At 64.8% G+C, this 52,872-nt stretch carries 48 protein-coding genes and 7 pseudogenes; 37 read left to right on the top strand and 18 right to left on the bottom strand.

Features of this window, described 5'->3' with window-relative positions:
- The coding region (locus ON44_RS14515; RefSeq protein ID WP_040690207.1) for an aldehyde dehydrogenase family protein at nucleotides 1-576 on the bottom strand (576 nt) is incomplete at its 3' end.
- Between the two features lie 224 nt (nucleotides 577-800).
- Between ON44_RS14515 and ON44_RS14510 the strand changes: the two genes are divergently transcribed.
- From ON44_RS14510 to ON44_RS14460, 11 genes are all read left to right on the top strand, one after another.
- The gene (locus tag ON44_RS14510; RefSeq protein ID WP_040690206.1) at nucleotides 801-2,006 is read left to right on the top strand and encodes a cytochrome P450; all 1,206 of its coding nucleotides are present in this window, start codon (nucleotides 801-803) and stop codon (nucleotides 2,004-2,006) included.
- On the top strand, nucleotides 2,006-2,803 hold the full coding sequence (locus ON44_RS14505; protein ID WP_040690204.1) for an SDR family oxidoreductase: 798 nt from the start codon (nucleotides 2,006-2,008) through the stop codon (nucleotides 2,801-2,803). The genes ON44_RS14510 and ON44_RS14505 overlap by 1 nt, the downstream gene beginning before the upstream one ends.
- Complete coding sequence (locus tag ON44_RS14500; protein WP_040690203.1) at nucleotides 2,800-3,000, top strand: ferredoxin; 201 nt, start codon at nucleotides 2,800-2,802, stop codon at nucleotides 2,998-3,000. Before ON44_RS14505 ends, ON44_RS14500 begins: the two co-directional genes overlap by 4 nt.
- 31 nt (nucleotides 3,001-3,031) lie before the next feature.
- Nucleotides 3,032-3,583, top strand: coding sequence for a nuclear transport factor 2 family protein (locus ON44_RS14495; RefSeq protein ID WP_040690200.1), 552 nt, complete (start codon nucleotides 3,032-3,034; stop codon nucleotides 3,581-3,583).
- Nucleotides 3,577-4,833: a hypothetical protein gene (locus ON44_RS14490; protein ID WP_040690198.1), complete on the top strand. Its 1,257-nt coding sequence runs from the start codon at nucleotides 3,577-3,579 to the stop codon at nucleotides 4,831-4,833. Before ON44_RS14495 ends, ON44_RS14490 begins: the two co-directional genes overlap by 7 nt.
- A gap of 23 nt (nucleotides 4,834-4,856) precedes the next feature.
- Complete coding sequence (locus ON44_RS14485) at nucleotides 4,857-6,482, top strand: acyl-CoA synthetase (protein WP_040690196.1); 1,626 nt, start codon at nucleotides 4,857-4,859, stop codon at nucleotides 6,480-6,482.
- A gap of 69 nt (nucleotides 6,483-6,551) precedes the next feature.
- On the top strand, nucleotides 6,552-7,145 hold the full coding sequence (locus ON44_RS14480) for a TetR/AcrR family transcriptional regulator (protein WP_040690194.1): 594 nt from the start codon (nucleotides 6,552-6,554) through the stop codon (nucleotides 7,143-7,145).
- Nucleotides 7,146-7,712: 567 nt separating this feature from the next.
- Nucleotides 7,713-9,065, top strand: coding sequence for a lanosterol 14-alpha demethylase (cyp51, locus tag ON44_RS14475; protein WP_040690231.1), 1,353 nt, complete (start codon nucleotides 7,713-7,715; stop codon nucleotides 9,063-9,065).
- 111 nt (nucleotides 9,066-9,176) lie between these two features.
- A complete protein-coding gene (locus ON44_RS14470) occupies nucleotides 9,177-10,427 on the top strand; it encodes a glycosyltransferase family 4 protein (RefSeq protein WP_040690192.1) in 1,251 nt (416 codons plus the stop codon).
- Nucleotides 10,428-10,467: 40 nt separating this feature from the next.
- A complete protein-coding gene (locus tag ON44_RS14465; protein WP_040690189.1) occupies nucleotides 10,468-11,199 on the top strand; it encodes a class I SAM-dependent methyltransferase in 732 nt (243 codons plus the stop codon).
- Nucleotides 11,186-12,211 (top strand): prenyltransferase, encoded by a 1,026-nt coding sequence (locus ON44_RS14460; protein ID WP_040690187.1) that lies wholly within the window; start codon nucleotides 11,186-11,188, stop codon nucleotides 12,209-12,211. The genes ON44_RS14465 and ON44_RS14460 overlap by 14 nt, the downstream gene beginning before the upstream one ends.
- A gap of 50 nt (nucleotides 12,212-12,261) precedes the next feature.
- On the opposite strand, the gene ON44_RS14455 is transcribed toward ON44_RS14460, so the two are convergent.
- From ON44_RS14455 to ON44_RS14440, 4 genes are all read right to left on the bottom strand, one after another.
- On the bottom strand, nucleotides 12,262-12,939 hold the full coding sequence (locus ON44_RS14455) for a class I SAM-dependent methyltransferase (RefSeq protein ID WP_051182009.1): 678 nt from the start codon (nucleotides 12,937-12,939) through the stop codon (nucleotides 12,262-12,264).
- A gap of 19 nt (nucleotides 12,940-12,958) precedes the next feature.
- Entirely contained in the window at nucleotides 12,959-13,612 is a 654-nt protein-coding gene (locus tag ON44_RS14450) for an MBL fold metallo-hydrolase (protein ID WP_040690185.1), read from the bottom strand.
- Nucleotides 13,609-14,694 (bottom strand): S-(hydroxymethyl)mycothiol dehydrogenase, encoded by a 1,086-nt coding sequence (locus ON44_RS14445; protein WP_040690228.1) that lies wholly within the window; start codon nucleotides 14,692-14,694, stop codon nucleotides 13,609-13,611. Before ON44_RS14445 ends, ON44_RS14450 begins: the two co-directional genes overlap by 4 nt.
- 186 nt (nucleotides 14,695-14,880) lie before the next feature.
- Nucleotides 14,881-15,621 carry a glucose 1-dehydrogenase gene (locus ON44_RS14440; RefSeq protein ID WP_040690183.1) on the bottom strand — a complete coding sequence of 247 codons (741 nt, stop codon included), beginning with the start codon at nucleotides 15,619-15,621 and terminating at the stop codon, nucleotides 14,881-14,883.
- Nucleotides 15,622-15,737: 116 nt separating this feature from the next.
- Here ON44_RS14440 and ON44_RS14435 point away from each other — a divergent pair, with 116 nt between their 5' ends.
- The 4 genes from ON44_RS14435 (at nucleotide 15,738) to ON44_RS54465 (ending at nucleotide 18,204) form a co-directional block, all read left to right on the top strand.
- On the top strand, nucleotides 15,738-16,388 hold the full coding sequence (locus tag ON44_RS14435) for a hypothetical protein (protein ID WP_051182008.1): 651 nt from the start codon (nucleotides 15,738-15,740) through the stop codon (nucleotides 16,386-16,388).
- A 149-nt stretch (nucleotides 16,389-16,537) separates the two neighbouring features.
- The gene (locus ON44_RS14430) at nucleotides 16,538-17,398 is read left to right on the top strand and encodes a TIGR03619 family F420-dependent LLM class oxidoreductase (protein ID WP_040690182.1); all 861 of its coding nucleotides are present in this window, start codon (nucleotides 16,538-16,540) and stop codon (nucleotides 17,396-17,398) included.
- Nucleotides 17,399-17,480: 82 nt separating this feature from the next.
- Nucleotides 17,481-17,999, top strand: a complete 519-nt coding sequence (locus tag ON44_RS14425; protein ID WP_040690179.1) for a helix-turn-helix domain-containing protein — start codon at nucleotides 17,481-17,483, stop codon at nucleotides 17,997-17,999.
- A 49-nt stretch (nucleotides 18,000-18,048) separates the two neighbouring features.
- The gene (locus tag ON44_RS54465) at nucleotides 18,049-18,204 is read left to right on the top strand and encodes a DUF1059 domain-containing protein (protein ID WP_063721564.1); all 156 of its coding nucleotides are present in this window, start codon (nucleotides 18,049-18,051) and stop codon (nucleotides 18,202-18,204) included.
- 14 nt (nucleotides 18,205-18,218) lie between these two features.
- Here ON44_RS54465 and ON44_RS14420 read toward each other — a convergent pair.
- From ON44_RS14420 to ON44_RS14405, 4 genes and pseudogenes are all read right to left on the bottom strand, one after another.
- Nucleotides 18,219-18,969: pseudogene (locus tag ON44_RS14420) on the bottom strand (SDR family oxidoreductase).
- A gap of 44 nt (nucleotides 18,970-19,013) precedes the next feature.
- Nucleotides 19,014-19,208 (bottom strand): annotated as a pseudogene (locus ON44_RS14415) (SDR family oxidoreductase); the annotation flags it as partial.
- A 473-nt stretch (nucleotides 19,209-19,681) separates the two neighbouring features.
- Nucleotides 19,682-20,182 (bottom strand): SRPBCC family protein, encoded by a 501-nt coding sequence (locus ON44_RS14410; RefSeq protein WP_040690224.1) that lies wholly within the window; start codon nucleotides 20,180-20,182, stop codon nucleotides 19,682-19,684.
- 128 nt (nucleotides 20,183-20,310) lie between these two features.
- Nucleotides 20,311-21,332, bottom strand: a pseudogene (locus tag ON44_RS14405) (NAD(P)-dependent alcohol dehydrogenase).
- A 306-nt stretch (nucleotides 21,333-21,638) separates the two neighbouring features.
- Between ON44_RS14405 and ON44_RS50190 the strand changes: the two are divergent.
- The 10 genes from ON44_RS50190 to ON44_RS14360 all read left to right on the top strand — a co-directional run bounded on the left by ON44_RS50190 (nucleotide 21,639) and on the right by ON44_RS14360 (nucleotide 30,674).
- Nucleotides 21,639-21,797 (top strand): hypothetical protein, encoded by a 159-nt coding sequence (locus ON44_RS50190; RefSeq protein ID WP_157187148.1) that lies wholly within the window; start codon nucleotides 21,639-21,641, stop codon nucleotides 21,795-21,797.
- A gap of 263 nt (nucleotides 21,798-22,060) precedes the next feature.
- Complete coding sequence (locus ON44_RS14400; RefSeq protein ID WP_245567150.1) at nucleotides 22,061-22,918, top strand: MlaE family ABC transporter permease; 858 nt, start codon at nucleotides 22,061-22,063, stop codon at nucleotides 22,916-22,918.
- Entirely contained in the window at nucleotides 22,918-23,781 is an 864-nt protein-coding gene (locus ON44_RS14395) for an ABC transporter permease (RefSeq protein WP_040690173.1), read from the top strand. Before ON44_RS14400 ends, ON44_RS14395 begins: the two co-directional genes overlap by 1 nt.
- A 4-nt stretch (nucleotides 23,782-23,785) precedes the next feature.
- Entirely contained in the window at nucleotides 23,786-24,844 is a 1,059-nt protein-coding gene (locus ON44_RS46760; protein ID WP_051182007.1) for an MlaD family protein, read from the top strand.
- Nucleotides 24,844-25,848: an MlaD family protein gene (locus ON44_RS14385; RefSeq protein ID WP_040690171.1), complete on the top strand. Its 1,005-nt coding sequence runs from the start codon at nucleotides 24,844-24,846 to the stop codon at nucleotides 25,846-25,848. The genes ON44_RS46760 and ON44_RS14385 overlap by 1 nt, the downstream gene beginning before the upstream one ends.
- On the top strand, nucleotides 25,836-26,861 hold the full coding sequence (locus ON44_RS14380) for an MlaD family protein (protein ID WP_083897865.1): 1,026 nt from the start codon (nucleotides 25,836-25,838) through the stop codon (nucleotides 26,859-26,861). Before ON44_RS14385 ends, ON44_RS14380 begins: the two co-directional genes overlap by 13 nt.
- A complete protein-coding gene (locus tag ON44_RS14375) occupies nucleotides 26,861-27,964 on the top strand; it encodes an MlaD family protein (protein ID WP_040690167.1) in 1,104 nt (367 codons plus the stop codon). The genes ON44_RS14380 and ON44_RS14375 overlap by 1 nt, the downstream gene beginning before the upstream one ends.
- A complete protein-coding gene (locus tag ON44_RS14370) occupies nucleotides 27,961-29,058 on the top strand; it encodes an MlaD family protein (RefSeq protein ID WP_040690165.1) in 1,098 nt (365 codons plus the stop codon). Before ON44_RS14375 ends, ON44_RS14370 begins: the two co-directional genes overlap by 4 nt.
- Complete coding sequence (locus ON44_RS14365) at nucleotides 29,055-30,026, top strand: MlaD family protein (protein WP_040690162.1); 972 nt, start codon at nucleotides 29,055-29,057, stop codon at nucleotides 30,024-30,026. Before ON44_RS14370 ends, ON44_RS14365 begins: the two co-directional genes overlap by 4 nt.
- A 42-nt stretch (nucleotides 30,027-30,068) precedes the next feature.
- Complete coding sequence (locus ON44_RS14360; RefSeq protein WP_245567149.1) at nucleotides 30,069-30,674, top strand: hypothetical protein; 606 nt, start codon at nucleotides 30,069-30,071, stop codon at nucleotides 30,672-30,674.
- Nucleotides 30,675-30,710: 36 nt separating this feature from the next.
- Here the strand turns inward: ON44_RS14360 and fadD8 are convergent, their stop codons facing one another.
- From fadD8 to dmpG, 4 genes and pseudogenes are all read right to left on the bottom strand, one after another.
- Nucleotides 30,711-32,330: a fatty-acid--CoA ligase FadD8 gene (fadD8, locus tag ON44_RS14355; protein WP_085998536.1), complete on the bottom strand. Its 1,620-nt coding sequence runs from the start codon at nucleotides 32,328-32,330 to the stop codon at nucleotides 30,711-30,713.
- A gap of 40 nt (nucleotides 32,331-32,370) precedes the next feature.
- Nucleotides 32,371-33,333 (bottom strand): TLP1 C-terminal extension domain-containing protein, encoded by a 963-nt coding sequence (locus ON44_RS14350; protein WP_051182005.1) that lies wholly within the window; start codon nucleotides 33,331-33,333, stop codon nucleotides 32,371-32,373.
- A gap of 148 nt (nucleotides 33,334-33,481) precedes the next feature.
- Nucleotides 33,482-33,841 carry an SDR family oxidoreductase gene (locus tag ON44_RS14345; RefSeq protein ID WP_040690159.1) on the bottom strand — a complete coding sequence of 120 codons (360 nt, stop codon included), beginning with the start codon at nucleotides 33,839-33,841 and terminating at the stop codon, nucleotides 33,482-33,484.
- 410 nt (nucleotides 33,842-34,251) lie between these two features.
- A pseudogene (gene dmpG / locus ON44_RS14340) lies at nucleotides 34,252-34,842 on the bottom strand (4-hydroxy-2-oxovalerate aldolase); the annotation flags it as partial.
- Nucleotides 34,843-35,777: 935 nt separating this feature from the next.
- Between dmpG and ON44_RS52515 the strand changes: the two are divergent.
- Nucleotides 35,778-36,033 (top strand): annotated as a pseudogene (locus ON44_RS52515) (LUD domain-containing protein); the annotation flags it as partial.
- Between the two features lie 71 nt (nucleotides 36,034-36,104).
- Here ON44_RS52515 and ON44_RS52510 read toward each other — a convergent pair.
- Both ON44_RS52510 and ON44_RS46755 read right to left on the bottom strand, forming a co-directional pair.
- Nucleotides 36,105-37,332 (bottom strand): annotated as a pseudogene (locus ON44_RS52510) (transposase); the annotation flags it as partial.
- A 691-nt stretch (nucleotides 37,333-38,023) separates the two neighbouring features.
- Nucleotides 38,024-41,392: a CHAT domain-containing protein gene (locus tag ON44_RS46755; RefSeq protein WP_051182002.1), complete on the bottom strand. Its 3,369-nt coding sequence runs from the start codon at nucleotides 41,390-41,392 to the stop codon at nucleotides 38,024-38,026.
- Nucleotides 41,393-41,459: 67 nt separating this feature from the next.
- Here ON44_RS46755 and ON44_RS14325 point away from each other — a divergent pair, with 67 nt between their 5' ends.
- The 4 genes from ON44_RS14325 to ON44_RS14310 all read left to right on the top strand — a co-directional run bounded on the left by ON44_RS14325 (nucleotide 41,460) and on the right by ON44_RS14310 (nucleotide 44,198).
- Complete coding sequence (locus ON44_RS14325) at nucleotides 41,460-42,401, top strand: hypothetical protein (protein ID WP_040690158.1); 942 nt, start codon at nucleotides 41,460-41,462, stop codon at nucleotides 42,399-42,401.
- A gap of 25 nt (nucleotides 42,402-42,426) precedes the next feature.
- Complete coding sequence (locus ON44_RS14320) at nucleotides 42,427-42,831, top strand: hypothetical protein (RefSeq protein WP_040690155.1); 405 nt, start codon at nucleotides 42,427-42,429, stop codon at nucleotides 42,829-42,831.
- Nucleotides 42,828-43,748, top strand: a complete 921-nt coding sequence (locus ON44_RS14315) for a hypothetical protein (RefSeq protein WP_051182001.1) — start codon at nucleotides 42,828-42,830, stop codon at nucleotides 43,746-43,748. Before ON44_RS14320 ends, ON44_RS14315 begins: the two co-directional genes overlap by 4 nt.
- Nucleotides 43,749-43,892: 144 nt before the next feature.
- Entirely contained in the window at nucleotides 43,893-44,198 is a 306-nt protein-coding gene (locus ON44_RS14310; protein WP_040690154.1) for a hypothetical protein, read from the top strand.
- A gap of 82 nt (nucleotides 44,199-44,280) precedes the next feature.
- Here the strand turns inward: ON44_RS14310 and ON44_RS14305 are convergent, their stop codons facing one another.
- Nucleotides 44,281-45,393 (bottom strand): FAD-dependent oxidoreductase, encoded by a 1,113-nt coding sequence (locus tag ON44_RS14305; protein WP_040690152.1) that lies wholly within the window; start codon nucleotides 45,391-45,393, stop codon nucleotides 44,281-44,283.
- 87 nt (nucleotides 45,394-45,480) lie between these two features.
- Between ON44_RS14305 and ON44_RS14300 the strand changes: the two genes are divergently transcribed.
- Nucleotides 45,481-46,203 (top strand): TetR/AcrR family transcriptional regulator, encoded by a 723-nt coding sequence (locus tag ON44_RS14300; protein WP_040690213.1) that lies wholly within the window; start codon nucleotides 45,481-45,483, stop codon nucleotides 46,201-46,203.
- A gap of 584 nt (nucleotides 46,204-46,787) precedes the next feature.
- Here ON44_RS14300 and ON44_RS14295 read toward each other — a convergent pair.
- The gene (locus tag ON44_RS14295) at nucleotides 46,788-47,330 is read right to left on the bottom strand and encodes a helix-turn-helix domain-containing protein (RefSeq protein ID WP_040690150.1); all 543 of its coding nucleotides are present in this window, start codon (nucleotides 47,328-47,330) and stop codon (nucleotides 46,788-46,790) included.
- Nucleotides 47,331-47,393: 63 nt separating this feature from the next.
- Here ON44_RS14295 and ON44_RS46750 point away from each other — a divergent pair, with 63 nt between their 5' ends.
- The 3 genes and pseudogenes from ON44_RS46750 to ON44_RS53755 all read left to right on the top strand — a co-directional run bounded on the left by ON44_RS46750 (nucleotide 47,394) and on the right by ON44_RS53755 (nucleotide 49,415).
- Complete coding sequence (locus ON44_RS46750; protein ID WP_157187146.1) at nucleotides 47,394-48,224, top strand: alpha/beta fold hydrolase; 831 nt, start codon at nucleotides 47,394-47,396, stop codon at nucleotides 48,222-48,224.
- A gap of 16 nt (nucleotides 48,225-48,240) precedes the next feature.
- Nucleotides 48,241-49,041, top strand: a pseudogene (locus ON44_RS14285) (carotenoid oxygenase family protein); the annotation flags it as partial.
- Nucleotides 49,042-49,142: 101 nt separating this feature from the next.
- Complete coding sequence (locus ON44_RS53755; RefSeq protein WP_306306483.1) at nucleotides 49,143-49,415, top strand: carotenoid oxygenase family protein; 273 nt, start codon at nucleotides 49,143-49,145, stop codon at nucleotides 49,413-49,415.
- Nucleotides 49,416-50,242: 827 nt separating this feature from the next.
- Here ON44_RS53755 and ON44_RS14275 read toward each other — a convergent pair.
- Nucleotides 50,243-50,518, bottom strand: a complete 276-nt coding sequence (locus tag ON44_RS14275; RefSeq protein WP_040690146.1) for a hypothetical protein — start codon at nucleotides 50,516-50,518, stop codon at nucleotides 50,243-50,245.
- Between the two features lie 556 nt (nucleotides 50,519-51,074).
- Between ON44_RS14275 and ON44_RS50180 the strand changes: the two genes are divergently transcribed.
- From ON44_RS50180 to ON44_RS14265, 3 genes are read left to right on the top strand one after another with little or no spacing between them, the layout of a single operon-like run.
- Complete coding sequence (locus ON44_RS50180) at nucleotides 51,075-51,242, top strand: hypothetical protein (RefSeq protein ID WP_157187145.1); 168 nt, start codon at nucleotides 51,075-51,077, stop codon at nucleotides 51,240-51,242.
- 52 nt (nucleotides 51,243-51,294) lie between these two features.
- Entirely contained in the window at nucleotides 51,295-52,362 is a 1,068-nt protein-coding gene (locus tag ON44_RS14270; protein WP_245567148.1) for an alpha/beta hydrolase, read from the top strand.
- A gap of 56 nt (nucleotides 52,363-52,418) precedes the next feature.
- Complete coding sequence (locus ON44_RS14265; protein WP_157187144.1) at nucleotides 52,419-52,637, top strand: integrase core domain-containing protein; 219 nt, start codon at nucleotides 52,419-52,421, stop codon at nucleotides 52,635-52,637.
- The last annotated feature ends 235 nt before the right edge of the window (nucleotides 52,638-52,872 follow it).

Here is a 52,872-nt window from a genome sequence, read left to right as displayed (position 1 = left end):
ACACCAGGGCGTGTCCGGAGCGGGCTTGAGCACCACCGTGTTTCCGGCGGCCAGCGCGGGCCCGACCTTCGCCAGGTTGATCTGATGCGGGAAGTTCCACGGCGTGATGGCCCCGACAACGCCCACCGCCTCGCGACGGACCACGCGACGGCTCGAGATGCCCATCTGCTCAGCGGTGCCGAGATCGGTTTCCCACAAGTAGGTTTCGGCTAGGTCGGCGGAGAAGGACAGATCGCCGATCGGTCCTTCCAGCTGTGGGCCACTGGTGAGCATGACGGGCGCGCCGACCTCGGCGACCGTGATCGCGCGCAACTCCTCGATGTGATCGCGCATGACGTCTCGCAACTGACGCAGGCAGTGCGCACGGAGGGCGGGATCACGGGACCAATCGGTCTCGGCGAAGGCGGTCTGTGCCGCGCCGATAGCCGCGTCCATGTCCTCGGCCGAGGCGTTGGCGGCGTGGCCGAGCACTTCCTCGGTCGCGGGATTGATCGTCGCGAAGACGCCCGAGCCGCCGGGGACCAGCTTGCCGCCGATAAGCAGAGGCGTGCCATCGGGAGGGACGAGGCCGTTCATAATGCAAGCTCCGATACATGTCTGGACAGGTGTTCGGAATATAGTTCGGATAGGCGACCGGACGCAAGACCACCTTCGGGGATAACCTCCTTCACTCCGGCGGCGAATGCCCCCAGGTCACGCCGAATGCCCGCGATATTCGGAGTTGACCGTTGTGATGGACGTAAGTCGATGATACCGTCCAGACACATGTCCAGCTATGTGTCTTCCTTGAGAGGGGCGTAATGACTTCAGCCGCACTGGAGCCGTTCACATTCGACCCTTACGACTATCGGTTCCACGACGATCCGTACCCGACCTACGAGCGCCTGCGCGCCGACGCCCCGCTTTACCACAATCGGGAGCTGAACTTCTGGGCACTGTCGCGGCACTCCGACGTCATCGCTGCCTTCCGGGACAACGTGCGGCTCTCCAGCGCCAATGGAGTGTCGCTGGATCCCGCCGCCTGGGGCCCGCATGCGCACAGGACGATGTCCTTTCTCGCCATGGACGATCCGCGGCACCTGCGCATGCGGCGGCTGGTCTACAAGGGCTTCACGCCGCGCCGGGTGACCGAAATGGACAGCCGGATACACGAACTGACTCTCGAGCACCTGGAACCGGCGCTGGCGCGCGGAACCTTCGATTGGATCGAGGATTTCGCCGGGAAGCTGCCCATGGACGTCATCTCCGAGCTCATGGGCGTGCCGGAATCCGATCGCGCCGAGGTACGCCGGCTCGCCGATCTGGTCGTCCACCGCGAGGAGGGCGTGCTCGATGTCCCGGTCGCGGCCATCGAAGCCGCGCTGAAACTGCTCGGCTACTACAGCGACATGGTCGCCGAACGGCGGCGCACGCCCACCGAGGATCTTACCTCCGCACTGTTGCACGCCGAGATCGATGGCGATCGACTCAGCGACGAAGAGATCATCGGATTCATGTTCCTGATGGTGGTGGCCGGGAACGAGACCACCACCAAACTGCTCGGCAACGCCCTGTACTGGTCGGCACGCAATCCCGGCGAATACGCCAAGGTTTTCGCCGACCCCGACCTGGTGCCGGACTGGGTCGAAGAGACACTGCGCTATGACACCTCGAGCCAGATCGTGGCGCGTAGCGCCGCGACCGATATCGACATCCACGGCTCGACGATTCCGGCCGGTTCGAAGGTACTGCTGCTCATCGGCTCCGCCAACCGTGACTCGGAGGTGTTCGAAGACGGCGACTCTTATCGGATCGACCGTCCCGACAAAGGCAACCTCGCCAGTTTCGGTGCGGGAGTGCACTTCTGCCTCGGCGCTCACCTGGCTCGGTTGGAGACCACGATCGCCCTGCGCGAATTCGCCTCTCGCGTCCGCGGTTACGACCTCGTCGAGGCCGGCATCGAACGCGTGCACTCGACGAACGTCCGTGGATTCGCCAAACTTCCCATCACCGTGGAGGTCCGGTAATGCCACGGTTCGAACCCCACCCCGACCGCCGGCCCGCCCTGATCGCCGGGGCCTCCTCCGGCATCGGCGCGGCAACTGCCGAAGCGCTTGCCGAACTCGGCTTTCCGGTGGCTCTGGGCGCCCGTCGCATCGAGCAGTGCGAGGCCCTCGCCGCGAAGATCGTGAGCAACGGCGGTGAAGCGTTCGCGCACTACCTCGACGTCGGCGACACCGCATCGGTCGACGCCTTCGTCACCGCCGCTGAAGCCGCGCTGGGCCCGGCCGAGATAGTGGTGTCCGGAGCCGGCGATCTGTCGTTCTCCCTTGTGCACGAGATGAGTCCCGAGCACTTCCTGCGACAGATCAACGTTCACCTGATCGGCGTACAACGGCTGGCCAACCGCGTCATCCCCGGCATGATCGCCAGACAGCGCGGCGATTTCGTGATCATCAGTTCCGACACCGCGAACAACCCCCGCCCGCGCATGGGGGCCTACCCCGCCGCCAAGACCGCGGTCGAGGTCATGGCCCGGCAGATGTGGATGGAGTTGGAAGGCACCGGCGTTCGGGCCTCGCTCGTGCGGCCCGGCCCGACTCTCACCGGCATGGGCATGGAAACCACCGCGGAGATCATCGGCCCGGTGCTCGAGGACTGGTCGAAGTGGGGTTTCGCGCGGCATCCCGAAATGCTGCGCGCCGCCCATCTGGCCACCTCCATCGTCGCGGTCGTCTCCGCACCGCGGGGCGCCCATATTCAGCTCACCGAAGTCCAACCCGAGGCCCGGGTGCTCTCCGGCGACGCAGGGAGCGGCTCATGAAGATCACCGTCGATCTGGATCTGTGCCAAGGCCACGCCGTGTGCCAGGCCGAGGCGCCGGAGGTCTTCACTGTGCCCAAGCACGGCAAGGTCGAAATCCTCGACCCGAATCCGGGTCCCGCTGCCCGTGCCGCCGTCGCAGAGGCCGTCCGCTACTGCCCCACCCAAGCGCTGTCGATCACCGACAGCGACGACTGACCACCGACCGAGAACCGAAAGGATCCCTGCCATGGCCGATTTCGACCGCGCCGAACTAGACGAGATGGTGCGCCGCTGGCTGCAGGCCAACCGAGACTGCGAAGCCGAGGGCGACTGGCGGGCCCTCGCGGAGTACTACACCGAAGACGCCACCTACGGCTGGAACTACGGCCCCAAACAGGAATTCATGGCCGTCGGACGCGACGAGATCCGCGACATCGCAATTGGTTTGGAGATGGACGGGCTCGAGGGCTGGACCTATCCCTACCAGGATTGGGTCATCGACGAGCGCAGCGGCAACCTCATCGGCCTGTGGAAGCAGGTCAGCGATAAGAAGCGACCCGACGGCCGCAACTACTCGCCGGAAGGCATCGGCGGCAGCTGGTTCCGCTACGGCGGCAACTTCCAATGGTCGTGGCAGCGCGACTTCTTCGACTTCGGCAACGTCAGCGCACTATTCCTCGACATGATCACCGACAACGCGCTGTCGGACGGTATGCAGAAGCGCATCGAACGGGCCACCTCGGGTGAGAAGCTGCCCGGCTGGTACACGATCGGCGAAGCGCCGGTGCCGCTGTGGTGAGCGCGAAGTCCGAGCGCGCCAGCGGTTTCGCGGACCTGACGCGGGCCGAGCTGGCGGTTCTGGTCCCCGAACTCCTGCTGAGCGGCCACCTGATCGACCGATCCGGGATGGCGCACAGCATCGCCGCCTTCGGCCGAGAGGGCATGACTGCCATCGCGATCGAGGAATGGCAGGTGGCAAGCCCCGTCTACACCCGGCGCATGCAGCGCGCATTCGGGTTCACCGGCGACAGCGTCGAGACGATCTTCAAAGGGCTGCAACTAGATGTCGGTGCGCCGCCCCAGTTCATGGACTTCCGCTTCCGGGTCGACGACCACGATCACGGCGAGTTCTGGCTCGACCACTGCGGTGCGCTGGCCGATGTGGAACCCATGGGTGAGACCTATGTGCGATCGATGTGTCACGACATCGAGGACCCGACCTTCGATGCCACCGCGCTCGCGACCAATCCGCATGCGCAGGTGCGGCCGATCCATCGCCCGCCCCGGGTGCCGGCCGACCGGCATCCGGTCTGCGCGTGGACGGTCACCATCGATCCTGCACACGTCCCACCGCCGATTCCGCCCAATGCCGATAAGGTCGCCGATTCCCACGCGGCCCGAGTGCATCTCGATCCGATCGACCCCGCCGATCCGGGCCGCGCCGACTACACCGGCCCGCTGCTCAGCGACCTGCGGTTCGCGGACTTCTCCCGCTCCGCCCTGATCCGCATGGCCGACGAAGTATGCCTGCAGCATCATCTGCTGACATTGGGTTTCCGCATCGCGGTCGGCAGCCGCACCGACGCGGTGGCCGACATCGTGCGCAAACAGTTCACCGGCATCGCGGGTCTCACCTCCGAGCGCATCCGCAACGCACTCGGTCTCGGTGACGACAATGCGGCGCTGGCCCGGGTGCTGGGACTGCACCCGGCGTGGAATCCGTTGCGCTACACCGGAGCACGCATTGATCTGAGCGAGATCGGAGTCCGCCTGCGGCTTCCGAAACGCAGCGGAGCCATCCACGACCAGGTGTGGCCGTCGGTGATCGACGCGGCGCATCTAGCGCCGTTGGAAGCCATGGCGCGCGGGGTCAACCCCCGGTACGCGGCTCATGTCGTCGGCGACACCGACGAGGAGCTGGCGATTTGTTTTCTCCGAGCCGACAAGCCCTTCGTCGAAGCCGGTGAGGTTGCGATCACCCGGTTCAGTACGGGCGCCGACTTCCGTTTCGCCGATCGCGGCATCCCGCTGCCCTTGACCGTGGTCTGAGCACCATTGAGAGACGAATTCCCATGGCGTGCAACTTCGCTGACCTGTTCGAACATTCCGTCGACGCGATGCCCAGACGCATTGCGCTGATCCACGGCGGTCGGCGTATCACCTTCGCCGAACTCGATGCCCGGGCCAATCGGCTGGCCGATCACCTCGCTTCGATCGGTGTGCGCACCGGCGCCCATATCGGTTTCCAGATGCACAACAGCATCGAGACTATGGAGACCCTCCTCGCCTGCTTCAAGCTGCGGGCGGTCCCGATCAATGTCAACTACCGCTACGGCGTCGAGGAGCTGTGCTACCTCTACGACAACGCCGACGTCGAAGTCCTGGTGTATCACCGCAGTTACGAACCCGCTGTGGCACAGGCACTCTCACGCGTGCCCGGAGTGCGCCACGCCATCGTGGTGGACGACGATCTGTGCAGCGAGCACCTCGACAGTACGGCCGGCTTCTACGAGGCGGCGCTCGCCGCCGGATCGCCCGCGCGTCGCGAGATCGAGCGCAGCGCCGACGACCTGTTCATGATGTACACCGGCGGCACCACCGGCATGCCCAAAGGCGTGATGTGGCGTCAGGAGGACATGTGGCGGGTCCTCGGCGGCGGCATCGATTTCTACACCGGCGATCCCGTCGCCGACGAATTCCAGCAATCCCGGCTCGGCGCGCAGACCGATCCCAGCACCTGGCTGATCCTGCCGCCGCTGATCCACGCCGCGGCGATGATGCCCACGTTCACCGCGCTGTGGACCGGCAATGCCATCGTGTTCGAGTCGAAGTTCGATGCGCGACAGGTGTGGCGAACGGTGGAACGCGAACGGCCCCAGGTCATGGTGATCACCGGCGACGCCATCGCCCGCCCGCTGCTCGACGCCTATGCCGCCGACCCGGTGGACGCGTCCTCGCTGCTGGCCATCGCCTCCGGCGCGGCGTTGCTTTCTCAGCCGGTGAAAAACGCTCTGCTGGAGAAGTTTCCGTCCACGGTGGTCTCCGACTCCATCGGATCATCCGAAACAGGCTTCGGCGGAATCGGTTTCGCCACCAAGGACGACGATCCGGGGCGCGGACCGCGCGTGCAGACCGGCCGCGGCGCGGTGGTGGTCGACGACTCCGGGCGGCCAGTCGCGGCCGGCGCGGAAGGCTGGCTAGCAAAAACCGGCTCGGTGCCGCTGGGTTACTACAAGGACAGCGCGAAGACAGAGCGCCTGTTCAAGACCGTCGACGGAGTCCGCATGGTGGTCACCGACGACCGCGCCCGTGCTGAAGCCGAAGGCTCCATCACCTTGCTCGGCCGCGGCAATATGGTGATCAACACCGGCGGCGAGAAGGTGTTCGTGGAGGAAGTCGAAGGCGTTCTGAAATCCCATGATTCGGTGTTCGACGCCGTGGTCGTCGGCATCGCGCACGAGCGATGGGGACAGCAGGTCGCCGCGGTGGTCTCCATCGCAGGCGACCGGCCGCTGGACTTCGGCGCGCTGACCGCCCATGTGCGCCATCACCTCGCCGGCTACAAGGTGCCTCGCACCATCTGGGTCGCCGATACCATCACCCGCTCCCCCAGCGGCAAACCCGACTACCGGTGGGCCAAGGACTATGTCGCCACCCGCAGCCCGGACCACCGGGTCGGATCGGGAAACGATCAGTAGTGAATCGCCCCGACAGGACACCTGCCCCACGTCAATTGTCCTGGTCATGAGACAGTAGGATCCAGACACATGTCCGAACTCGCATCTACCGGTATCGAAGCAACTCGACGGCGTCTCACCGGGAAGCAGGCCGACACCGTCGATCGCCTGACCGCCGCGGCAGTCGATGTGTTGTCCCGCGAGGGCTACTCCGGCACAACGATACGACTGGTCGCCGCCGCTGCGGGTGTCGGCACAGCCACCGCCTACACGTATTTCTCCTCCAAGGAGCATCTGATCTCGGAGGTGTACTGGCGCCGCCTGATCGCCGCTCCACCACTGGAAACTCGTGACGAGGACCCGGCCACACGCGTGGTCGCGGTCCTGCGTCAGATTTCCATGTTGGTGGCCAACGAACCAGCATTGGCGAGCGCGGTCAGCAATGCCCTGCTCGGCGACGATCCCGACGTACAGCATCTGCGGGTGCGCATCGGCAGGGAGATTCGCAGCCGACTCGCCGATGCGCTCGGATCCCAGGACTCCGAACGGCTCTCGATGCTGGAACTGCTCTACTCCGGCGCACTGTTGCAGGCAGGCATGGGCCTGCTCTCCTACGGAGAGGTCGCCGACCTGCTGGAAATCTCTGCGCGGCGCCTGCTGGCCGATCCAGGCGCCGGCAGCTGATCGCCGGACGGCGGCGACGACGACGAATCCTTCGTCCATCCGGCTCGTCGCGTCCGAATGCTCCCACCCGACGATGTTGAGCGTGGACAGTGTTGTCCAGGCGTAGAGAAATGATCCGCTCGCCGTTTCCACCTTCACTTGGCGCGCGGCAGCGAAACTTCCCGATTCGAAACGGTCGAACGCCGGGAACAAGCCAGTAAGTCGAGCAGCGCGCCCCCGAAAGACGCTGCGGCGCAAGCCGACATCGCCCTCCTCTCCCAACGACTAGTCGAACATGCGCAACGCGACGGCACATTCCGCGGCGATGTGGACGTCGTGCACGCCGCGCGCATCGCACAGGTACGTGTGCCCGACGGCATTCACAGCTGGGCCACGAGCGGACTTCGCGAACCGCTGCCCATCGATTCCCCGGACGACGAGATCAGCGCACTGCCAGCCGTGTCGAGCACCATTGGGCGGCACCGACCCGGCAAAACAGCGGGAGTCTTGTCGCGCAGCGGCAACCGTAGTACTGTCCAGACACATGTCCATCATGTGTCTGGACAGGTATTCCGGGAAGGATTTCCAATGACGCTGGTCAAGCCGCAGCGAGTGTCCGGGGGCGAGGACGAGTACGGGCACCTGGAGGAGTTCCGCACCGATCCGATCGCGCTGATGCGGCGAGTTCGCGCCGAATGCGGTGATGTCGGGTCGTTCGTGCTCGCAGGGCGCGATGTGATCCTGCTGTCGGGCGCGGAGGCCAACGAGTTCTTCTTCCGCGCGAGTGACGAGGACCTCGATCAGGGTGCGGCATACCCGTTCATGAAGCCGATCTTCGGCGAGGGCGTCGTCTTCGACGCTCCACCCGAACGCCGCAAAGAGATGCTGCATAATTCGGCCCTGCGTGCCGACCACATGCGCGGGCACGCCGTCACCATCGCCCGCGAAGTGGACCAGATGCTGGCTCAGTGGGACGACGAGGGCGAGATCGACCTGCTCGAATTCTTCGCCGAGTTGACCATCTACACCTCCTCGTCCTGCCTTATCGGTGTGAAGTTCCGCAACCAGCTCGACTCCCGGTTCGCGCATCTTTACCACGAACTCGAGCAGGGCACCGATGCCCTGGCCTACGTCGATCCCTACGCGCCGATCGAGAGCTTCCGTCGCCGCGATGAAGCCCGCACCAAGCTGGTCGAACTCGTGCAGGCGATCATGGATCAACGCGAGGCGAACCCGCCGACCGGCAAGGACGACCGCGACATGCTCGACGTCCTGATCTCAGTGAAGGACGAGAACGGGTCGCCGCGGTTCTCTGCCAGCGAGATCACCGGCATCTTCATCTCCATGATGTTCGCCGGCCACCACACCACCTCCGGCACCGCGGCCTGGACGATCATCGAGCTGTTGCGCCACCCGGAGACACTGGCGGCGGTCGTCACCGAGCTCGACGAGCTGTACGCGGACGGTTCGGAGGTCAGTCACAATGCGCTGCGGCAGATTCCGAACCTGGAGGCCGCACTCAAGGAGGCGCTGCGCCTGCATCCGCCGTTGATCATTCTGATGCGCATCGCGCGCGATGAATTCGAGGTGTGCGGCAACCGGATCGCTGCGGGCGATATGGTGGCCGCCACGCCCGCGATCTCCAACCGGATCGTGGAGGACTTCCCGAATCCGGACACCTTCGATCCGAGCCGCTACCTCGATCCGCGGCAAGAGGACATCGTCAATCGCTGGACCTGGATCCCCTTCGGCGCGGGGCGTCATCGCTGCGTCGGGGCGCCGTTCGCGCTCATGCAGCTCAAGGCGATCTTCTCCATTCTGTTGCGGGACTGGGAGTTCGAACTGGCCCAGCCCTCGGACACCTATCGCAACGATCACTCCAAAATGGTGGTGCAGCTGGAGCAGCCGTGCCGCGTCCGCTACCGTCGCCGGCGGCGATGAGTCCCGCACATTTCGGTCCACAAAGACGTCGGCCTTTCAGGAGGAAGCTGTGCCAGCGCCGTCCATTCCCGCCGGATTCGAGTGCGCGGAACCGCTGCGGGCGGAGGGTCGATGCGCGTAGCCCTGTTGTCCTACCGCAGCAAGACCCACTGTGGGGGGCAAGGGGTTTACGTCCGATATTTGAGTCAGGGGCTGGCGGAGCTCGGCCATGAGGTCGAGGTCTTCTCCGGCCAGCCCTATCCAGAACACCTCGATCCGCGCGTGCGGCTCACGGAGGTGCCCAGCCTGGACCTGTACCGCGACGACGATCCCTTTCGCACACCCCATCCGCGCGAGATCCGCGACCGGATCGATCTGCTCGAGCTCGCCACCATGTGGACCGCCGGCTTTCCCGAGCCCAGGACGTTCAGTCTGCGTGCCGCGCGGCTGTTATGGTCGCGCACACGGGATTTCGATGTCGTGCACGACAACCAGTGCCTCGGCTACGGGTTGCTCGATATCGCCCGGCACCTGCCTGTGGTGGCGACAATCCACCATCCCATCACCCGCGACCGGTCGGTGGATCTGGCGGCCGCACCGTGGCGGCGCAAGCCCTTCGTGCGGCGCTGGTACGGATTTCTCGGCATGCAGCAGCGGGTAGCACGGCAGATTCCGGACCTGATCACGGTGTCCTCGTCGTCGGCGACCGATATCGCCGAGGACTTCGGGGTGCCGCCACAGCAGTTGCACACGGTCCCGCTGGGCGTGGACACCGAGCTGTTCCAGCCGCGCGAGACGCCTCGGGTGCGGGGCCGCATCGTCGCGGTAGCCAGCGCGGACAAGCCGCTCAAGGGCATCGCGCATCTGCTCGAAGCCGTTGCCCGGCTGCGTCATACCCATGACATCGAGCTGCGGCTGGTGGCGAAGTTGGAGCCCAACGGGCCGACCGAGAAGCTCATCGCCGAACTGGGGCTGGCCGACATCGTCACCGCTGTCAGCGGATTGAGCGACGAGGGACTCGCCGAGCTGCTCGCCTCGGCGCAGGTCGCCTGTATTCCGTCCCTGTACGAGGGTTTCTCGCTGCCGGCCGTGGAGGCCATGGCCAGTGGCACGCCCCTGGTCGCCAGCCGGGCAGGGGCGCTGCCCGAGGTCACCGGCGCCTGCGCGGAGCTGGTCGAGCCCGGCGATGCGACGGCCCTGACCCACACGCTGGGCCAGCTGCTTCGCGATCCGGATCGCCTGCACCACATGGGAAATGCAGGACGGCGGCGTGCGTTGGAGGTGTTCAGCTGGGCCGCCGTCGGCGCACAGACCGTCGCGGTCTACGAGCAAGCGGTCGAGCGGCACGGCCGCCGAGCACCGGTCGTCGGAACAAACCGTTGATTCATTCTTCGACACCCATCACCAACAGACTGGAGGTCACATGCTGACCGTCGATTTCGATCGTCTGGGCGTAGGCCCGGGAGTACGCGTGATCGATGTCGGCTGCGGGGCCGGGCGGCACTCCTTCGAGGCGTATCGGCGCGGCGCGGACATCGTGGCCTTCGACCAGAACGCCACCGACCTCGCCGATGTCGGCGTCATGTTCGAGGCCATGGCCGCGGCCGGCGAGGTGCCGGAGTACGCGAAGGCCGAGACCGTGCGCGGCGACGCGCTCGACCTGCCCTACGGCGACGGCGAATTCGACGTGGTCATCGCCTCGGAGATCCTCGAGCACATCCCGCAGGACGAGCAGGCCATCAGTGAGCTGGTGCGCGTCCTCAAACCTGGTGGCGCACTGGCCGTCACGGTCCCCCGCTGGCTGCCCGAACGCGTCTGCTGGGCGCTTTCGGACAAGTACCACGCGAACGAAGGCGGCCACGTCCGCATCTACCGGGCAGACGAGCTGCGCGACAAGATCACCGCGCGCGGCGTGCGCCACATCCACCAGGAGTTCGCGCACGCCCTGCACTCCCCGTTCTGGTGGCTCAAGTGCGCGGTCGGGGTCGCCGACGACGCGCATCCGGCGGTGACGGCCTATCACCGGATGCTGGTGTGGGACATGATGTCCGCGCCCGCGCTCACCCGCACGGCCGAACGCATGCTCAACCCCTTCATCGGCAAGTCCGTCGCCCTCTACTTCACGAAACCGGCGGTGCGCAGTGCCGCATGCTGAGCTGCCCGCCGTGCCCGGCGTCCTAACTGGCCGCGAAGTCTTGCGCAGCGGTGAATCCATCGCCGCCGCACAAGAACCCGACGGTGCCCTGCCCTGGTTCACTGGCGGGCACACCGATCCCTGGGATCACGTCGAGTCGGCCATGGCGCTCACTGTCGCCGGGCTGTGGGATGAGGCTCGCGACGCCTACATCTGGTCGGCCAAGACCCAGCGCGACGACGGCTCATGGCCGATGCAGTTCCGGCAGGGCGTCATCGAGAACCACGACGCCGACACCAACTTCTGTGCTTACCTGGCCACCGGTGTGCTGCATTTCCTCACCGTCACCGGTGATTCCGGATTCGCCGCCGAGATGTGGCCCACCGTCCGCGCCTCGGTCGAGTTCGTGCTGGGCCTGCAGCAGGGTGAGCACGGCGAGATCCACTGGTCCGCAAGCGAATCCGGCAGCTCGGGCGAGGCCCTGCTCACCGGTTGCTCCAGCATCTTCCACAGCCTCGGCTGTGCGGTGACCCTGGCCGAGCGCCTCGGCGATCCCAGGCCGGACTGGGCCGCGGCCCGCCGCCGCCTCGGCAGCGCCCTGCGCGACCACCCGGAAGCCTTTCTGGACAAGAGCCGCTATTCCATGGACTGGTACTACCCGATTCTCGGTGGCGCGGTACGTGGTCCCCAGGGCCGCGACCGGATCCGGCGTCACTGGGACGAATTCGTAGTCCCCGGCCTGGGCATCCGCTGCGTCTCCGACGCGCCGTGGGTCACCGGCGCGGAAACCTGCGAACTGGTCTTGGCGCTCGACGCCGACGGTGACACCGCCACCGCCGCGACGCTCTTCACCGAGATGCAGCATCTGCGTGAATCGGACGGATCGTATTGGACCGGAATGGTGTTCACCGACGGCAAACGCTGGCCCGAGGAACGAACCACTTGGACCGCCGCCGCGGTCATCCTGGCCGCGGACGCGCTGTCGCGCACCACGGCCGGAAACGGGATCTTCCGCGATGCGCTCCCCCGCTGACGCCGACCACTCGCGCTGTGCGCGAAATGGCCGACAGAAGTGGGTCCGGGTCAGTGCCCGTTGTCCGCAACCCCCTGGTCAGGGCCAGCGACGCGCCGCAGGATCCGCAGCGAACCCGTCACCGAGACTTCTTGGAACTCACCGGAATCCAGAGCGCGGCAATAGATATCGAACGGGGCCCGGCCACCATCGGCCGGGTCCGGGAAGACGTCGTGGATGGCCAGCAGGCCGCCGATCGCCACCCAATGGGCCCACCCCTCGTAATCGCGCTGAGCGGCTTCCTCGGTGTGGCCGCCGTCGATGAACAGCACACGCAGCGGTGTGCGCCAGATGCGGGCGACGACCGTGGAGGAGCCGATGATGGCGATAACGGTCTCGGCGAGTCCGGCGCGCACGAGGCTGCGCCGGAAGGCCGTCACGGTGTCGAAGACGCCGGTCTCCGGATCCACCAGCGAGATGTCGTGGTACTCCCAGCCGGGCTGGTGCTCTTCGGACCCGTGGTGGTGGTCGACGGTGAAGACGGTGGCCCCGGTTTCCAAGGCGGCAGCACCCAGATAGATGGCGGATTTGCCGCAGTAGGTACCGATTTCGAGAATAGTGCCGTCACCGGCGTAAGCCCGGGCCGCGTCGTAGAGCGCGCGGCCTTCCCCGGGAGGCATGAATCCGGGGACCTGTTCGGCGAGAGCGAACAGGTCCCCGGCACGAGCGGCGAAATCGGCCTGGATCATGCGAAAACCTTTCTACGGATCACCATCCGCGGGCGATCCACTCGTCGAGGTGTGAACTCTCGGTCGCGAGATCGGTTCCCACCCCATGCCCGGTCAGCACGACGGCATCTCCGGCGAGGGTGAATACGCGGTCGCGTAGCGAATCGACGATGGTCGGAAAGTCCGAGTATGACCTGCCCGTCGCACCGGGTCCGCCAGCGAACAACGTATCGCCGCTGAAGAGAACCTTCAGCTCCGCGCCCCACAGGCACACCGATCCCGGTGAATGCCCGGGAGTGTGGATGACCTCGAGCTCGGTGCCCGCCAACGGAATACGACCGCGGTCCGCCAGTTCCGTGAACGCGAACTCCGGATACACACGCCGCCACAGCATTTCGTCACCGGGATGCAGAAGAACGGGCGCGTCCGTGCGAGCCGACAGCTCTTCGGCGGCTCCGATGTGGTCGTTGTGCCCGTGGGTACAGACGACCGCACGCACGGTCCGCCCGTCCACGGCCGCCAGGACCGACTCGGCGTCGTGTGCGGCGTCGATGACGACGACCTCGCTATCGTCGCCGATGATCCAGACGTTGTTCTCGACGTCCCAACTGCCGCCATCGAGTGCGAAGGTGCCCGACGTGACAACCCTATCGATACGGACCGCGCCGACGCTGCGGACGGATACCTCGGTCACAGCACGACCACCGATCGTAGTACCCGCCCCGATTTCATGGTGTCGAAGGACTTTTCGACCTCGCCGAGAGCTATGCGCTCGGAGACGAACAGTTCCAGCGGCAACCGTCCCTGCCGGTAGAGCTCGATCAGGGTCGGGAAGTCGCGCTCCGGCAGGCAGTCGCCGTACCACGAGGACTTCAAGGCTCCACCACGGGAGAAGAAGTCCAGCAGCGGCATGTCGATCCGCATGTCCGGCGTCGGCACGCCGACCAGCACCACCGTCCCCGCGAGGTCGCGCGCGTAGAACGCCTGCTCCCAGGTCTCGGGACGCCCTACCGCGTCGATGACGACATCGGCGCCGAAACCGTTGGTGTACTCCTGGATTCGAGCCACGGCGTCCTCGACGGACGCGTCGACCGTATGCGTAGCGCCGAACTCGGCCGCGGCAGCCAGTTTGGCCGGATCGCGATCGACGGCGATGATCGTCGTCGCTCCCGCCAGCACGGCCCCGGCGACGGCGGCCGCTCCGACTCCGCCGCAGCCGATGACCGCCACACTGTCGCCACGCCCCACCTGTCCGGTATGCAGCGCGGCTCCGAGTCCAGCCATCACGCCGCAGCCGAGCAGACCGGCGACCGCCGGATCGATCGTGGAATCCACTCTGGTGCACTGCCCCTCGTGCACCAGAGTCTTGTCGGCGAACGCTCCGATCCCGAGCGCGGGCGTCAGGACGGTCCCGTCGCCGAGAGTCATCTTCTGCTCGGCGTTGTAGGTGTCGAAGCAGTACCAGGGGCGGCCGCGACGGCACGCGCGGCACCGCCCGCACACCGCCCGCCAGTTCAGTACCACGAAGTCGCCGACCTCTACCTCGGTGACAGAATCGCCGATCCGGTCCACGATCCCGGCCGCCTCGTGTCCGAGCAGGAACGGGAACTCGTCGTTGATGCCGCCCTCGCGGTAGGTCAGATCCGTGTGGCACACCCCGCACGCCAGCACCCGCACGACCACATCGCGCGGCCCGGGATCCGGAATGGTGATGTCGGCCAATTCGACCGGCGCGCCCGCCGTCCGGGCGATAACGCCACACACGATCTCGCTCATGGTCACCGCCCCACCGGCAGTGTAGTGAAGTCAGGTTCGAGTCCGTGGGCGAAAGCCATCAGTTCCTCCGTATTCGCCGGGGCCGCCGATCAATTCGGCGAAGTACGCGTTCTCGTGTTCACGCGCCGCCATGATGCCGCCCCGTATCGATTCGATCATGGTCCAGGTCCGTCCGGCTGCTCGCTCTCAAGAGGTCTTGTGCGGTACGGCGGCGACCAGTCCGCCGTCCATGACGAACTCCGAGCCCGTCGCGTACGAGGATTCGTCACTGGCCAGGAAGAGCACGAACGTGGCGACCTCCGAGGGCTGCGCGGGCCGGCCCAACGGAATGGTCACCAAGTCGTCGGGAATGTTCTCCGTCATCGGCGTCCGGATCAGGCCCGGGTGCAGCGAGTTGACGCGAATGTTGTGCGGCGCCAACTCGAGTGCGGCAGACTTGGCCAAGCCGCGCACGCCCCACTTCGATGCGACGTAGCCGTGCGCCCAAGGCGCGCCGCGCAGTCCTTCGATCGAGGAGACGTTGATGATCGACCCGCCGCCCGCGGCGACCATCGGTTCCACGACGGCTCGCATCCCCAGGAAGGTGCCGGTCAAGTTCACGTCGATGATCTGACGCCATTTGACCAGATCGAACTTTCCCAACGGACCGCGGTTGACGATACCGGCATTGTTCACGAGGACATCGAGCTTCCCGAACGCGTCGAGCGCCTCGTTCACCGCTGTCTCCCAATGAACCGGCTCGGTGACATCGAGGTGGACGTAACGCGCTGCGTCGCCGAGTGATTCGGCGACCGCTTTACCGTCATCGTCCAGGATATCGCCGATGACGACTTTGGCACCTTCGGCCACGAGTAATTCCGCGTGCGCGGCGCCCATCCCGCGCGCCCCGCCACTGATAAGTGCAACTTTGCCGTCTACACGTCCCATGGCGGTCACGCTAACATACCAACTAGAACATGATCCAGACTACTGTCCGGAAATATGATCAGACTCTTGGACAGCACTTATTGACCAGCACTGATCCACGATTCGGAGGAGAATTCATGCCCATCCGTGCCGCCCACGTCGACACTGGGAATGTCGGCCGCCTTGCCCTCACCGGCCTCATCGAAAGCCCCCGCTATGAGCTGACCGGCGGGTACGTGTCGACACCCGGCGAGGTCGCGGATCTCGACACCTCGACCGGCACAGCGGGCGGCGGCGACCTCGATGCACTGCCCTCGACCGAACCGAAGTGCGTCGGCTACTACGCGATAGGAGACACCCGCCTGCAGGAGGCGATCGAGGACTGCCGGCGGATTCTCGCGGCGAGGGTATACATCGGGGGCTCGGCCCCCGGGTTGCTGCAATACCTGTGGCAGGTGCAGCCCCAAGAGTACATCGCTCGCGTCGAAGAGGCTGCGCGGCACGGTGATTCGAGCCTGTTCAGCACTGGCGGCGATCCCGGATTTGCCAATGACCTACGTCGCACTGACGGGAACGTGCCCCTCGAGCAGGTCGGCTGCATGGAAGTCGCCGACTACACCATCTACGACGGCTCGACGGTCATGTTCGAGGTCATGGGCTTCGGAAGGCCTCTCGACGAAACCTCCCGTGCTGCTGCGACCAGGGGCGCTGAGCATTGCGTGGGCTCCGCGATCCGGCAGCTCGCCGTCGGGCTGGGCATCACCGTGGACACGATCACCGAACGCTAAGAACGGATACCGGCTGCGGAGCCACTCGGTTCGGTCACCGCACCCGGCGTGTTCGCGGCACCGGTTCGGCAGCAGGACTCCCAATCGCCCAGGACTCGTGACCATTGCGGTCCAGCACAACCCGACGCCCAGCCTCACGGAGAGCACACATGCAGTTCTACATCAGCACAGGATTTCTGGAAACGCGCGAAATACTGCACATCGCTCGCGCCGCCGACAGTTTGGGATACGACGGCCTAGGTCTACCCGATCACGTGGTGAACCTCGCCGACCTGCACACACCCTACCCGTACACCAGAAACGGCGACCGACGCTGGAAGCCGTTCGCGGACTGGCCCGATCCCTGGGTTCTGATCGGCAGCCTGGCCCAGATCACCAACCGGCTGCGTTTCGTCACCACCGTGTACGTACCCGCCCTGCGTAATCCCTATTCCGCGGCCAAGGCGATCGGCACGGCCTCCTTGCTCGCCGACGGTCGAGTCGAGCTCGGCATCGGAGTCGGCTGGTGCAGAGAGGAATTCGAATTGCTGGATCAGCCGTTCGAGCACCGAGGCAAACGCACCGAGGAAATGATCGAGCTGATGCGGCTGCTGTGGCAGCCCGGTTGGACCGAATTCACCGGCGAATTCTTCCAAGCTCCGAAGCTGGAGATGAGCCCCCCAGCGCCCCCGATCCCGGTCTACATCGGCGGCCTCTCCGACCTAGCGCTGCGACGCGCCGCGCGATACGACGGCTGGATCGGCGACCTGACCACTATCGACAGGGCACTGGAAACCGCGGACCGGATACGCCGGTACCGGGCAGCAGCCGAGCTGTCCATGAACGACTACACGATCATGGCGCCCCTGACCGACGCCGTGACCGTAGCCGACTACGCCCGCGCCGAGAGCGGAGGCATCACTCACATCCTCACCATGCCCTGGATGTTCTACTCCGGGCCCGCCGCGACCACAGCCGAGAAAATCCGTGACATGGAGCGTTTCCGGCACGACCTGAAACTCGACCGGTGACGATCCGGCCGCAACGTGCGATCACCTATCCGACAAGACGGTCCCTTGCCTTGTACATCAGACAAGACTATCGTTCGGACATATGTCCGATCTACTGTCTGCTGCAGGTCAGCTGCCCGACCACCCCGAGACGGATCCGGCCGAGATATTCGATCGGCTACTCGATTCGGCTCGGACCGTCATCGCCCGAGAGGGCTTCGGGAGCCTCACCGTTCAGGCCATCGCCCGCCAGGCTGGCGTCAACCTCTCATCCGCGCACGCATACTTCGGATGCGATGCGCAATTGATCTCGGAAGTACTGTGGCGCCAACTGATCTCGGTGCCGCGTGCACGGGCGATATCCGGACATATGAATTCCGGGAGCGGGCACGATGTCAGATCCGACGCCCTCGATGTGCTTCGCCTGCGTGCGCGGACAGCGGGTGAGATACAGCGCAGAATCCGCGCCGCGCTGGGGCCGCTCCCCGACACCACGATCATCCAGAACCTGGAGGCGATCTACACCGCCGCCCTGTTCGACGCCGCAACCTGGTACGCCGCCGATTCTCGCGGCGAACGCTCACCCGAACAACTCGTACAGCGCATACTCGATCGCCGCTGACCGGACAAGGGCCGACCTGCACGGCAACCCGAGCACGTCAGACAAGGAGATGATGATGAAGAAGACTCGCCTCAGTTGCCCGTGCGGTGAGTACATCCGCGGCACAGACGAGGACGACCTTGTCGAGCAGGTTCGAGCCCACCTCGCTGAGAAACACCCAGAGCATCGGTACACCCGCGACGAAATCCTCTTCATCGCATACTGATTCGTGGGTCCGCGTCATCCGAAGGTGGATCCTGCGGTCATGCCGCCATCCCACGACGTACTCCGCTCCGTTGCAGTAACTGGATTCCGCACTGGCCAGAAAGACGACGAGGCTCGTGACCTCCTCGGGTAAACCCAGACGGGCCAGCGTGTTCCCATCCCGATCGACGGTGACGTCGCCGGCCATCGCGCCGATCATCGGGGTGAGGATCCCGCCCGGGTGGACCGAGTTGACACGTACGCCATGCGGAGCCAGTTCCAGGGCAGCGGATTTCGTGAATCCACGTAACCCGAACTTCGACGCTGTGTAGGCGTGCATTCCGGCGACGCCCTGGATCCCGGCGGCCGACGAAATGTTCACCACCGATGACGGCTGGGCAGCGACAAGTGCATCGCGCGCCGCCGTCAGACCAAGAAACGGGCCGGTGAGGTCGACCGCCAGCACCTGCTGCCACTGCTTCTCGGTGTAGGCGCCCAATGCTCCACCGTCCAAGATGCCCGCATTGTTCACCAGCACGTTCAGTGCGCCGAACCGCCGGACCGTCTCGGCGACGGCAATGTCCCAATCTTCGGACCGCGTCACATCGAGATGGACGTAGGCAGCCTGGTCACCAAGTTCATCCACCAGCCTGGCTCCGCCCTCGTCCGCGATATCGCCGATCACGACCGAAGCGCCTTCCGCGACGAAGGCCCGCGCATGAGAAGCGCCCATGCCCGAAGCGCCGCCGCTGATCAGGGCAACCCGCCCAGCCAACCGTCTCGTCATAATCCATTCCTTCCGTGGCGGTTACAGGTGAGTTCCACGTCCGGTCATCCGAACGGCTTGTGCGGCACGCCGACGATCAGACCGCCGTCGATGACGTGCTCCGCGCCCGTGACGTAACCGGATTCGTCGCTGGCGAGGTAAACGATGAGGTTTGCGACCTCGCTCGCGTCGGCGGCACGTCCGAGGGGTATCTGCAGGAAGTCTTCCGGGATGCCCTGAGTCATCGGCGTGCGGACCAACGCAATCGCCCAGATCCCGGGCCCGCTGAACGAAGGCGGCCTGCGGTTCGATCACCAAATTCGCGATACCTTCGTCGGCGAGCACATGCACGTGATCGTCCAGTCACCCATCGGGTGCAGTGCCGTATGCCGCCCGGCAACCTGACCGGCGCCGGTGAGCACCGTGTCGCCGAGCGTCATGACCGGGGCGCGGCGGTGCCGGCGCACAAGCCCGCGAGCAGGGCATGGCCGTTGTGCGTCGGCAGCCGCAGCCGGGCCGCGGCATCCACTGTGATCGCGGTTTCGATCATCTTTCCGATTCTCGGCGAAACCGGTGCCACTACCTCGCTCATCCGCGGTGAGACGGGCCGCCATGGTTACGACAGATCTAACGGGCTGTTACATCTTGTGCGGCTCCGCGGCGATCAGTCCGTCGTCAACCATGAATTCGGATCTGGCCGCGGAGGACTCGTCACACTGACGATGGCTCGCGCTCACGCCGGGGTTGATGCGAATTGCAAATCCGTTAATTTCCGTAGGTTACGCAGAAACCATCGGAAGGCCAGGTTCATCAATGGCCGGACAAGCTTGATCGACAAGTTTGTCACTGTGTCTCCGCTCATAGCCAGAGTCCAGGTCAGTCGGCATCCAGCTGTAGTGGGCACAATTCGATAGTCCTCGGCGAAGGCGGTGATCCCGCGGGTGGAGCATTCGTTGAACCGAAATGCCATGTGGCTGTCGGGCTCCCACGCCAGGAACTCCTCGTTGCCGGTGATGCCGGCCCGCATGGAAACTGTTCGAGTGGTGCCGACACCACGCGGCTCGGGGCTCGTCCAGCGCACCCCGGTGATCACCTTCGCCCATTTCGGCCAGGATCCGGCGTCACCGAGCACCTGAAACAGCTGCCCGGGAGTGATGTTCAGGTCGACGCTGTTGGAGAAGCGATGAGGAGCCACCTCGACAAAGCCGGTGTCGACGTGGATGCAGGGGTACAAACCGGACATGAGATCCCTTTCGTGAATCTGGTCGAATCTGGGCCCATTCGGCACCAGGTCGCGCTCGCGATAGTGAGGCCGCAGTGGCCGGTCAGGAGGTGAGCCACCGTCCTGATTCGGTGCCGGAGTCAAGAAGGAAAGACCAATACTGACTTGATAACTGCACCGCTCTCGGCTGCTGCGACAGCGTCGTTGATGTTGCCGAACGGATAAGTTCGCACGATCTTCTCCATCGGCAGCAGGCCCTCCCGATACCACTCGATCAGTTCGGGTATGAACCGTTGCGGCTCCGCGTCACCTTCGATGGCACCGCGAAGAGTCTTACCTTGACCGATCAACTTCGCGACCTCGATCGGCAGGGTCGGCTCGCCGAGCGCAACAACAGCCAACGTTCCCAGCGGAGCCAGCGAATCAATGGCGTGAGCGACCACCGAAGCCAGTCCGGTCGTATCCAGGGCGTGGGTGGCCCCTCCTTTGGTCGCGGCCGCGACTTGTCTGCCACATCGTCGGCATCGCCATCGATGGCGAAGTCGGCACCCAGCTCCCGCGCGAGGTCCAGTCGCGGAGCCGACAGATCCACCGCCACCACCGTTCCGACCCCGAGCGCTCTGGCCGCCATCACCGCGGCCATACCGACACCACCGACACCGAAGACCACCAGCGACGATTCCGAGCCTGGCCGCAGCACGTTGGCCACCGTGCCTGCACCGGTCTGGATCGCGCAGGCGAAGCCTGCGATCATCGCCAGATCGACGTCGCGATCAACGACCACGAGACTTCGCACCGAAGCAAGGACATGTGAGGCGAAACTGGACTGCCCGAAGAACCCGCCGACCACAGGCACTTCACCGTTCACCAGGGGGGATTCGGCACCGAATCGGCCCGCGTTCAAGCCGACCCAATCCTCGCAATATCCCGGTAGACCGCCTTCGCATCGCACACAGGAACCACAACTGTCGAATGTGACCACGACATGATCCCCCACCGTCACACCCTTGACGTTCGCACCTACCTGCTCGACAACTCCGGCACCCTCATGACCGAGAACGATCGGCATTTCGGCAGGGAAGTTCTTCTTCGCCGTCAAATCCGATGCGCAGATCCCCGAGGCGACGATCCGAACCAAAACTTCATCGGCTCCCGGCGGCATGAGCGTCAAACGCTCGACCGAGAAGGGCGCTGAGGCGCCCCGGGCCACTGCGGCGGTGATCTCCATATGCTCGATTCCTTCGACGAGTTCCGGCCCACCTCCTCGCTCCTGATGCGTTGTACGTCCTGCGGCGAACCGCGAATCGGACATGTGTACATACAGCAGACCGAACAACTGACCGATCTCACACCGTACACGAAAGCTCTTCACTGTATGGCCGATGCTGCTCCATCAGTTGAAGCCACCTGTGCGATCGCCGCGCCCCGTTGACGCCCCACCCGAGAGCCCGCACCCTCCAGAAGACCGATGCGCCAATCCATACACGCCCTGCGGCGAAGACTTCTGGTTCTCGGTCGCTACTCCGACATTGTCGCCGCGGCCACCACCGTCGAAACGGTCTCCCCCGAATCCGGCCGCGGCCGCGCCGGTGGCGGCACCAACCCACTGGCCAAGTCCGGCCGATAGGTCCACGCAGCGGATGTGTTTGCGACACACAACGGCTTCATAGAACGCCTCGGCAGCTACTACCGCCGAACGGGTCCATCGGACACGACGCGACCCGCCGTGATGTGACAGCCGTACAGCTGCCACGCCTCTGAACAGCTCAAAGAGAGAAACGGACCGGCCACCAACCGACCAGAGCACCTTTCTGGATACATGTCTGGAATGTGGTACAGGTCATATGGTACGTTCTGCCGCATAGCTCGGCGGACACGCGAAGAGGTTCGATGTCGACCACTGATCTGAATATGCGCCCCGTGGCGCAACAACCCCAGGCTCACGCGGCACTGCGCCGCAATTTCTCCGACACCGTCCTCTCCAGCCTCGCCACCTTCGGCCGCGCCTTGCGGATGGGGTGCCAGGCGGCCCGGATCGGCGTCACCGACGCGCTGCGGATGCGGTTCCGCACTCACGAAACGCTCGCGCAGGCATGGTTTTTGATCAAGGTCACCGCGATTCCGAGCGTGCTGATGGCCATTCCGTTCGGGGTCATCGTGTCCACCCAGGTCGGCAATATCGTGTCCCAGCTGGGCGCCGACTCGATGATCGGCGCCGCCGGGGGGCTGGGCGTGATCAAGCAGGGAGCACCCCTGGCGACCGCGATGATGCTCGGCGGCGCCGGGTCCGCCGCGATCGCCTCCGATCTGGGCGCACAGACAATCCGGGAAGAGGTCGATGCCATGCGCGTCATGGGTATCGACCCGGTCCAGCGCCTGGTCGTTCCCCGGCTCGTGGCGATGATGCTCATCGCTCCCCTGCTCAACGTCCTGATCGTCGCCGTCGGCATCGCGTCCGGCTTCGCCGTCGCCATCACTGCCCTCGATGTCACCCCGGGCAGCTACTGGCAGTCGTTCGGCGCGTTCACCACGCCGCTGGACATCTGGGTGTCGCTGATCAAGGCGTTGATCTTCGGCTTCCTGGTTGTTGTCATCGCCTGCCAGCGGGGACTCGAGGCGCGGGGCGGACCACGCGGGGTAGCCGATGGGGTCAACGCCGCCGTCGTCATGTCCGTTGCTGCGGTCACCGTCCTCAATACCGCCATCACCCAGGGGGTCACAATGTTCTTTCCGGTGAGGATGGCCTGATGACGGCGACGCCGTACACCCCGCCCGGCCTGCGGTGGGCCAACCGCATCCGGAAGCGGATCCGTCCGATGAGCCCGTTCGAGTCGATCGGATTTGTCCTCGGATTCGGCTGGCAGGTGCTGTCGTCGCTGCCGTACACCCTGGTGCACTACCGGCGCCAGACGCTCGCGGTGATCACCGATATGACCTGGGGCCGCGGGTCGGTGATCATCGGCGGCGGCGTGGTGCCGCTGATGCTGCTGATGGGCGCCGCGATGGGCGCATCCATCGGGATTGAGGCCTACAGCGCGCTCAATCTGTTGTCGCTGGGACAACTCAGCGGCCTGATCTCGGCCTTCGGCGTCACCCGCGAACTCGCGCCCATCGCAGCCGGAGTGGGATTCGCCGCCCAGGCCGGCTGCCGGATGACCGCGGAAATCGGCTCCATGCGCATCTCCGAGGAAATCGACGCACTCGAATCGCTCGGGGTGCGATCGGTGCCGTTTGTCGTCACCACCCGCGTCATCGCCGGAATCGTCTCGGTCGCACCGGCTTTCGTGGTGGCACTGATTCTCAGCTATCTGTCGTGCAAACTGATCGTGACCACGATCCACGGTACCCCGGCCGGAACCTACAACCACTACTTCGATCAATTCGTGCTGGGCTGGGACGTCGTCGCCGCCACAATCAAGGTGATGGTGTTCGCCCTCGCCGTGGTCCTGATCCATTGTTACCAAGGATTTTTCGCCACCGGCGGCCCCGAGGGCGTCGGAATCGCCTCCGGGCGCGCGATCCGAGCCAGCCTGGTCTCGATCATCGCCCTCGACATGCTCACAACCATCGTTCTCTGGGGATTCCAATCCCCCATCACGTTCACCGGATAACCTCATGCCTGCCTACGCCCTGCCCGGAACCGAAGTCGGGCCCCGCCGGGCCCGAATCCTCGGTTTCGGCGCCGTCGTGATCGTCGCGCTGACCGTCGTCGGCTGGCGCGTGATCCCCGACGGCCGACCAGCCGACGACATCCAGGTCACCCTCCTCACCCCACGTATCGGCGTCGGGGTCGCGCCCGGTACCGACGTCCGGCTCGACGGTGTCCGGGTCGGCTCGGTCACCTCGGTCGCCATCGCCGGATCCGGCCGCCAGCGCATCGGATTGGACCTGCAGCAATCCCAGCTGTTCGGTCTGACCGACGCGCTGACCATCGACTACGCACCCGGCAATCTCTTCGGAATCACCACGCTGCAACTGAACTCGATCGACGGCGGCAGACCCCTGAGCGACGGATCCCTGGTCGATCTGACCGGCCGCGATGCCGACCGAGTACGAGATGCCACACTGACCGCGCTACTCGAGTCCACCGGTCAGCTCACCGACGACGTACTCACCCCCAGGCTCACCGATCTGCTGCACAAGATGTCACACGACATCAGCGCCTTCACCCCGCTTTTGCAGGCGATCGGCACCACCCTTCGCTCTTACACCGAAACCCAACAGCTGCTCCCGTCGTTCCTGCTCGACCAGTACGGGTCAGCCCTCACCGGCGTACCCGCACTGCTGGCCGGAGCCGCGGAACTGTTGCATTCGGACCTGACGAACCAGCAGCTGCAAACCGAGGAAGACATCACTCGTTTCTCGGAGATGTTCGCCAAGGTGCAAACTCTCATGCTCCCGGCGGCGACCGACACGCTCTACACGTCGCAGCGCTATTTCGGCGGGTTGATGCCTATCGCCATCGCGATCCTCGATCAGGTGGCCGCTTCGGTCGACACACCGGAACCCTCCGGCAACGATATGCGTGAACTGTTCGCCCGGCTCCGCGCAGCATTCCACGACTCTCCTTCTGGTCCAGTGCTCGACGCTCGAATCGACCTCACCACCGTGCCCGGACTGTCGGCACCGCTGTCGGCGCTTCTCGCTCACCAACCCGGCGCAGGAGGGCGCTGATGTCGACACGTTGGCTCTGGATCCGCATCATGATTTCGGTCGTCGCCATGGCCGTCGTCCTGGTCGGCGTCTTCCGGCTGATCGAACGACCGGTCGGCGGCCGTACCGACACCTATACCGCAATCTTCACCGATGCGAACGGACTGCGACTCGGCGACGATGTCCGCCTGTACGGCGTGCAGGTCGGAAAGGTCCGCGATGTCGAGTTGGACGGTGCACTCGCCCGGGTCCATTTCACGGTGAGCACGAGCCACCCGCTGTACACCGAAAGCAAAGTCGCCGTTCGCTACCAGAACCTCACCGGCTTCCGCTATCTCGAAATTCAGCAGCCCGATCTGCCGGGTGACCGCCGCAAGCCGGCCTCGATTTTCGATACTGCGCATACTGTCCCGGCATTCGACATCACAACACTGTTCAACGGATTGCAGCCGGTGCTGACACAATTGTCGCCCGACGATCTGAACCAATTCGCGAACAGTATGCTCGCCGTCTTGCAGGGCGACGGCAACGGAATCGGACCGGCCCTCGATGCCATCGATAGATTGAGCCGGTATGCCTCCGATCGTCAGCAGGTGCTGTCAACCTTGGTCAATAATTTCGCGCAGGTTTCCGCCCACATGGCCGGAAAATCCGGCAATGCGATGAGACTGATGAATAACCTGACGGCATTGTTCATCACGATCACCGATAAATTACCCGGCCTCGTCCAATTCGGATTGGAAATCCCGCCGATGTTGCGGCCGCTCCTGGATCTGTTGAGCGTACTGGGCGTCACCGGCGAGAAGAACAAGGATCTCGATGAGCTGCTCCATCGGGTACTTCCGAATTCACACCAGGCCATCGAGGTGCTCGGCCGGCTGCCGGGGTTGATTCAGACCATGGCGTCGACCATCCCGCCAACCGGACCCGACGCGAATATGACCTGCTCGCATGGCATTGCGGTCGCACCTGAGCCGCTGCAGGTACTCATCGCCGGACAGAGGATCACGCTATGTCATCGATAGCCGCACGAATGCGACATCGCCTACAAGCACTGTTCACCAGCCGCAGCGAACGCGGCGCACAACTGCGTTGGGGTATTTCCGGAATAATCGCGGTACTGATTCTTGTCGCCACCATCGGGGTGGTCAATATCGTCGGAACCACACCGGAGCGTACGTATTCCGCGGAGCTGGCCGAGGCCGGTGCCGTCCGCATCGGCGACGATGTACGCATCGCCGGAATTCCCGCCGGTAAGGTGAAGTCTTTCGAATTGCTATCCGACCGGGTACGGATGACATTCACTGTCGAGAGCAATGTCTTCGTCGGCGATCAGACAACACTGGCCGTCCGCATGCTGACCATTGTCGGCGGATATTATCTGGCCGTACAACCGGCCGGGACCGGCCCGCTCGGCGACAAGGTCATCCCCATGCAGCGGGTTATTCTCCCCTATCGTCTGACGCAGGCATTTCAGGACGCCATCGAGCCCGTGCGAAACACCGACGGGGACGTCATCCGCCGGGACCTCGCCGTATTGTCGGATTCGATCGATAAGAGTCCGGACTCCGTTCGCAACGCGATCCGCGCGGTCGGCGACATCGTCGCCATCATGGACAAACAGAACGCGGACATATCCCAAACGCTGTCGCTGAGCGATGAATACCTGACGGCGCTCGACAAGAATTCCGACGTCCTCGTTCAGCTGATGACAACCTTCGGCACGCTGGAGAACATCGTGGCCAACAACCGCGATCAGCTCAGCTGGGCGCTGCACGGGCTCGCGCAGCTACTGCAGAAGTTCACCCCGCTCGGCCGGATCTGGGACGACTCGCTGCGCGATCAGACCCAGCCACTCGTCGACGCGATCCCGAAACTGCAGGAACTCGGCGGCCGCATGAACACACTCCTCGATTCCCTGCGCTCGTTCGAACAGCGCCTGCTGCCCTTCGTCCAGCCCGGCGGCGGCGTGACCGTCGACCAGTCCGCCGCCACTATCACCGGGATATGTGTGCCGGTGCCCGGAGGGGGATGTTGATGTCGAGCAGGATCCTCGGGTCGCGCGGGCTGATGTCGGCGGCGGTGATTCTCGTCCTCGTCCTGGCGCCCGGTATCGGACTGAAACTCACCAAGTCCGAGCCGGCCGTGCGCAGCTATTGCGCAGATATGCCCGACGCCATCGGCCTTTACCAGGACAGCGCGGTCACGATCATGGGAATTCAGGTCGGCAAGGTCACCGACGTCGAATCGCAGGGCGGAACGGCACGCGTACGGTTCACGGTTCGCGCTGACCGCAAGCTTGCGCCGGACGTGGGCGCGGTGACGGTGAGCAACACCATCCTCGCCGATCGGAATCTGGCACTCATCGGTCCCGAACCGAAAGGGGCGGGCTGGAATCCAGGCACCTGCATCACCAAAACCCTGACGCCCAAAAGCCTTTCGGAAACCTTCGATGCCCTGGCGAAACTGTCCGATCAGCTCAACTCCGATAAGGATCCGGCACAGCGCACCGCCCTCGGTGACGGCATCGATACCCTCGACCGCGCCACCGACGGCACCGGGGAACAGATCAACAGCCTGATCCTGCAGCTGAGCCGTGCGCTCGAATCCCCCGATGCGGCCGTCGGCCATCTCGGCCAACTCCTCGACGATCTCAGCAATCTGGCCCACCGTGCCCACAACGGCTGGTCCGATCTGGCGACCATCATCCCGCGGCTGACCCAGACCTTCAGCGATATCAACACTTTGGCCTTCCCGCCCGTGATCGATCTCGTGGCCGCACTCGCCGGGCTGCTGCCCGAACTGAACGAGGTGATCATGACCCTCGGGTCCCCCGCACTGCGGGCCCTGGACACCATCCCCGATCTACCACAACTGATTTCGTCCGGGGTCGGCTCACTCGCCGACATCATCCGCATGGCACCGAGTATCGCCGCCGGTTTCACCGGTGCGATCGATCCGGTCGGCGGACAGGTCACCATCGGTTACGCACCGCCGAAACTCGCCCTGCCCCAACAGCAGACCGACCAGATCTGCGCGGCCTTGAAAGCCGTTGCCGGGCAGCAGTGCCAGTCCACCGGCAACGGCGCGGTGACCGTTCCGGCACTCCCCGTACTGCTGGCGGCAGTGAGCGCGAAATGAAACGACCGTCCCTGACCACCCGCCGGATCGCCGCCCATGCGCTGATCGCCGCCACGATCGCGGTGCCGGCCACGGCGTGCGATTTCCAGCCTGCCGATATCCCCGTGCCCGGCACCGGTGTCGGCGGGCCGACCTATCACCTGCGCATCGAATTCGCCGATGTGCTCAATCTTCCGCAGGGCGCCAAGGTCATCGCGGACGGCGTGCGGGTGGGGCAGCTGACCGGTGTCATTCTCGTCGATCCGGTCCCCGCCACCGCTACCACACCGGCCCGCAAGGGCTACGTGATCGCCGATGTCGCCATCCGCACCTCGGTCCGGCTCCCGGTCGGCACCACCGCGCAACTGCGGCAGGAGACACCGCTCGGTGACGTCCACATCGCCCTGACCGAACCGCCCGCGCCGACCGCGGGCGAGATCGCGCCGGATGCCACCATCCCGCTCTCCGATACCCGGCAACAGCTGCCGATCGAAGACATCCTCGCCCAGCTGGCGACATTCGTCGGCAGTGGAGCCGTGAACGACATCCAGAACATCGTCCACAAGATGAACGGGATCATGCTCGAGAATCCGGCCGATACCGCGCGGATCGCCGATGTGCTGGGGAGGGACCTCGACGACCTGGCGGCACACACCGATTCGATCCACGCGGTGGTCGGTGGTATCCAGGCCACCGTCGACGATGGCCTGCTGAACCATATGCCGACGTGGGATCCGCTGCTCACCCCGGAGGGCGTACAGCACACCACCGATGTGATGAATGCCGAAATCGGCGTCATCTTCGTGCTCACCGCGCTGGGACCCTTCGCCCCATCCACGAAATGGCTCGGCCCCGTATTGGATTCGACCGACGGGGCGATGCGCGCGGTTGTCCCCGTATTGTTCGGCAGTGCGCCGCTGGACACCGGCTCACCGTCGAATTTCGCGAAACTGATCGATCTGATCCAGAACAAGATCATCCCGTTTGTCGACCACGGTCCGAAGATCAACCTGATCGGCGTCGACGTCGCACCGGAGCCCGTCGCGGGCATGAGTCCGGACGAACAGACCAGCCGCATCATCGACGCCCTGCGGATGATCGGAGCGGTCCGATGAAGATTCGTTCGATCGTTTCGCTCACCGCGATCGCCGCGGTCCTCGTTTTCGGTGTCGTCTACATGACGGTGGGAGTCCTGCATGTCGATCCGCGAAAGTCCTATTTCACCGCCACGCTGCATCTGGACAACTCCGGTAGGCTCGGACCGCATTCGCCGGTGCTGTTCGACGGCGTTCAGGTCGGCAACGCCGAGGCGGTGCGCAAGCAGGCATCCGGAGTGCTCGTCCAGCTGAAAATCGACAAGACCTATCACATCCCCGTCACCAGCGACGTCCATATCGAACAATTGTCGGCACTCGGCGAGCCGTACATCGAATTCGCGACGACCAGCGGCGGCGGAAAAGGTAATGCCGGACCGTACCTGAAGGACGGGCACGTCGTCACCACCGATCGGGTTCAGCTGCCGATGACCATCACTCAGCTTTCGTCGCGGGCAGTGGAGCTGCTGAATCAGATTCACCCCGAGTCGATTTCGCGTCTGGTCGGCACCTTCGACACTGCCCTGGCAGGCACGGACCAGGCGATGCAGACTCTGCAGCGCTCCTCCGACTTGCTCGCCGCCACCCTCCTCAGCCGCACGGACACCATCCGGCAACTGTTCGCCGATATGCAGGCCATGGGCGCGAACATGGACTGGCTCGGTCCCTCGCTGAGTACCGCCGGCCCGCAACTCGGCTTGTTCGGCACCTCGTTGACCGAGATCGTCGAATCGGGTTCCGTGCTGTCCAAGAAGCAGCCGGTGCCGAACTATTTCACCGGTGACGGACTCGTCCCGTTCCTCGACAACCTGACCGATCTGCTGAACAAGATCGGCCCGGGCCTCGCCCCACTGGCGCCCGTACTACAGCCCGTGGTGACCGATGCGGTCGCCCGCTCACCCCATGTCGATATCAGCGCTCTGATCAGCCAGGCACTCCAGAGTATCGATCCCGACGGGACCTTGCATTTCCGCATCCACGTCAAATAACTGAGCCGGACACTACCGGTCGGCACGGCAAGGAAGAAGAAAATGGGTACCGCAACAGATGAGAAGCACGCTCAGGTCGAGACCGAGGACGACCCGACGGCTGATGCCATATCCCGGAGGAGGACTATCACCCTGGCGATCCGGCTGTCCACCGTGCTCACCGCACTGGTGATCATCGTCCTCCTGACGCTCTCGATCGTTTTCGGCTGGTTGTACCTTTCGGCCCGATCCACGTTGTCGAACCGGGACGCGAGCGCAGCGGACGACAAACACGCCGAAGACATCGCGTCGAAGTACGGCGTCGACGCATCGACCATCGATTACCACGACGTCAAGGGTTGGATCGGCCGCCTCAAAGCGAACACCAGCCCGCAACTCGCAGCCAAATTCGATGCCACCGCACCACAGCTCGAACAGATCTTGCTTCCGCTGCAGTGGACATCGAAAGCGACGCCATTGTCTGCCGATGTCACGTCCGGATCCGGCGGTATCTACAAGGTCAACGCCTACCTCAACGTCAATTCCACCAGCGCCCAGAACCCCGACGGCGCACAAACCACTGTCACTTATTCCCTGACCATCGACCGCAACTCGGGCTGGAAGATCACCGACGTCGGAGGCCTGCAAAACGCGCTCCCCACCAAGTAGGCAATCCTGTGACGACCGCCTCTACACCAATGGATTTCAAATACCGAGTGCGGCCTCGGCGTGGGCCCGGACCGCCTTCTTATCGATCTTGCCCAGCCCGGTCAGCGGCAGTTCGTCGACGATGAGGACATGTTTCGGCGCCTGTACCGAACCCTTGCGGCGCTTGACTTCCGCCCCGATCTCCTCGATCACGGTCGCGACAGCGGCGGGGTCTTCCGAGGTGCCGGGGGCGAGGACGACCACGGCCGTGACCGCCTCGCCCCACCGCGGGTCTGCCACGCCGACGACCGCGACGCCGGATACTCGCGGGTGGGCTCCTACGACGTCTTCGACCTCACGCGGGAAGACGTTGAAGCCGCCGGTGACGATCATGTCCTTACTGCGGCCGACGATATGCCACAAGCCGTCCTCGTCCTCGCGGGCCAGGTCGCCGGTGTGCAGCCAGCCCTCGTGGAACGTCTCCGCGGTGACCTCCGGCAGATTGAGGTAACCGCCGGCCAGCAGCGGACCCGAGACACAGATCTCGCCGGCCTCGCCGCGCTCGACCGCGCGGCCGTCGGGTCCGAGCAGCGCCGTGCGCAGCGCGACCGACGGACGGCCACATGAGGTCAGGCGGGCCTGATCGTGCTCGCCCTTGGCGAGGTAGCTGATGGCCATCGGCGCCTCGGACTGTCCGTAGTACTGGGCGAAGATCGGACCGAAACGTTCGATCGCCTGGGCCAGCCGGGCGGGGTCGATGGCGGAGGCACCGTAGTAGACGGTCTCCAGCGACGACAGATCCCGGCTGTCGATATCGGGATGATCGAGCAGTGCGTACAGCATCGACGGCACCAGCATCGTCGCGCTGATGCGATGTTCCTCGATGGCACGCAACACTTCTCCGGCGTCGAAACGCGGCAGCACCACACACTGCCCGCCCAGGACGACGACCGGCAGGAAGAAGGCCGCACCGGCATGCGACAGCGGTGTGCAGATCAGGAATCGCGGGCGCTTCGGCCATTCCCATTCCGAGAGTTGGATCTGGGTCATGGTCGCCATCGTGGCGGCGGTGCCGATGACGCCCTTGGGCTTGCCGGTGGTTCCGCCGGTGTAGCTGATCGAGATGACGGCATCCGGTGCCAGGTCCACCGCTTCGATCGGCTGCGGCGCGAATTGTGCTGCGGCGGCGATCAAGTCGATGCCCACATCGGACAATTCCGCCGGTACCGGGCCCAGGACGAGCACCTTGTCCAGCGCGGGTACCCGATCGACCAGTTCTTGCGCCCGCTGGACGAACGCCAGTTGCGGGTCGATCACCAAGCTGGTGATGCCGGCGTCGTTGAGGACGTGGACGTGGTCGTCCAGCCCGCCTATCGGATGCAGCGCGGTCCGCCGGTGTCCGGCGACCTGACCGGCGCCGAGAATGAACAGCACCTCGGGGCGATTGAGCGCCAGCAGCGCGCTGGGGGTGCCGGTCACGACGCCGTGTTCGGCGAAGGCGGACACGTAGCGGCTGATGGCGTCGAGTACGTCGGCGCCGGTGAGCACGGTGTCGCGAAGTGTCATGACCGGCTCGCGGCGGTGCCGGCGGAGCCCGGCGAGCAGAGCGTGGCCGTTGTGGGTCGGCAGCCGCAGGCGGGTCGCGGAATCCATTGTGGTTCGTGCTGTTTCGATCATTTCTCTCCGATCCTCGGCGAATCCGGTGTTGCTGTGCTACTCACGACACCATGGCCGCCGTGTTGCCCTGCTCGCTCGATGTGACGATGATGTCGCGGCCGATCGGATCATCGACCGTGACGAGACTTTCGGGCGACATCGTCGCCAGGAACCGGCTGCCGTCGGCATGCAACCGCCCTATGACCACTCCGGTGCGCGGCTCGAATGCGTGGCGCACGGTATAGGTTTCGATCCGGGCCGGCCCGTCGGCCAGCGATCGATGAGCGGTGCCCGGAGCCGCCGCGACGGCGCTCTGCAATCGCAGACTGTTGTCGGGCTCCCAATCGGCGGATACGGTCGAGTGCACCCCGACGGAGTATTTGCTCATGATGCCGCCATTGGCCGCCACCAATCCGAACGCCCCCGGCTGGTCCCGCGTGCGGCCGACGGTTTCCGCGATGGCGTGCATCGAATAGTTGTTGCCGGGACCGCCGGTGACGGTGAGCCCGCGGGGATCCGTGGTTGACAGCCCGGTGCCGTCGCAGAGGTTGAAGACCGCGATCGGGAAACAGCTGTAGAGATCGAAGGTCGTGATCTCATCGAGCCCGAACGACTCGTATCCGAAACCGCGACCCTCCAATTGCCCCGGCACCTTTTCGGTGAAGTCGGGTCTGTCGTCACGACCGGAATAGAAGCGTTCGGTCGATACCGCATCCGAGCCCGCGATCAGTACCGAACCCAACCGTCCGGCCGCGATCGCACCCGCGAACTCGGTGACCAGAGGCTGTGGTCCCTGTCCGCCGACGACCTCGAGGACCGCGCGGGCCGGTTCGATGCCCAACCGCCGCGCGACCGAGCGCGGGTAGTTGTCGGAACGACCCAACGGCGCGGGCACCGGAGCCGAGATCTCGAACTGCCGGACATCCGCGATCAACTCGGTCGATGCGGCCACATCAGCGAACCCCGCACCGGTGTCCTCGAGTGCGCACCGAGCCGCCTCGGCGGCCAACTCGACCGACGACATCTGCCGATAGCCCGGACCGTCGACACTGTCGCCACCCTGTCAGGCACCGACGGTCACAGGCACGCGTGGATCAATCGACACCTATCGCCTCTTCTCGCACCGCGGTGCCGATCCACCAACTGTCGACGCTCGGATCGTGTTACCGGAATCAGGACGTCTTGTGCGGGACAACGGTGACCAGGCCGCCGTCCACCACGAATTCGGATCCGGTGGCGTAGGACGATTCGTCACTGGCCAGGAACAACACAAACGTCGCCACCTCTTCGAGCTTGCCGAAATCCTGCACCGCGGTCGTCACCGCGGATTTCCACTGCTCGGGCTCGGTGACATCGAGGTGCACGAACCTCGCCGCGGCGCCGAGCTCGCTGGCGAGCGCCTTGCCCTCGTCATCGAGGATATCGCCGATGACGACCGATGCCCCTTCGGCTACCAGCAACCTGGCGTGAGCGGCGCCCATCCCCCGTGATCCACCACTGATCAACGCGACTTTGCCGCCTACACGTCCCATGCCGGTGACGCTACCACGACAACTAGATACCAGTACAGACACCTGTACAGTTCAGTTCGGACGCCAGTCATGGACCACCGGACAGCCGCGTGGGCGCCACGGCGCAGTTGACGCGTTGTGAGACGGCATCAAGAAGAGCCTCATGTGGCCTTTGCGGGTCGCTTTCAGTTGTTCCTCGCGGTCTCGATTCGGTTGTCGTTCTCGCTGTCCAGGATCATGCCGACTGATGTTGCGCAGGCGTCGCTTTTCCAGGCTTCGATACCTTCGAGGAGGGCGAGGGCGGTGATGACGAGCTCGATCAGGTTTCTGGTCAGCGCATCATCCCTGCCATCCGTCGTCGCGGCCGATTCAGCAGGACGCGGCCCGGTCGAGCAGCAGCGTCCGCTCGGCTCTCCCTGTCGGCCGGACACGAGGGTGAGGGCGATGTCGACGATCATGTCCTCCTGCCCCCGACCAGGCGCCGCCGCCCGCACTCCATCAGGATGTCGCGCACGTCGACGTCGTACCGCGGCGAGGCGACCTCCGCGTGCCGCAGGAAGCTGGAGTACACGCCCGCGTAACCCAGCGTGAGGGTCTCGCGGTCGACTCGGACGGGCCGGGTCCTGCAGCGGCCGGACGATGTCGTCCACCGCGTCCTGCAGCTTGAACACATCGCAGTTGTGCTCGAAACCCGACAGGTTCGCGACCGCGACGAACGCCTCGATCGGGCAGTTCCCGGCGCCTGCGCCGTGTCCGGCCAGTGAGGCATCGACGCGGTAGACCCCAGCCTCGACCGCGACCACGGAGTTCGCGCCCGAAAGCGAGAGGTTCTCGTGGGCGTGGATGCCGATCTCGGTGGCCGGATCGAGAGCATCGCGATACGCGCGCACCCGGGCGGTCACGTCGTTCATCGTCAGCCGTCCGCCGGAGTCGGTGACGTAGACGCAGTGCGCGCCGTAGGACTCCATCAGCTTGGCTTGCCTGGCGAGCTGCTCGGGCTCGGTCATGACCGACACTGGCAGGGACCGCGCACACCCGCAGTTGTGGCGCAAACAGCCAGGATCGGCTTTTATGGATGTTGGGAGAATCAGTGGACAGGGTGCGAAAGAAGTGCCCCATGTCTTCGATGTTGGACTCCTGGCTTTTCGCCTCCGTCCTCCCAGAGATTCAACCCAGGTGCGGATTGCGGGTGAGTCCTCTGCTCCGTTACAGCCAAACCCCGCCGACGAGGTACTCGCCGCCCGATACGCCTACGACGAACGAGCAGAGCAGGACCCCGAACCAATCATCACAGCCTCCTAGGAAATTGCTGTTCAGCGCCGGGCATCGTGATACCGTCACGCCGCCGCTATTTGCCGATGAACAGCAGTTTTCGGTGTCGCAGCAGGTTGGCGTACTGGCCGATTCCCCCTCCGGACACAGACAGTACGTCACGTCACCCGTTCTACCTGCGGTTATGCAGAAAGGGTGGGTGACGGCGATCGAGCCGAATCAGTGCATAACCGCAGGTGGGGAGCCCTGTGGGGGTCCAATTCGGGTTCAGCTGAGAGAATCCTAAGAAACCGGCACGTCAGCCCGATGAATCATCGACAGTCATATCACGGAAGTCTTTCCAGCTCTGTAGATATCGGTCGAGGGCTTCACTCAATCTGGGATACGGCCCCGCTCGCCACGCCGATCAGAAGGGGCCTTATGCGGAATGTTCGCCCAGTCGACTCCTCGGTCGAGACCGCCCGGTCGACGCCCACATGCCTATCGCACGACAGCGCGAGATCAACGGAACTCAGAGTCGTCGTCCCGAAGGATCCACCTGACCTCACGCCGGCCGCTGCTCGCACCCTACTGCGCCTCATCCAAAATGTCGCGTCCGAGGCCGCGGCAACCCGGACGCCCGAGCATTGACCGGCGACTAGCACAGCCCGACAATGCATTCCGCGCGCCCATGTGGCTTCACGGCGCGCCGATCAAGACCAACCTCGCCGAACTTATCGTCCAGCTCGGCGGCTACCGTCCCACCCACATCCTGGTGCCCGCGGTCCACCGCAACCGCACCGAGATCCGCGACCTGTTCCGCCGCGCCATGCCCGGCCGTCCGCAGGAGTTGTCCGACGACCCCCATCGAACTGGCCGCCGCCGTCCGCCGGTGCCTGCGGGAGAAGTTCCTCAGCGCCCGCGTAGCGGTCAGCGGCGCGAACTTCGGTGTCGTGTTCACCACGATCCCCATCTGTAGGCATTCCCGCCGATGAACCGAATCTGCGACACAGACCGAGTAAACCAGCCGGACAAACGAATACCGCGGTTTGGCGGCGATGCGTTCGACGATACCGTTCGGGCAGGTCACCATGCCCGCCTCCTCGTCGACGGTGAAGTCGTCGATAGTGAATCCGCCCTCGACCGCGCGGCGTCTCCGCAGCGGTTTGATGATCGCGGTGTGACCGCGTCGTGCCAGTTCCGCACGCAGCTCGCCGGTGCCATAGGCACTGTCGCCCAACACTTCTCGCACACAATCGTCCTGATCGAGCAGGCCTGTCGCGACCACGGCCTCGTTGTCGGCTCCGGCGCCCTTGGTCAGGGTGGCAGCGGTGATCAAACCGGTGTCCGGTTCGACCGCGATGTGGGCCTTGTAGCCGTCCTGGCGTGAACTCACGGTCTTGTGGAGGTGACGAGCATCGGGGTCGATCACCGAGATCACACGGTCCTCGGCGACTTTGCGGGCGATGCCCCATCGTCCGTCGGTGCCATCGGAGCCCTCGGCCGGTTCGACATCCTGACCGACGATCAAGGCCAACAACGCCAACGCCTGCTCGGCCTTCATGGCCACGTCCTCGTCGAATGCGTTGCCCACCAACGCATTCACGACCGTGGTCGCATCGTTGACCAGCGCCGACATCAACTCTTCGTGTGCGGCCTTATCGTCCCAGGCGATCGTCGGCTTGCCGGGATCGTCGTAGTCGTGCGCCGAGCATCCCTCGGCGATCACCGCCGCCGCTCCAGGAACCTCGCGGCGAACCCGACGGACCGCAGCGATCAGCTGGGTGACGGTGTCCTGGGTGGCGACCGCGTCGTCGAGCACCACCGAATCCAGAGCCCGCTTCGTTTTGCCGTGCAGCACACCGGTTTCGGCGACCACCGCACGGACCGCGTCGAAGATCCGATTGCTCCGATTTCGCCAGCCGTCGCCGCCAATAGGTCAGCGTGGACGAATCGAACCCCTCATCGTCCAACGACAGGCCACACGCCACCTTCCACCGCAGGTCGCACCGCACCGCCTGCACCGTCTCGCGGTCGGACAGATCATGCAGCGCCTGCAACACCATCACCGAGGCGGCGACCTCACAAGGCAGACTCGGCCGCCCGGTCCTACTCGCGAACAGGTCCTCGAACATCACCGCCGGGAGCACCGCCCGGCGATGCTCGCCCAGGAACGCGAACGCGCTACCCACCGGCACCAGATGCCCCACCAACGCCGCAGCATCCATCAACTGCGGATCCGAGCCGCCCTCACCCTGCACCCCACCATCCGTGTTGACTCCGGCCACAGGGCCGGAGTCAACACGCCGCCCTATTCGGCAGCGTCCTAGGGATGCGCGAAGCCGAGCCACAGTACCGGCGCCCCGGGACGCCAGGCTCGAAGATCGTTTTACCTCTTCCGAACGCCACTGTTGATAACCGTCTGCACCACAGCCAGATACCTCAGGCGACTCGAACCTTCGGAAGGTGGCATTTACCCAGGTCAGAAGCGGTTCGAGGAGCCGAACAGCAGATCAATGTAAGAAGCCGCATGTCTCTGACATGCGGCTTCCCTGATTGTGCGCCTGACATACCAACATACGAACCGGGCGCTCTGGTAGACGGGCCGGACGTCATGATCCGCCCTGTCGGTACCCGGCAGATGACGGGCGGTAGTGCCCGATGACCGGACACGACGACAGGGCTGCCGATAGGTCGACGAATAGCGGTGCGTTTGGATCGCCGTCTGCTCGGCGTCCTATGGCCGCCACCCAAATGCCGAACATGGCTACGACATCCGCGCCGCTCGAACAGCAAATTCCTGCGCGGTACGCGGGCTACATGTAAGTGCGTTGGCATGTTCATTCACCGCGCGTCTCACCGGTGCTGAATCGTCTACCCGACATCGGTTGTCGGCCGCCGTCGTCCCACGGTCGAGTTCCGACCAGCGCATCGGCCGCGAAGCAAACGGGTTCAACTGCCGAAGATCACATGACTGGCCCATCTACTGGGCAGCGCAGGGTATTTGTTTCTCATTCGACGGACCACCGTGGTCAGCGCCTCCGCGCATCGTGAAACATCGATGGTTCCGGTGCCGGCGATGAGGATCTCGGAGTAGAAGTCGATGGCCAGTGTCGAAGCCGCCGCGTCGTCGATCGGCCACAGCGCCCCGACCACTTGACGGAACCCGGCCATGTGCACGGCAGCGGCGAGGTGGATCATTTCGTCAGGTAGGCGGCTGGTCGATTGCGCGCTGCTGCACGCCGACAGGTACGCCAGTTCTGCTCCGGGAAGGTCCAACTGGGCGATCGCTGCGACGGTCAGAGGCGTTGATCGGTGGTCGTGCAGCAGCAGTCTCCCGGCCGCGGGATCGTCCGGATCGGCGATGCCATGGCATGCGAAGTGCACGACAGCGTGGTGTGCGAGTTCGCTCGTCACCGATCGGTAGGTCGCATGTGCGCCTTCGAGCGAATGCGCGTTCGGCAGCAGTCTTTCCAGCAGGCGAACTTCCTGCTCCGCGTGTGCCAGCACCTCGGTGCCGTCGGCGTGGAACGTGCCCACGATCATCGAGGAGTTCACAGCAACGGGCGGGCGGGCGGCCGCGTGGACGGTTGCCCTGACTGTGGCCACGAAGGAGGAAACCACGCGATCCAACAGTGTTCCGCCCGGCGCGCCTCGGTGGTGTCCGGCAGCGTGGATCGGTAGCTGCGCCAGATTTTCGACCAGACACCACCGGATGTGCTCGACCTCACCCAGACGCCTCAGCACCGGCGCTGCGATCATGTCCCATTCCCACTCCAGCAACTCGTGCAGCGCCGATTCACCTCGGGCGCGACCTTCCAAATCGTCGCCGTCGCAGGCCTCCAGCGCGCCGCGCAGCACGGCCACCTGCTGCTTAACCGTGTCGGCGGTCAATCCCGGCAGCGGCACGAGATCGGGGGTGTCCTCCTCCGATCGCAGGATCACCGCGCCACCGTTTCGGATCCCGGCATACACCATGACGATCACCCCGCCTGGGATTCCGGTCCGAAGCTCGTCGTAATCCGGCGGTTGCAGGAACCTCCGGAATCCTTTTAGCGAGCGGATCTCGCGAACGAGGTCGTGCCACCTATTGTCGAGTCGGCGCCGTTCTGCGCCGATCTGGTATTTGTCGTCCCGGGAGGACTCCAGGGCAGTGAGCTGCCGGCGCAGGTCATGGAATCGCGCCGCCAGTTCCGGTGCGGCCGTGGAGAGATCGGAGACGTCACTGCGCTCGTCGATGGCTTGACCGATCAGGATTCCTCGGGTCTGCTCGAGCAGTTCGACTGCCCGGCGTGGTAGCCCGGCATCGATCGCCGCGATTGCCGCCAACGCAGCCAGACCCGTCGCTTCTTCGATACTTCGCTCGCGGTCGGACCGAGCCAGCGATCGGGGTGCGAGCCGGGGCAGCAGTTCAATCGTCTGTTCGAGCATCATCAGCACCCAGTCGGGCACTCCGGCTTCGATGTACAAGGTGCACAGCGTCTTACCGGCGGTGATACGCATCGTGAGGGTCGCGGAATCCGACGAGAATGCCGATATCAGATTGTCCGATATTTCATCGAGACAGTCCGGCGCGGTGGGTTCGCCCGTCTGAAGCAGACTGCGTACGAGTCGCCACCGAAAACCGGCGAGATTGGGATCGTTCTCACCGCCAGCCGTCACCGCCTCGCGGGCATATCGGATCGACTCGGCCAGGCAGGCCTGTGCTTGCGTGTGCCGGTGAAGAATCCGGAGCAGTTCGCCGAGATTGCTCAGCAGGATCACTCTGTCCGAGTCGTCGGCGTGAGTGCCGCGTAGCGCAGCACGTTCCAGCGTGATGGCTTCCTCCAACGCCGGCAACTGTTTCGTGCGCTGGTATCGGAGAACCAATGCCGCACTGAGACCGGATTGCACGACAGTCCGGAAGGGCGTGCCGACAACAGTGGCCGACAGCGACAGTCGGCCCCACCGGATCGCCTCATCGAGGGAGTCGAGAGAACCGGACCTCTGGTGGTCCTGAACCAGTGTCCTGCTCAACCTGTTCAGGTTGTAGGCACGTCTCGGCGAATCCTCGGGCGTGGCCGACGCGCCATCCCTGGCGAGGTCCACTGCCATGGCCAGCAGGTGGGAATCACCGCCGAGGTCGTACTGTTTGCGGAACTCCTCGGAAATGTCGCCCATCAACTGCGCCCACTCGGGGTGGTCGGCGCGGACATGACCGAGTGCCATATTGGTCGTGCGTATCGCTTCGTCGAGGACTTCCGCCCGACGAGTTCGTTCGTACTGCCGGCCCAGGACAATGGCCAGTGTCAGGTGAGCCGACGGGCACATCGATTCCGTGGACGACACGAGCTCGGTGGCCTGTCGCACGACCTGTATCGATTCATCGAGCGCACCTGCCATGCGGGTGCGGACGTACACCTGGTCCAGCGCTTGCCCCAAGCTCAGGCAGGCCAGCCCACGCTCACTGGTTCCCTCCCTCGTTTCGGCAACGGCAGCACGGGCTGCCGCGACCGCCTCGATCAGGACCGGATAGTCGCCGACCTCCGTGTAGAGGATCCTGCACAGGACGCTGAGTTCGGTGAGTTCGACTCCACGCTGCGGATGCCCGGCTGGCAACCGCTCGAGCGTGCGGGACGCCTCCATGATGGCGTTCTCGAGTGCGACCTGCGCCATCTTCCCCGCGGCGAGCACCCGCACCTGTTCGCCCGAATCCACCACGGTCGGATCGCCATCGATCACTGACAGGTCGAGATAGGCAATGGTTTGCCTGCCTGTTCGGACATCGTAGATCCGGCGTTTCGGTGCGAGAATTCGGTCGAGCTCCACTATTTCGTCGAAGTTCGAATAATCTCCGGTTGCGTTCTGCCACAACCGAAGTGCGTCGTAGAGAAATTCGATGAACTCCGTGCGGTCGGAGCGATCGGCCGGTAGGCGCCCTAGGGCATCTCGGCAGGCTGCGATGGTTTCGGCGAGGAGATCCCTGTTCCTGGTGATGCCGTACAACCCCCAGAGCGCCCTGAGCAACATGTCCAGGTGGTCGCGCGAACACAGGCCGTTCCCGCGCAGCAGATGGTGGAATTCACGGCACGTCACGACCCATTCGGTGGCGATGTCCGTCAGGTCGGCATCATCGATCTGCTCGGTGTCCTCGAGTTGCCGCTCGAGGGTGTAGGCCAGATTGAACAGATACTCGACGCGCTCCACGGGACCGGCGAAACGATCCGCGACCGCAATCCGCAACGACCTAGCGGCCTCGGGTAACAAGCCGAGATCGCCCGTCTGCGAATACTGCCGAAGTAACGCTACCGCAAGCTCGTTCTCCATCGCTGCGAAACTCACGCCACTCTCCCCCACCGCATTGGTTGCGCAATCGAACACCGTCAACGATAGTGGTGTTCTCTGCGGGATGACGCGGAATGAACTGGGGGCCAACATGATCAGGTGGAATCCGTTCAGCAGGAACAACAACGGTGCACAACCGGCAAAGCAGACCGGCCCCACCCAGCAGGCCCCCTCGCACACCGATACCGTTACTGCCGCGCGCACGGCGATCGCCGGATCCACCGCAGCCGATCCACGCCATATCGACCGTGTCCTCGACCTCGCCGAAGCATTGCAGCACAACTTCGAATCCACCTGCGAACCATCGGACCTGACCGCGGCCGCCGATCTGTTTCGCACCGCTCTGTACAACACAGCAGGATTCGCGCCACTCGCGGTGACGATCGGTGACAGGCCACTGGGCGAACTCGGCCATCCCGCCTATGGACGAATGAACGACTACGAACAGGAGCCGATCAAACAGTTCGAACAGTTCCTGCGCCGTGGGAGACAGAAGATCGGGCACGGGCCCGCGTGGCTCGCAGCCGGCCACACCCTCGGCGTGATCCTCGCCGACAGGGTGGACTCCATCTTCGAACCAGCGATCGCGATCGAAGCGGTCCGAACACTGCGGGAAGTGCTCGACGCACTGCCCGGCGACGACCCTCGCCGACCCGACTGCCTGGCAGACCTCGGCGATGCGCTCGGCACACAGTTCGAACGCGAAAACGGCCCCTTCAGCACAACTCCCGCAGACCCGGCGTTGCTCGACGACGCCGTCCGATACTGCCGTGAAGGGCTGTCCACCGCCGGCGACACCGATCCACAACACCGCCGACTCGCACTGTCGGGCACACTGCTCATTCGGTACATGCACACTTCACAGCGCAGTGACATCGAGGAATACGTCACCGTCCTGCGCACAGTCGTCGCATCGACCGACCCCACCCATCCCCATCGCGGGATGCTTGCCTGGAGACTACGCGTCGGCCTCGATTACCTTGCCGCACACAGCGATCCACACTGACAACGACACCGTGAGGACGTTCGACATGGACCCGTCTACCCCACCGGACGCTGCGATCACGCGTGCGCGGCTCGACCAGCTGTGCCGACGATACGAGGCGACAAACTTCGTCGAACTCGCTGCGAGATTCGATGCCACAGAACCGCTCACACACATCGTTGACGCCGTCCGCTGCGGACATCGCATCGCAGAGCTGGCCACCGCGCTCGACTCCCTCGACCACGCCTTCGCACTGAACGGCATCGACGGCCTCACCACACCCAGACGCACCTACCGGCCACTGCCCGGCAGCGGCCACACACATTCGACGTATCCGGTGTGGACCTGCCCTGCCCCACGGCCGTGCCACCGTAGAACCCTCGACATCGGCCTTACCCCGACCTGCGCGATGACCGGACTGCCGCTGATCGCCGGAACCGTCACCACATGACCACCTTCCTCGGCGAACTCAGCAAGAAACTGGCCGAACGCTGGTTGACGCTGCTCGTTCTGCCCGGACTGCTGTGGTGCGGCGCGGTGATCGCCGCAGCGGTCCTCGGACAGCGATCCGCGCTTGATCTCCACGCAGCCGACGCCTGGATCAACTCGCTCGCGAATCGAACCAGTGGACAACGTCCCACGGTAGCCGCGATCACGGTGGCGACGCTGCTCGGCGCAGCCGCTGTCGTCGGCCTGATCGCCGACTGGCTCGGAACTCTGGTCGATCGCGTGTGGACAGCACACGGAACCAGTTGGGCGACACGCTGGTTGGCGCAGCGACGCACCAACCGATGGGACAAGGCCTTCGATGAGTTCGAGCGATCGATCGCCGGCTCAGCCACCGATCCCGGGTCCAGCGCGGTCGCACGAGCGCGAGCGCGATGCATGGCGATCAGCCCTGTTCGGGCGGCGCGTCCGATGTGGATCGGTGACAGACTTCAGGCAGCCGACAAACGTGTTCATGAGAAATACGGCATCGATCTCTCGCCGACCTGGCCGCGGCTGTGGACCGTCCTTCCCGACAGCGCACGCTCCGATCTCGCCACCGCCTTGGACTCCTACGCTGCGGCTGCCCGGCTGGTCGGGTGGGGATTGTTGTACCTGGTGGTCACACCCTGGTGGTGGCCGGCCGCACCGATCGGGGGCGCCGTAGTTTTTCGTGGCTGGCGGTGCGGGCGCTCGGCGGCTCAGGTGCTGGCCGAGCTCACCGAAACCACCGTCGATCTGTATGGACCCACTCTCGCGCGCCAGTTCGGTATCGATTGCAATGGCCTGCTCACCACCGACATCGGAAACCGCGTCAGCGAGATCGCCCGCAAAGACTCCACGTTCTATTCCCATCGGCAGCCGCGACCTCCAGAGACCTGACAACAGGCCGCGGCATGACCGCGTTCCCCGAGCTCGGCGACAAGCCGATCGGTCGCCCGGTCGACAGCCTGACGTCGCGGGGTCAGGTGGTCATCGCAACACGTCTTCAAGTGCTTCTGATGGGTGCGAAATCGGAGGGTTTGCGTGGCCATCACGCCGACGGCCACCATGCGACCGTTCGGTTCGGGCTTGGCGAAGAACGACGGTAGATCCGCACCCGGCGACGATTGCGATGTGGCCGTGGCCGCGATGTACGTCATCGAGTACGTGCGTGTGCTGCTGCTGCGGGGACGCGGCGACTGTGTGGGCGCGTCGGCGCGCTGGCAGCGGCTGGTGTTGTGGAGCTGCCATGCGGTCCTGCTGGGTGTGGTCCTCGGCCCGATCTGGTCGAGCGCGCGTCGACCCCTTTTCGTTAATGGTGTCGTCGAGTCATCGTGGCATGGGACCTGATCACCGGACTGGCGCCTCGCCCGACCTAACGAACGATCTTTACCCCGGTAACGAGCAGGAAGCCGGGCTTTCACGGTTTGCGTCAGGCCGGTTCTGTCTGCGAGGCGATGGCGGGCAGCGCCTCGAGGCTGAAGCGGACGGCCTCGGCGCCGTATTCGAACATCTGGCGCTCGTAGTCGCCGACCGCGCCGAGGAGGTCGCGGCCTCCGGTGAGGCAGCGCCGGAGCAGGTCGGCGTCGCGCAGGGCGGTGTTGGCGCCGTTGCCGCCGGTCGGTGCGGTGGCGTGGATGGCGTCGCCGAGCAGCGTGACCGGACCCGGCGCCCAGCGTTCGCCGGGCTCGACCACCCGGATGGAGAGAAGGGTGCTGTTGTCCGGATCGGCCTGTTCGATCAGCGCCCGCAGGTCCGGGTGCCAGCCCGGCATCCTGGACAGCACGGCCTCCTGTGGGGTCGCGGTGCCGAGCGAGCCGTTCGGCGGCAGGATCATGGCCCAGCGCACATAGTCGCGGATATCGGGCAGGGTCACCTCGGGTGCCAGCGCCTCGGCCGCCTCCTTCGGCGGGGTACGGAACCGCATCGCGCCGAGCAGCAGGCTCACCCTGTCTCCGGCGATCTTCGAACCGAACGCCCGAGACAGTCCGGCAAACCGCCCGGTCAGCGGTGTGCGGCCGATGACGAACCGGACCCCGGTGGCGGTCGGGGTGGTCTGCGGGGACAGCACCGATCGGACGGCGGAGCCGACGCCGTCGGCTCCGACGAGCAGGTCTGCCGTTGCCGGGTCGCGGTCGGCGAACCGCGCTTCGACCTGGCCGTCCGGCAGCAGGTCGTAGCCGGTCAGCGCGGCCCCGGTGTGCACCGTCAGGCCGGTGAGCAGCAGGTGGCGGAGCACATGCCGGTCGACCACGATCCCGGTCCGGCTGGGGCCGAGCTCACCGACCTGGTTGAGCTGTGGGTCCAGGATCAGCCGCTCGCCGTAGGCGTCGCCGACAATGGCGTCCAGCAGTGGGTGCCAGCGCTGCGGTAGGCAGCTGCGCAGCGCCTCGAAGCCCACCGGGTTCAGGACCAGCCGGTAGCCCTGGAACCGGGCGGTGATCGCCGGGTCCCGCTCGTACACCGCGGCCTCGATCCCAGCCCCGCGCAGACCCTGCGCCAGGCACAGGCCACCAAGACCGGCTCCGGCAATGGAAACTCGCACCACACACCTCCATACGAACTTAGTTCTACTCTAACGAACTATGTTCTACTTGACGAACTAAGTTCGCGTCAAGCTATAGTGGCCGGCATGCCCGCCGATCCCCGACAACGCCGAGCGGCTCGTCACGCCCAATCCACCGAGGACGCCGCGGCGTCCTCACCCCGCAAGGAGCCCATCACGGTCGCCCGGATCACCGATGCCGCGCTGGAGGTCGTCGCCACCGAGGGTTACGACGCGTTGACCATCCGCCGGGTCGCCGCGGTGCTCGGCACCGGGCCCTCGTCGCTGTACGCACACATCGTCAACAAGGACGACATCGACGATCTGCTGGTCGGCAGGCTCAGCGCCGAGATCGCGCTTCCCGAACCGGACCCGGCCACGTGGCGCGGACAGCTCCTCGACGTGTTCACACAGATCCGCGACCAGTACCTGAAATACCCCGGGGTCTCGCGCGCTGCACTGGCCATGGTCCCCACCAACCTCGAGGCGCTGCGAGTCAGGGAGGGGATGTTCGCGATCCTGCTCGCGGGCGGAATCGAACCGCGGACCGCCGCCTGGGTGCTGGACGCGTTGTCCCTCTACGTCAGCGCTTACGCCCTAGAGCAGTCGCTGGTCCAGAATCGGCGGAAACACCCGGATCAGGAGTGGATCGTCAGCCGTGCGGAGCTGGTGCGCCGGTTCACCGCGCTGCCCGCCGACACGTTTCCGCAGACCCGGCGCTATGCCGCCGAGCTGACCTCCGGGACCGGGCCCGACCGGTTCGCGTTCACTCTCGGCCTGATCATGGACAACCTCAGCCCGTCAGCCTGACAGGTTCTCCAGCCGGTCCAGGATGCGGGCCAGCGTGGGCACGTCGTACCGGTCACCCCCGCAATGTGTTCGCGCAATGCCACACAATAGGGAAGCCGCAGGTCGATGACCTGCAGCTGCCATATTCAGTGGGCCTAACGCTCCACAACCCGAACACCCTGACGGCCGATGGACCAGAGATTCGGATCAGGCCGGTAGGCATTCGGCAGGTAAAAACCATGGCGTGAACTGCTGAAAGTCACCGAGTTGTCGGCGATCGGCGCTGCGCTAGCGCATCGGAGACCACCGCGCACCCCGCGTCGGCTGGGGTCGTTCGCTCGGTATGCGGCTATGAGCGGATGTCCAGTGGGCGGCCTTCCTTGCCCGATTACCCGCACTGAGCTCGCTGATCTTGTTGCCGAGCCTTGACTCAGGCCGGCACAGCGAGCTTGCGAGCCGGACCGGGACCCAGGATCTGCAAACGTCGTGGATGACCAGCAGCGAATCGCTTGCAACAATCGAAGTTTCAATCCGTGGCGATACCTGGGGCCTCGGAGTCCCGAAGCTGTCGGCGTGCCGGGTGCGGCGAACGTGCGGTAGCACTGTCAACTCGGCGATGCTGGTTTCTCCCCTGGGAAAAGGATCGGGCTGATCAAGTACGGTCTGCGGCCCGGCCCGGGCTGGTTCGCCGCGAGGGGTGCGACGAGGTCGCGGAAGCCGGTGAGCATGATGTCGAGCTCCTCGGGGCTGAGCCAGAGCGTGGCTTGGCGGTAGCCGACCGCGTCGGCGACGGGGTCGGCGTCGGCTTGATCGAGGTAGGCGTTGAACTCGGCGATCAGCACGGCCATGGCGGCCGCGAACCCTTGGCGGTGATCGTGCGGGGTCATCGCGCTGCCCGCCTCGGGGGAGACGGTCGGGCGGTCGGGTCGCAATCGGTAGGAGCGTTCCACCGCGCCGCGCACGCGTCGCTCGTCACCGATCTCGAGCATTCCGCCCTCCGTGAGCAGGCCGAGCTGCCGGTAGACGCTAGTCCGGGGCACATCGGGCATGCGGTCGCACAACTCTCCTGCGGTGCGTAATCGGCCGCCGGACAGTGCGTGGATGATGCGCAACCGCACCGGGTGGAGCAGCAACTCGGTCGGGTCCATACCGCAACTATCCCACATTTGGTATCATTCCCAAAGTTGGTATTGAATGGAAGGGTGACCGCGATGCGGGATGTTCCGGGGCGTCGAATGATGGTGAAAGGCACCGAGATCTACTTCGAAGAGTCCGGCACCGGGGACACCTGGGTGGTGTTCGAATCCGGTGGGGGCGCCGGGCGGACACTCTGGGATCGGGTGGTGCCGTTACTGGGGGACATCGCGCGTACCGTCGCCTACGACAGGGCCGGTCGCGGCCGCAGTGGCAGCGCCGCCGAACCGCAGACCATCGACGACATGGCGGCCACCCTGGTGGCGTTGGTCCAGGCGCTCACGCCGGGGCGGGTGATCCTGGTGGGCCACAGCATGGGTGGGCTGATCATCCGTCGCGCCGCCGAATCGCTGTCGCCAGCTGGGCTCGTCCTCATCGACCCGACACCGGAAGCCGCTCCGAACTACGACAATTGGGCGCCGACCGCCAAGAAGACCGACCGCATCCTCGCCGTGCAGCAGGCACTGAGCCACTTCCCACCGCTCATGCGGACGCTGACCCGCTCCTATGGGCGCAAGTTCCCCGCCGACAGCTACACGACCATGCTGGCCGAGGACTTCACCCCCGCCGGTCTCGCCACAACCCGGCATGAAATAGCGGCCGTCGCGGGGGCGATCGACGAATTCCGCCGCTGCCCACCAGAACCGCCGAAATCCGGCGTCATCGTCATCTCCGCGATCCACGCCGCCCGCTACCAGCGGCGCAATCTCGACCTCATGCGCGAATACCAGCACCGATACGCCGAACAGGTCGGCGGGCAATACGAGGATGCCGTCTCCGAGCACATCATCCCCGCCGAGCGACCCGAACAAGTCGCTGCCGCGGTTCGCCGACTCGTGAACGCTTAGCATCGCGGGAGCATTTATGAAGCAATCCGGCAAAGCCGAGGACCCACGACACCAATCACCCGAGTTCGAGAGCGAAACGCCCCTTCCGAGCTACATGGCCGGTCCCTACGCACCGATTGATGACGAGATCGACTCGACCGAATTGGAAGTGGCCGGTGCGTTGCCCGCCGAGCTGGATGGACGGTACTTCCGTAACGGGCCGAATCCGTTGCCGGGCGAGATAAGCCCCCACTGGTTCGTCGGCGACGGCATGCTGCACGGCGTGCGCCTGCGCACTGGACGGGCGCAGTGGTACCGCAATCGGTGGGTGCGCACACTGAAGTTCGACGGGGGTTCGCCACTACGCGAGGACGGCAGTCTCAATCGGGCCTACAGTACGGCCAACACGTCGATCATTCGCCACGGCGGACGGCTGTTTGCTCTGGTGGAGGGCAGCTTTCCGATCGAAGTCACGCCAGCTCTGGACACCGTCGGCGCGTGCGACTTCGCGGGCGGATTGACCACCGCCATGACGGCGCATCCGAAGCAAGACCCGATCACCGGGGAATTGCACTTCTTCGACTACGACACGCGGCCACCGTTCGTCACCTACCACCGGCTTTCCGCCGCTGGTGAATTGGTGTTCAGCACCCCGGTCGATGTGCCCCGGCCAACCATGATGCACGACTTCGCGATCACCGACAACCACGTAATCTGGCTGGATCTCCCTGTCACCCTTCAGTTCTCGGGAAAGGGCCTGCCTTTCGAGTGGAGCGACGACTATGGCGCGCGCATCGGTGTGATGAGCAAGAACGGCGGCCCGGTGCGCTGGTTCGAGGTGGAACCCTGCTATGTCTTCCACGTCGGCAACGCCTGTGAAGACGGCTCGGCCACGTCGGCCGCCCGAACCGTTACCTCTACGCGGTCGGCCGCGAAACCATCGTCAAGTATGACGTCGATAGCGACAAATCCACTGTGCACCAGCTCGGTTCGGGCTGGAACACGGGCGAAGCGGTGTTCGTCCCCGCGGCCGACGCGCGCAGCGAGGACGAGGGCTGGCTGATATCCCTCGCCATCCACGACGACACGAACGTGCCCTCGCAGCTGCGGATTCTCGACGCCACCGCCGTCGAAGCCGGGCCGGTAGCCGCCGTCCGCCTGCCCCGGCGGGTGCCGATCGGATTCCACGGCAACTGGATCACCGAGCAGTAGTTGGCGGGCGGTACCGGGTTCGCTCAACTCGGCACGAGCGAGCGTTTACCACCCCCGGCCTGCCCGGAGTGTGTCGGGGCCTTGAAGGCCCTGGATGCCTCGGAACGAGCGGCGCTGAATCACCGCAATGTGTTCGCGCAATGCCACACAATAGCGAAGCCGCAGATCGATGACCTGCGGCTTCGCTATTCAGTGGAGCTAAGGGGACTCGAACCCCTGACCCCCACTCAGGAGTTCGTGATGTCTCGTGATTCCCGCTAGGTCCCACTCCTGGGCAGAACGATCCCTCATCCCAAGTGCGCGAACGTTTCTTGGATTATCAGCGTTCCCCAGGGAACCGCCGGTCAGAACCGGTCCCATCCTTACAGTGCCCCACCGGGGCACGAACCTGCGCAAACCGGACCAGAACCGTCACGCCACCGCTATTTGCCGATGACCAGCAGTTTTCGGCGTTGCAGCAGGTTGGCGTACTGGTCGATACCCCTCCGGACACAACAACTACGACACGTCACCCGTTCTACCTGCGTATATGCAGGAGGCGGGTGCTAGCGCTGAGCAGAATCAACGTAGAACCGCAGGTAGGGGCCTGTGGGGTTCAATACGGGTTCAGCTGAGAAAATCCTGAGAAGCCGACAGGTCGGCCCGATAGATCGTAGACCGCGTCAGATCCCGAATGTCGTTCCAGCCCTGACGATATCGTCAAGGCCGTCCCTTGGGATGCTGCCCCGCTCGCCACACTAATTAGAAGATGGCTTCATGCACAACGCTCGCACGCTTGGTTGACATCCGATCAGGGATGAATTGGTTTCCAGTGTCTACAGAGGAATTTACGCAGTGACCACGTTGAGCTCAGAAAGCACGCCTTGGGGGTCACCGAGGTAGCGGTATCCCTCCACCGGGAGATGGAACTGGCCGAGCACGTTCGCCACGGCATCGCGTTCCGCTGCAGTGACCGGGATCTGGCGCTTGATGAGACTGGCACACAGCACGTCGACGAGCATCGCCCACTCACCCACGTTGCTATAGGTCCGGTAGCTTTCGACCAGGTCAGAAGGCAGGCGGTCGGCGACGCTCTCGAGCAGGTCTCGCGAGTCCTTGCTCATCTTGTCGAGCCGACGGTTACGAGCTTCGATGGCTTGTGGGTCTCGCTGGCGCTTTCGCTCTTCTCGTGCCGCCCTGTCCGGATGTCCCACATGCGGCTCCCAAGATGGGCGACTTCGACCTCGGAGCATCTGCCAGCTGGCATTAACGGAAAGTTGACGTCCCCGACGAAAGCGTCTGGTCGGCCGTCGCGAGCGCGGGATCGACGAGTTCCCCGCGCTCGCCTCGCCGCATGGCCTGGTACTTGACGCGGTGACCGACCTGACCGATCAACGCCTTCTTCTGTCCGCGTCGATCACGGCCTTCATGAAGCCGCGCGCATCGGGAGCTTCGCCACCCGAAGCACGCGTCCTTGCGCCCTGGCCTCGCACTCGGTCATGCCGGGCGAGTCCGGCGAGACACCCATCGAAAGAACACAAAGAGCAACAATGTTCCGTCAGCGGGCCGGCGCAGGGCGAGCGGACGAGAATAAGGCCGCGAACAGCGGAAGTAGAACGCACTTGCGTGAGCCAACCACGGCGCTGTCGGCGAGGTGGCTGTCGCGTCTGCTGCGCCGGGTTGGCGACGGTTGTCGAGACCGCACTGGAGTTGTTCGCACACATGCGTCAGCGCGGCAAGGTGTCGTTCAAGGTCACGACAGATCAGTACGAGAATCTCGCCTCCTCGAAGAATCTGCCGTCCTTCAAGGCTTCTTGGCAGACCTCGGGTGCATTCGGCCATATGTGAAGCAGTTGCCGCTCTGAATCTGACTGCGGCGTAGAAGAAACAGGACTGGAAGTTGCAAGAGCTCTCGCTCATCACCCGTGCGGGTTTGGTCAAGGCTGCCGGTACTGCAGTTTTGACCTTATTGGCGGCAACGTCGATCGTGCCGACCGCTAAGGCAGAGCCGGGGATCGGACTGCCCGCTGCACCCGCCACATCGAAGATGGCGCCGGATGGTTCTCGGATCACCGAAGTTCACGTCGTCAACGACCGGCACCTGTTGCTCACCGTTTACTCCTCGGCGATGAACAGCGAATATCGGGTCAAGGTCGATCGTGCAGCCGACACCTCGGTGCCGCGGCCCGTGCTGTATCTGCTGAGCGGCGGAAGTGGAGGAATCGGTCAGGCGTCGTGGGACCGCGAGACCGGTGCATCCGAGTTCCTGACCGCGAGAAATGTCAATGTGGTACAGCCTCTGGGCGGCGCGGGCTCTTACTACACGGACTGGCGCATGCCAGATCCACATCTCGGAGTGCAGAAGTGGAGGACGTATCTGACCGAGGAGTTGCCCCCGCTTATCGACGGTGAACTCGGCACCACCGGGGTGAATGCCATTGCCGGAGTGTCGATGTCGGGTACCTCGGTTCTGCAATTGCCGATCGCCAAGCCCGGCTTGTACAAAGCGGTCGCCTCCTACAGTGGCTGCGCGGCGATCTCCGACCCGCTAGGCCAGGCCTACGTCCGTCTCACCTCGGCCTATAGCGGCGGCAACGTGGCGAACATGTACGGCCCGCCCGATGATCCGATGTGGATCGCCAACGATCCCTATGTCAATGCCGCCGGCCTGCGAGGCATGGACATTTATCTCTCGAGCGGCAACGGCATACCCGGCCCCTACGACCACGTCGGCGATCGCCACCTGGTCGGCGGTGGTGGGGAAATCGCCCTGGCGAACCAGATCCTGGTCGGCGGCGTCGTCGAACTGGCGGTCGATCAGTGCACCCAGAACTTGGCTGCCCGCCTCGCGGACCTAGGAATACCCGCTACAGTGGAACGCCGCCCCTACGGCACTCACTCCTGGGGTTATTGGGATGACGAACTGAAGGCATCCTGGCCGGTATTGGCGCACGGACTCGGGCTGTAGTTCGTGCCGATCGTGGGCTGGCCGAGGTCCTCGGGCCGTGCGGGGAGGTGCTCGGCATGGCGCCCGCGCCGATCGCGGTGGTGTCGGACAACGGCCTGTGCTTTCGCGGTGAGGTGCTCGAGACCGCGTTCGCCGAACCGGACCCGCTGCTGCGACACGTCCGCACGCGGGTGCGATCACCCCAAACCAACGGTGTGATCGAGCGGTTCTTCGGCACCTTGAAATACGAGCACTTGTTCCGCGGCGTGATCGCCGACGGCGATGCCTGGACATAGAGGTTCACCGCTCCGGGTCATCTACAGCACGATCAGGCCACACCAGGCCATCGACGACCAGGTACTCAGCAGCCTATCGAACACTGTGCCAGCAGTGATATCGGTTCACGATCACCCGCGACCGCCGGCAACCGGTCATTGAGGTCTAACCGGTGCAAACCCGATCCGCCTCGGCGATCGGGTTAGTTTCCATGGAAACCAAAATTGCGGGTCGGCGATCAGGCCGGCACCGACC

It is taken from the genome of Nocardia vinacea NBRC 16497 (genome assembly GCF_000308835.1).
In the GTDB taxonomy this organism is placed as follows: domain Bacteria; phylum Actinomycetota; class Actinomycetes; order Mycobacteriales; family Mycobacteriaceae; genus Nocardia; species Nocardia vinacea.
Note: the sequence above shows the minus strand (reverse complement) of the source record. Positions and strands in the feature narration are given on the sequence as shown.

Coding starts and splice junctions, on each gene's coding strand:
- ON44_RS14510 (WP_040690206.1), top strand. CDS start 801: ATGACTTCAGCCGCACTGGAGCCGTTCACATTCGACCCTTACGACTAT.
- ON44_RS14505 (WP_040690204.1), top strand. CDS start 2,006: ATGCCACGGTTCGAACCCCACCCCGACCGCCGGCCCGCCCTGATCGCC.
- ON44_RS14500 (WP_040690203.1), top strand. CDS start 2,800: ATGAAGATCACCGTCGATCTGGATCTGTGCCAAGGCCACGCCGTGTGC.
- ON44_RS14495 (WP_040690200.1), top strand. CDS start 3,032: ATGGCCGATTTCGACCGCGCCGAACTAGACGAGATGGTGCGCCGCTGG.
- ON44_RS14485 (WP_040690196.1), top strand. CDS start 4,857: ATGGCGTGCAACTTCGCTGACCTGTTCGAACATTCCGTCGACGCGATG.
- ON44_RS14480 (WP_040690194.1), top strand. CDS start 6,552: ATGTCCGAACTCGCATCTACCGGTATCGAAGCAACTCGACGGCGTCTC.
- cyp51 (WP_040690231.1), top strand. CDS start 7,713: ATGACGCTGGTCAAGCCGCAGCGAGTGTCCGGGGGCGAGGACGAGTAC.
- ON44_RS14470 (WP_040690192.1), top strand. CDS start 9,177: ATGCGCGTAGCCCTGTTGTCCTACCGCAGCAAGACCCACTGTGGGGGG.
- ON44_RS14465 (WP_040690189.1), top strand. CDS start 10,468: ATGCTGACCGTCGATTTCGATCGTCTGGGCGTAGGCCCGGGAGTACGC.
- ON44_RS14455 (WP_051182009.1), bottom strand. CDS start 12,939: ATGATCCAGGCCGATTTCGCCGCTCGTGCCGGGGACCTGTTCGCTCTC.
- ON44_RS14445 (WP_040690228.1), bottom strand. CDS start 14,694: ATGAGCGAGATCGTGTGTGGCGTTATCGCCCGGACGGCGGGCGCGCCG.
- ON44_RS14440 (WP_040690183.1), bottom strand. CDS start 15,621: ATGGGACGTGTAGACGGCAAAGTTGCACTTATCAGTGGCGGGGCGCGC.
- ON44_RS14435 (WP_051182008.1), top strand. CDS start 15,738: ATGCCCATCCGTGCCGCCCACGTCGACACTGGGAATGTCGGCCGCCTT.
- ON44_RS14430 (WP_040690182.1), top strand. CDS start 16,538: ATGCAGTTCTACATCAGCACAGGATTTCTGGAAACGCGCGAAATACTG.
- ON44_RS14425 (WP_040690179.1), top strand. CDS start 17,481: ATGTCCGATCTACTGTCTGCTGCAGGTCAGCTGCCCGACCACCCCGAG.
- ON44_RS54465 (WP_063721564.1), top strand. CDS start 18,049: ATGATGATGAAGAAGACTCGCCTCAGTTGCCCGTGCGGTGAGTACATC.
- ON44_RS50190 (WP_157187148.1), top strand. CDS start 21,639: ATGCGCCAATCCATACACGCCCTGCGGCGAAGACTTCTGGTTCTCGGT.
- ON44_RS14400 (WP_245567150.1), top strand. CDS start 22,061: ATGTCGACCACTGATCTGAATATGCGCCCCGTGGCGCAACAACCCCAG.
- ON44_RS14395 (WP_040690173.1), top strand. CDS start 22,918: ATGACGGCGACGCCGTACACCCCGCCCGGCCTGCGGTGGGCCAACCGC.
- ON44_RS46760 (WP_051182007.1), top strand. CDS start 23,786: ATGCCTGCCTACGCCCTGCCCGGAACCGAAGTCGGGCCCCGCCGGGCC.
- ON44_RS14385 (WP_040690171.1), top strand. CDS start 24,844: ATGTCGACACGTTGGCTCTGGATCCGCATCATGATTTCGGTCGTCGCC.
- ON44_RS14380 (WP_083897865.1), top strand. CDS start 25,836: ATGTCATCGATAGCCGCACGAATGCGACATCGCCTACAAGCACTGTTC.
- ON44_RS14375 (WP_040690167.1), top strand. CDS start 26,861: ATGTCGAGCAGGATCCTCGGGTCGCGCGGGCTGATGTCGGCGGCGGTG.
- ON44_RS14370 (WP_040690165.1), top strand. CDS start 27,961: ATGAAACGACCGTCCCTGACCACCCGCCGGATCGCCGCCCATGCGCTG.
- ON44_RS14365 (WP_040690162.1), top strand. CDS start 29,055: ATGAAGATTCGTTCGATCGTTTCGCTCACCGCGATCGCCGCGGTCCTC.
- ON44_RS14360 (WP_245567149.1), top strand. CDS start 30,069: ATGGGTACCGCAACAGATGAGAAGCACGCTCAGGTCGAGACCGAGGAC.
- fadD8 (WP_085998536.1), bottom strand. CDS start 32,330: ATGATCGAAACAGCACGAACCACAATGGATTCCGCGACCCGCCTGCGG.
- ON44_RS14350 (WP_051182005.1), bottom strand. CDS start 33,333: ATGTCGTCGGTCGAGTTGGCCGCCGAGGCGGCTCGGTGCGCACTCGAG.
- ON44_RS14345 (WP_040690159.1), bottom strand. CDS start 33,841: ATGGGACGTGTAGGCGGCAAAGTCGCGTTGATCAGTGGTGGATCACGG.
- ON44_RS14325 (WP_040690158.1), top strand. CDS start 41,460: ATGACGCGGAATGAACTGGGGGCCAACATGATCAGGTGGAATCCGTTC.
- ON44_RS14320 (WP_040690155.1), top strand. CDS start 42,427: ATGGACCCGTCTACCCCACCGGACGCTGCGATCACGCGTGCGCGGCTC.
- ON44_RS14315 (WP_051182001.1), top strand. CDS start 42,828: ATGACCACCTTCCTCGGCGAACTCAGCAAGAAACTGGCCGAACGCTGG.
- ON44_RS14300 (WP_040690213.1), top strand. CDS start 45,481: ATGCCCGCCGATCCCCGACAACGCCGAGCGGCTCGTCACGCCCAATCC.
- ON44_RS14295 (WP_040690150.1), bottom strand. CDS start 47,330: ATGGACCCGACCGAGTTGCTGCTCCACCCGGTGCGGTTGCGCATCATC.
- ON44_RS46750 (WP_157187146.1), top strand. CDS start 47,394: ATGCGGGATGTTCCGGGGCGTCGAATGATGGTGAAAGGCACCGAGATC.
- ON44_RS14275 (WP_040690146.1), bottom strand. CDS start 50,518: ATGAGCAAGGACTCGCGAGACCTGCTCGAGAGCGTCGCCGACCGCCTG.
- ON44_RS14265 (WP_157187144.1), top strand. CDS start 52,419: ATGGCGCCCGCGCCGATCGCGGTGGTGTCGGACAACGGCCTGTGCTTT.